Origin of the sequence: Bhargavaea massiliensis (genome assembly GCF_050480245.1) — a bacterium.
Classification (GTDB): domain Bacteria; phylum Bacillota; class Bacilli; order Bacillales; family Anoxybacillaceae; genus Anoxybacillus.
In genome coordinates, this window is the sequence record NZ_JBCNEQ010000023.1 from 1 (window position 1) to 43,109 (window position 43,109).

Annotated in this window: 48 protein-coding genes; 36 read left to right on the forward strand and 12 right to left on the reverse strand. The window is 41.9% G+C overall.

The annotated features are described in order from the left end of the window. The first annotated feature begins 205 nt into the window (after window positions 1–205). From ABEV15_RS05990 to pgmB, 5 genes are all read left to right on the forward strand, one after another. Entirely contained in the window at window positions 206–700 is a 495-nt protein-coding gene (locus ABEV15_RS05990) for an RNA polymerase sigma factor (protein ID WP_004893176.1), read from the forward strand. Next, window positions 684–1,553, forward strand: coding sequence for an anti-sigma-V factor RsiV (gene rsiV, locus ABEV15_RS05995; RefSeq protein ID WP_004893175.1), 870 nt, complete (start codon window positions 684–686; stop codon window positions 1,551–1,553). Before ABEV15_RS05990 ends, rsiV begins: the two co-directional genes overlap by 17 nt. Window positions 1,554–1,622: 69 nt before the next feature. Further along, window positions 1,623–2,105: a Cys-tRNA(Pro) deacylase gene (gene ybaK / locus ABEV15_RS06000; protein WP_064221075.1), complete on the forward strand. Its 483-nt coding sequence runs from the start codon at window positions 1,623–1,625 to the stop codon at window positions 2,103–2,105. Between the two features lie 18 nt (window positions 2,106–2,123). Continuing rightward, entirely contained in the window at window positions 2,124–2,840 is a 717-nt protein-coding gene (locus ABEV15_RS06005) for a TrmH family RNA methyltransferase (RefSeq protein ID WP_498852682.1), read from the forward strand. Next, window positions 2,833–3,498: a beta-phosphoglucomutase gene (gene pgmB, locus ABEV15_RS06010; RefSeq protein WP_498852657.1), complete on the forward strand. Its 666-nt coding sequence runs from the start codon at window positions 2,833–2,835 to the stop codon at window positions 3,496–3,498. The genes ABEV15_RS06005 and pgmB overlap by 8 nt, the downstream gene beginning before the upstream one ends. An 8-nt stretch (window positions 3,499–3,506) precedes the next feature. On the opposite strand, the gene pflA is transcribed toward pgmB, so the two are convergent. Further along, window positions 3,507–4,235 (reverse strand): pyruvate formate-lyase-activating protein, encoded by a 729-nt coding sequence (pflA, locus tag ABEV15_RS06015; RefSeq protein ID WP_498852658.1) that lies wholly within the window; start codon window positions 4,233–4,235, stop codon window positions 3,507–3,509. A 49-nt stretch (window positions 4,236–4,284) separates the two neighbouring features. Next, window positions 4,285–6,513: a formate C-acetyltransferase gene (pflB, locus tag ABEV15_RS06020; protein ID WP_498852683.1), complete on the reverse strand. Its 2,229-nt coding sequence runs from the start codon at window positions 6,511–6,513 to the stop codon at window positions 4,285–4,287. 300 nt (window positions 6,514–6,813) lie between these two features. Between pflB and ABEV15_RS06025 the strand changes: the two genes are divergently transcribed. From ABEV15_RS06025 to ABEV15_RS06035, 3 genes are all read left to right on the forward strand, one after another. Continuing rightward, window positions 6,814–7,620, forward strand: coding sequence for a basic amino acid ABC transporter substrate-binding protein (locus tag ABEV15_RS06025; protein WP_498852659.1), 807 nt, complete (start codon window positions 6,814–6,816; stop codon window positions 7,618–7,620). Between the two features lie 66 nt (window positions 7,621–7,686). Further along, entirely contained in the window at window positions 7,687–8,340 is a 654-nt protein-coding gene (locus ABEV15_RS06030) for an amino acid ABC transporter permease (protein ID WP_498852660.1), read from the forward strand. Next, entirely contained in the window at window positions 8,337–9,059 is a 723-nt protein-coding gene (locus tag ABEV15_RS06035) for an amino acid ABC transporter ATP-binding protein (protein WP_498852661.1), read from the forward strand. Before ABEV15_RS06030 ends, ABEV15_RS06035 begins: the two co-directional genes overlap by 4 nt. A gap of 46 nt (window positions 9,060–9,105) precedes the next feature. Here ABEV15_RS06035 and ald read toward each other — a convergent pair whose 3' ends face one another. Together ald and ABEV15_RS06045 are read right to left on the reverse strand one after the other, a co-directional pair. Next, window positions 9,106–10,236, reverse strand: a complete 1,131-nt coding sequence (gene ald, locus ABEV15_RS06040) for an alanine dehydrogenase (protein ID WP_498852662.1) — start codon at window positions 10,234–10,236, stop codon at window positions 9,106–9,108. A 120-nt stretch (window positions 10,237–10,356) separates the two neighbouring features. Then, window positions 10,357–11,580 (reverse strand): PucR family transcriptional regulator, encoded by a 1,224-nt coding sequence (locus ABEV15_RS06045; protein ID WP_498852663.1) that lies wholly within the window; start codon window positions 11,578–11,580, stop codon window positions 10,357–10,359. A gap of 214 nt (window positions 11,581–11,794) precedes the next feature. Between ABEV15_RS06045 and ABEV15_RS06050 the strand changes: the two genes are divergently transcribed. The 17 genes from ABEV15_RS06050 (at window position 11,795) to ABEV15_RS06130 (ending at window position 27,426) form a co-directional block, all read left to right on the forward strand. Next, window positions 11,795–12,277 carry a PTS sugar transporter subunit IIA gene (locus ABEV15_RS06050; RefSeq protein ID WP_498852664.1) on the forward strand — a complete coding sequence of 161 codons (483 nt, stop codon included), beginning with the start codon at window positions 11,795–11,797 and terminating at the stop codon, window positions 12,275–12,277. 60 nt (window positions 12,278–12,337) lie between these two features. After that, window positions 12,338–13,168, forward strand: a complete 831-nt coding sequence (locus ABEV15_RS06055; protein WP_498852665.1) for a PRD domain-containing protein — start codon at window positions 12,338–12,340, stop codon at window positions 13,166–13,168. Window positions 13,169–13,357: 189 nt separating this feature from the next. Beyond that, complete coding sequence (locus ABEV15_RS06060; RefSeq protein ID WP_498852666.1) at window positions 13,358–14,728, forward strand: sucrose-specific PTS transporter subunit IIBC; 1,371 nt, start codon at window positions 13,358–13,360, stop codon at window positions 14,726–14,728. A gap of 42 nt (window positions 14,729–14,770) precedes the next feature. Continuing rightward, complete coding sequence (locus ABEV15_RS06065; RefSeq protein ID WP_498852667.1) at window positions 14,771–15,730, forward strand: carbohydrate kinase family protein; 960 nt, start codon at window positions 14,771–14,773, stop codon at window positions 15,728–15,730. Further along, a complete protein-coding gene (locus ABEV15_RS06070; protein ID WP_498852668.1) occupies window positions 15,727–17,166 on the forward strand; it encodes a glycoside hydrolase family 32 protein in 1,440 nt (479 codons plus the stop codon). Before ABEV15_RS06065 ends, ABEV15_RS06070 begins: the two co-directional genes overlap by 4 nt. Window positions 17,167–17,279: 113 nt before the next feature. Then, a complete protein-coding gene (gene deoR / locus ABEV15_RS06075) occupies window positions 17,280–18,221 on the forward strand; it encodes a DNA-binding transcriptional repressor DeoR (RefSeq protein WP_429630041.1) in 942 nt (313 codons plus the stop codon). 206 nt (window positions 18,222–18,427) lie between these two features. Further along, on the forward strand, window positions 18,428–19,096 hold the full coding sequence (gene deoC / locus ABEV15_RS06080) for a deoxyribose-phosphate aldolase (protein WP_498852669.1): 669 nt from the start codon (window positions 18,428–18,430) through the stop codon (window positions 19,094–19,096). A 16-nt stretch (window positions 19,097–19,112) separates the two neighbouring features. Then, window positions 19,113–19,283, forward strand: coding sequence for a XapX domain-containing protein (locus ABEV15_RS06085; RefSeq protein WP_192948564.1), 171 nt, complete (start codon window positions 19,113–19,115; stop codon window positions 19,281–19,283). 25 nt (window positions 19,284–19,308) lie between these two features. Then, a complete protein-coding gene (locus ABEV15_RS06090) occupies window positions 19,309–19,704 on the forward strand; it encodes a cytidine deaminase (protein ID WP_171700433.1) in 396 nt (131 codons plus the stop codon). 97 nt (window positions 19,705–19,801) lie between these two features. Next, window positions 19,802–21,001 carry an MFS transporter gene (locus ABEV15_RS06095; RefSeq protein ID WP_498852670.1) on the forward strand — a complete coding sequence of 400 codons (1,200 nt, stop codon included), beginning with the start codon at window positions 19,802–19,804 and terminating at the stop codon, window positions 20,999–21,001. Between the two features lie 64 nt (window positions 21,002–21,065). Continuing rightward, entirely contained in the window at window positions 21,066–21,881 is an 816-nt protein-coding gene (locus ABEV15_RS06100; protein WP_498852671.1) for a glycosyltransferase family 2 protein, read from the forward strand. A gap of 243 nt (window positions 21,882–22,124) precedes the next feature. After that, window positions 22,125–22,688: an alkyl hydroperoxide reductase subunit C gene (gene ahpC, locus ABEV15_RS06105; protein WP_003397103.1), complete on the forward strand. Its 564-nt coding sequence runs from the start codon at window positions 22,125–22,127 to the stop codon at window positions 22,686–22,688. 14 nt (window positions 22,689–22,702) lie between these two features. Beyond that, complete coding sequence (gene ahpF, locus ABEV15_RS06110) at window positions 22,703–24,232, forward strand: alkyl hydroperoxide reductase subunit F (RefSeq protein WP_498852672.1); 1,530 nt, start codon at window positions 22,703–22,705, stop codon at window positions 24,230–24,232. 365 nt (window positions 24,233–24,597) lie between these two features. After that, complete coding sequence (locus ABEV15_RS06115; protein ID WP_498852673.1) at window positions 24,598–25,980, forward strand: glycine--tRNA ligase; 1,383 nt, start codon at window positions 24,598–24,600, stop codon at window positions 25,978–25,980. A gap of 58 nt (window positions 25,981–26,038) precedes the next feature. Then, the gene (locus tag ABEV15_RS06120; protein ID WP_498852674.1) at window positions 26,039–26,713 is read left to right on the forward strand and encodes a uracil-DNA glycosylase; all 675 of its coding nucleotides are present in this window, start codon (window positions 26,039–26,041) and stop codon (window positions 26,711–26,713) included. Then, on the forward strand, window positions 26,688–26,891 hold the full coding sequence (locus ABEV15_RS06125; protein ID WP_498852675.1) for a uracil-DNA glycosylase: 204 nt from the start codon (window positions 26,688–26,690) through the stop codon (window positions 26,889–26,891). The genes ABEV15_RS06120 and ABEV15_RS06125 overlap by 26 nt, the downstream gene beginning before the upstream one ends. A gap of 22 nt (window positions 26,892–26,913) precedes the next feature. Further along, the gene (locus ABEV15_RS06130; RefSeq protein ID WP_498852676.1) at window positions 26,914–27,426 is read left to right on the forward strand and encodes a potassium channel family protein; all 513 of its coding nucleotides are present in this window, start codon (window positions 26,914–26,916) and stop codon (window positions 27,424–27,426) included. 134 nt (window positions 27,427–27,560) lie between these two features. On the opposite strand, the gene ABEV15_RS06135 is transcribed toward ABEV15_RS06130, so the two are convergent. After that, window positions 27,561–29,177, reverse strand: coding sequence for a glycoside hydrolase family 13 protein (locus tag ABEV15_RS06135; protein WP_498852677.1), 1,617 nt, complete (start codon window positions 29,175–29,177; stop codon window positions 27,561–27,563). A 100-nt stretch (window positions 29,178–29,277) separates the two neighbouring features. On the opposite strand from ABEV15_RS06135, the gene ABEV15_RS06140 reads away from it, so the two are divergent. Both ABEV15_RS06140 and ABEV15_RS06145 read left to right on the forward strand, forming a co-directional pair. Further along, the gene (locus ABEV15_RS06140) at window positions 29,278–29,514 is read left to right on the forward strand and encodes a YwdI family protein (RefSeq protein WP_192952177.1); all 237 of its coding nucleotides are present in this window, start codon (window positions 29,278–29,280) and stop codon (window positions 29,512–29,514) included. A gap of 11 nt (window positions 29,515–29,525) precedes the next feature. Beyond that, on the forward strand, window positions 29,526–29,888 hold the full coding sequence (locus tag ABEV15_RS06145) for a DUF423 domain-containing protein (RefSeq protein WP_192952178.1): 363 nt from the start codon (window positions 29,526–29,528) through the stop codon (window positions 29,886–29,888). Between the two features lie 26 nt (window positions 29,889–29,914). On the opposite strand, the gene gerQ is transcribed toward ABEV15_RS06145, so the two are convergent. The 3 genes from gerQ to hemQ form a co-directional block, all read right to left on the reverse strand. Further along, window positions 29,915–30,352, reverse strand: coding sequence for a spore coat protein GerQ (gerQ, locus tag ABEV15_RS06150; RefSeq protein WP_429630065.1), 438 nt, complete (start codon window positions 30,350–30,352; stop codon window positions 29,915–29,917). An 18-nt stretch (window positions 30,353–30,370) separates the two neighbouring features. Beyond that, the gene (locus tag ABEV15_RS06155) at window positions 30,371–30,793 is read right to left on the reverse strand and encodes a cell wall hydrolase (RefSeq protein WP_498852678.1); all 423 of its coding nucleotides are present in this window, start codon (window positions 30,791–30,793) and stop codon (window positions 30,371–30,373) included. A 123-nt stretch (window positions 30,794–30,916) separates the two neighbouring features. Then, a complete protein-coding gene (gene hemQ, locus ABEV15_RS06160; protein ID WP_429630069.1) occupies window positions 30,917–31,663 on the reverse strand; it encodes a hydrogen peroxide-dependent heme synthase in 747 nt (248 codons plus the stop codon). 259 nt (window positions 31,664–31,922) lie between these two features. On the opposite strand from hemQ, the gene pta reads away from it, so the two are divergent. Together pta and lipL are read left to right on the forward strand one after the other, a co-directional pair. Continuing rightward, window positions 31,923–32,909 (forward strand): phosphate acetyltransferase, encoded by a 987-nt coding sequence (gene pta, locus ABEV15_RS06165; protein WP_429630071.1) that lies wholly within the window; start codon window positions 31,923–31,925, stop codon window positions 32,907–32,909. After that, window positions 32,909–33,733, forward strand: coding sequence for an octanoyl-[GcvH]:protein N-octanoyltransferase (gene lipL / locus ABEV15_RS06170; protein WP_429630073.1), 825 nt, complete (start codon window positions 32,909–32,911; stop codon window positions 33,731–33,733). The genes pta and lipL overlap by 1 nt, the downstream gene beginning before the upstream one ends. A gap of 26 nt (window positions 33,734–33,759) precedes the next feature. Here lipL and ABEV15_RS06175 read toward each other — a convergent pair whose 3' ends face one another. Further along, complete coding sequence (locus ABEV15_RS06175) at window positions 33,760–34,431, reverse strand: RsfA family transcriptional regulator (protein ID WP_429630075.1); 672 nt, start codon at window positions 34,429–34,431, stop codon at window positions 33,760–33,762. Between the two features lie 145 nt (window positions 34,432–34,576). Between ABEV15_RS06175 and ABEV15_RS06180 the strand changes: the two genes are divergently transcribed. From ABEV15_RS06180 to ABEV15_RS06190, 3 genes are all read left to right on the forward strand, one after another. Then, on the forward strand, window positions 34,577–34,801 hold the full coding sequence (locus tag ABEV15_RS06180; RefSeq protein ID WP_003397078.1) for a YuzB family protein: 225 nt from the start codon (window positions 34,577–34,579) through the stop codon (window positions 34,799–34,801). A gap of 120 nt (window positions 34,802–34,921) precedes the next feature. Further along, window positions 34,922–36,220 carry an HD domain-containing protein gene (locus ABEV15_RS06185; RefSeq protein ID WP_429630078.1) on the forward strand — a complete coding sequence of 433 codons (1,299 nt, stop codon included), beginning with the start codon at window positions 34,922–34,924 and terminating at the stop codon, window positions 36,218–36,220. 12 nt (window positions 36,221–36,232) lie between these two features. After that, window positions 36,233–36,745 carry a YwgA family protein gene (locus ABEV15_RS06190; protein ID WP_429630080.1) on the forward strand — a complete coding sequence of 171 codons (513 nt, stop codon included), beginning with the start codon at window positions 36,233–36,235 and terminating at the stop codon, window positions 36,743–36,745. Window positions 36,746–36,756: 11 nt separating this feature from the next. Here the strand turns inward: ABEV15_RS06190 and thmT are convergent, their stop codons facing one another. After that, window positions 36,757–36,945 (reverse strand): 2-hydroxymuconate tautomerase, encoded by a 189-nt coding sequence (gene thmT, locus ABEV15_RS06195; RefSeq protein ID WP_003397075.1) that lies wholly within the window; start codon window positions 36,943–36,945, stop codon window positions 36,757–36,759. A 131-nt stretch (window positions 36,946–37,076) separates the two neighbouring features. Between thmT and ABEV15_RS06200 the strand changes: the two genes are divergently transcribed. Together ABEV15_RS06200 and ABEV15_RS06205 are read left to right on the forward strand one after the other, a co-directional pair. Then, the gene (locus tag ABEV15_RS06200; RefSeq protein ID WP_498852679.1) at window positions 37,077–37,745 is read left to right on the forward strand and encodes a site-2 protease family protein; all 669 of its coding nucleotides are present in this window, start codon (window positions 37,077–37,079) and stop codon (window positions 37,743–37,745) included. Window positions 37,746–37,762: 17 nt separating this feature from the next. After that, window positions 37,763–38,269: a YwhD family protein gene (locus ABEV15_RS06205; RefSeq protein WP_429630084.1), complete on the forward strand. Its 507-nt coding sequence runs from the start codon at window positions 37,763–37,765 to the stop codon at window positions 38,267–38,269. Window positions 38,270–38,407: 138 nt separating this feature from the next. Here ABEV15_RS06205 and ABEV15_RS06210 read toward each other — a convergent pair whose 3' ends face one another. Then, on the reverse strand, window positions 38,408–40,459 hold the full coding sequence (locus ABEV15_RS06210) for a transglycosylase domain-containing protein (protein WP_498852680.1): 2,052 nt from the start codon (window positions 40,457–40,459) through the stop codon (window positions 38,408–38,410). Window positions 40,460–40,633: 174 nt separating this feature from the next. Here ABEV15_RS06210 and speE point away from each other — a divergent pair, with 174 nt between their 5' ends. Then, window positions 40,634–41,461, forward strand: a complete 828-nt coding sequence (speE, locus tag ABEV15_RS06215) for a polyamine aminopropyltransferase (protein ID WP_429630088.1) — start codon at window positions 40,634–40,636, stop codon at window positions 41,459–41,461. Between the two features lie 12 nt (window positions 41,462–41,473). Continuing rightward, window positions 41,474–42,346, forward strand: a complete 873-nt coding sequence (gene speB / locus ABEV15_RS06220) for an agmatinase (RefSeq protein WP_035049330.1) — start codon at window positions 41,474–41,476, stop codon at window positions 42,344–42,346. A 187-nt stretch (window positions 42,347–42,533) separates the two neighbouring features. Here the strand turns inward: speB and ABEV15_RS06225 are convergent, their stop codons facing one another. Beyond that, window positions 42,534–43,109 (reverse strand): VanZ family protein, encoded by a 576-nt coding sequence (locus ABEV15_RS06225; protein ID WP_498852681.1) that lies wholly within the window; start codon window positions 43,107–43,109, stop codon window positions 42,534–42,536.

The window sequence follows — 43,109 nt, forward strand, 5'->3', positions numbered from 1 at the left end:
TTTGTCGAAAAAAATTTTTTTGGCACCCCTAAGATGCCAAGGAACCTTGATATATCAACATTTCTAGAGGGAGGTACCTGTAAGAAACCTCTTTTTTTATTTTTAAAAATTTTATAGATAAAACTTTTTGCATATGTAGATTGTCCTTAATTATAGAAGATGATGCGCATCATCGAGTAAAAAGATTGGAGGAAGCTATAGTACTATGACGGGTGAAAGGAATGAGCAACATATCATTGATTTTATTATGCAAAATCAAGAGCGGTGTTATAGACTTGCGTACAGCTACGTACAAAACGAGCAAGATGCGCTTGACGTTGTACACGATTCAATAGTGAAAGCTCTTCGCTATTCAAAGACATTGAAAGATATCGGATCTCTAAAGACGTGGTTTTATAAAATTGTCGTTCATACATCACTCGATTACTTAAAAAAAAGAAAGAAAATGTACGTTTCTGATTGTAAAGTAGAAAAATGGTATTTGGTAGACTATTCCACTTCTCTGTGCGTCACGGAAGCGATATCTATGTTATCACCTATCGAACAAACAATTATCAAGCTACGATTTTTTGAAGATATGAGAATTGAAGATATTTCTGAAATTCTCGACATGAACAAAAGTACTGTAAAAACAAAACTGTATGCGGCTCTAAGAAAAATGAAAGGAAAGGTGAGCGAATCATATGAAACGGATAAATGATTGGAAAAATGAGTATGAGCGCATTTCGATTCCTCCACTATTGAATGAAACTGTAAATAAAGCTGTTTTGCTTCATCACAAAAAGCGCTCAAGAAAAAAGGTTGCTAAAATGTTTTTTTTATCAGCAGCAGCAATTGTTTTTTCATTTGTGGGAGCTGTCAACGCATCGCCTTCTATGGCAAAAGCGATGGTTAGAGAGCTGCCCATATTAAGAGATATTATTAAGGTAGTGACTTTCTATTCTATCCATTTCGAAAGTGATAATGAAAAATACGCTGTGCATATGAGTACACCACATATCGAAGGACTGGAAAACGAAAAGTTGTCAAATTTTTTGAATGAGAAGTACATATTGGAGAATAAACAATTATATGATCAGTTTATGAAAGAAATCGATGAAATAAGAAGGAGCAGTACACAAGTCAATCGGTCTCTTGATATGGGATATGAGATAAAAACAGATGATGATGGAATTTTATCTATTGCTAGATATGTAACTGAAGTAGCTGCTTCCGCGTCTACTAAGATGCGTTTCGATACCGTTGATAAAAGAAGAGAGATTTTAATTACTCTTCCTAGTTTATTCAAAAATGATGAATATGTGAATGTCATTAGCAGATATATTAAAAAGAAGATGATGGTAGATATGAAGGAGGATGAAAATAAAGTATACTGGATTGATCAATTTACAAATATAGATCCAAATCAATCGTTTTATATCAACAAAGACCGCAAACTTGTCATCGTATTTGATGAGTATACAATCGCTCCGGGATATATGGGTGTGCTAGAGTTTGTTGTCCCGACAGAGCTACTGAAGCACTTGCTGGTTAGCAACGAATATATCTACTAATGGAAGTGGTTTAGAGATGTGTCCCTTCTTTTTGTTTATGGTACACTAATAGGGGAAAGCGAGGGACGGATGGTGAAACAAACGAAGACGAATGCTGTGCGCATGCTCGATCGCGCACGTGTGCCATATGAATTGCTCACTTATGACTATGACGATGGGCAAATTGATGGGAGATCGGTTGCGAAAAAAATTGGACAACGTGAAGAGATTGTATATAAAACGCTTGTGACAAAAGGGACGAGCGGACAACTTTATGTGTTCGTCATCCCTGTCGCAGCGGAGTTGGATTTGAAGAAAGCGGCGAATGTTGTCGGTGAAAAAAGCGTGCATATGTTGCCTGTGGCGGACATTGAAAAAATGACAGGGTATGTGCGTGGCGGTTGCTCGCCAATTGGGATGAAAAAACTATATGCCACATATGTCGACGAATCGGCGCTTTTGCACGAGCAAATCATTGTGAGCGCAGGGAAAATCGGCATGCAAATGAAACTTTCTGTTCAAGACTTATTAAAGTTGACAAATGGGAAAACCGCACATGTCATTAAAGTGTAGGAGGGTTGACGCATGCGAATGGCAAAAGAGGAAGAACAACAATGGTTAGCACAACGTATAGAAGAAGGATTGTTAACTGACGACAATCGCTTGCTTTGGGAAATGATTTTGCCAAGTCGCTTAAAGCGGATGTACGATGTGTTAAGCGAACGGACGAGGTATATTACCATTTTGACGGAAGCGGTAGACGACCCACACAATCAAGCAGCCGTGTTGCGTTCAGCGGAAGCGTTCGGTATTCAAGACGTTCATGTCGTCACCGGAGCGGCTCCGTTTGAACCGAATAAATGGGTGACGCGACATGCGGACAAATGGTTAACCGTGCATAAACATTCATCGATTGAACAGGCCATTCGCCACCTCCAACAAAACGGATATCAAGTATATGCAAGCTATTTAGGAGAAGGAACGATTCCGCTTGAACAAATCAACGTATCGAAGCCAACGGTGCTTTTGTTCGGGAATGAGCATCGCGGAGTATCCGAAGAGGCGCTTGCTTTGGCGGACGGGAAGTTTATCATTCCGATGAACGGCTTTGTGCAAAGCTTTAATATTTCCGTTGCTGCAGCGATCTCTCTTTACGATGTCACGAAGCGAGCAAAACAAGAGGGGAACGGGCGCTACTATTTGTCGCTGGCGGAAAAGAAGGAAATATATGAGCATTGGATGAAGCTTTCGCTTAGTCCGCGGTTAAGAAAAATGGTAGAAAGTCAAATGGGAGGACGCAATGATTGAAGCAGTTATTTTTGATTTAGATGGCGTCATTGCTGATACAGTCGAGTTATATTATATTGCGACAAAACGCGTCGCCGATGAAATCGGAGTGCCCTTTGATCGACAGCTCAATCAAAAGCTACAAGGTATGAGCAGACAGGCGATGGTTGAGGCGCTTCTTGGAGAAAAGGCGCGTGAATGGTCGGAAGAAGAAAAGCGCGCTCTTGGCGACCGGCGCGGTCAATATTATCGTGTGTTGATCGAGCAATTGTCGCCAAGTGATGTGTTGCCGGGAATGATAGATCTCCTTCGCGACATTCAGCGCGACGGTGTCCCGATGGCGCTCGCATCGTCAAGTTCAAATGCAAGTGTAGTTGTTGAGCGGCTTGGTGTGCGTTCATTTTTCGACGTCATTGTCGACGTAAAAACAATTACGCGCATGAAGCCCGATCCAGAAATCTTTTTAACGGCCGCTAAACATCTTTATGTCGATCCGCGCTTTTGTGTTGCCATTGAGGACGGAGAGGCAGGAATGAAGGCGATTAAGCAAACAAATATGTTTTCCGTTGGTATCGGGAATCATTTAGCATCTTTATCTCCAGACTGGCTCGTTCAACGGACAAAACAATTGACGTGGGGCGAGTTAAAAAAACGGTTTATGCAAAAAGCTGGTCAATGACGACCAGCTTATTTTGCGCCTAATATTTGTTTTGCTTTTTCAACACTTTCTTCTGATGGTGTCGGGATGCCTTCAAGCGGATATGTCAGTCCGAGCGCTTTCCATTTGTACACGCCGAGTTGATGATAAGGAAGCACCTCAATTTTTTCGACGTTGCGCAACGTACGAATGAATGCAGCTAAGCGTTGCAAATCGTTTTCATTGTCTGTGATGGTTGGAACGAGCACATGGCGAATCCAGACGGGTACGTTTCGTTCAGATAAAAGACGAGCAAAAGCTAAAATATGTTCATTTGTTTTTCCAGTCAGTTTCCGATGTTTTTTTTCATCGATATGTTTTAAATCTAGCAAAATTAAATCCGTATACTTCAGCAACTCATCTAGCTTTCGTTGGAACGTTTCTTCCTCGGTATAACAGCCGCCTGAAGAATCAATCGTTGTATGAATGCCAAGCTCTTTACATCGTTTAAATAATTCAATGAGAAAATCGATTTGTAAAAGCGGTTCGCCACCGCTGACCGTTATTCCACCACCGGATGCTTGCATAAACGGAAAGTATGTTTGGGCATCAGCGATGATTTCATCGACGGACATTTGCTTTCCTTTGCCAATTTCCCACGTATCTGCGTTGTGGCAATATTGACAACGCAATAAACAGCCTTGGGTGAAAATGACATAACGAATGCCAGGACCATCAACTGTTCCGCACGATTCAATCGAATGAATAAATCCGTTCACGATGTTTTCCTCCTAGGTAGAAAGCTCCCACGATGTGTGGGAGCTTCCATTACATTGTTTCATGGAACGTCCGATTAATGACGTCAATTTGTTGTTCACGTGTTAATTTAATAAAGTTGACTGCATAACCTGATACGCGAATGGTCAGTTGCGGATATTTTTCAGGATGTTCCATCGCGTCAAGTAATGTTTCGCGGTTAAAGACGTTGATGTTTAAATGATGACCGCGTTTTTGTGCATAACCATCTAAAATGGCGACAAGGTTTTGAATGCGTGTCGCGTCATCTTTACCGAGCGCTTTTGGCACGATTGAGAACGTATTTGAAATGCCGTCTAATGCATATTCATACGGTAATTTGGCAACAGAGCTTAATGACGCAAGCGCTCCTTTTGTGTCGCGACCGTGCAACGGGTTAGCGCCAGGTGCGAACGGTTCGCCAGCGCGACGACCATCAGGCGTATTTCCTGTCTTTTTACCGTATACGACGTTTGATGTGATCGTTAAAATCGATGTTGTATGCTTCGAATCGCGATACGTTTTATGTTTGCGCAATTTTTTCATAAAGCGCTCAACAATATCGACTGCAATTGAATCGACGCGATCATCGTTGTTTCCATATTTCGGGAAGTCGCCTTCAATTTCAAAGTCGACCGCTAAGCCATTTTCGTCGCGAATCGTTTTTACTTTTGCATATTTCATTGCGCTTAATGAGTCGGCGACAACAGAAAGGCCGGCGATTCCCGTTGCCATTGTACGCATGACATGTGTGTCGTGGAGCGCCATTTCAATGCGCTCATAACAATATTTATCGTGCATGTAATGGATGACATTTAATGTATTAATATACAATTCAGCAAGCCATTCCATGACGTTGTCAAATTTGCGCATCACTTCATCGTAATCTAAGTATTCAGATGTGATTGGAGCAAATTCTGGACCGATTTGCACTTTTAATTTTTCATCTACGCCGCCATTAATCGCATATAATAATGCTTTCGCAAGGTTTGCGCGCGCGCCGAAAAACTGCATTTGTTTACCGATGCGCATGGCGGATACGCAGCATGCGATGCCGTAGTCGTCACCAAACTCAGGACGCATTAAATCGTCATTTTCATATTGAATGGAGCTTGTTTGAATCGACATTTTTGCACAATATTTTTTAAACGCTTCTGGTAATTTTGTCGACCAAAGAACCGTTAAGTTTGGTTCTGGCGCTGGACCTAAGTTGTCAAGCGTATGCAGGAAACGGAATGAGTTTTTCGTCACAAGTGGACGGCCATCAATAGCGACACCGCCGATCGACTCTGTTACCCACGTTGGGTCACCGCTAAATAACTCATTATATTCTGGTGTTCTTGCGAATTTCACGAGGCGCAATTTCATGACGAAATGGTCAACAAGCTCTTGCGCTTCGCGTTCAGTTAATGTGCCTTCTTGTAAGTCGCGTTCAATATAAATATCTAAAAACGTGGAGACGCGACCTAAGCTCATTGCCGCACCGTTTTGTTCTTTAATCGCAGCAAGATAAGCGAAATATAACCATTGAAACGCTTCATGTGCGTTGCGAGCTGGTTTGGAAATATCGTAGCCGTAGCTTGCCGCCATTTCTTTTAGTTCTTGAAGAGCGCGAATTTGTTCGGCTAACTCTTCACGGAGACGAATGATGTCTTCGCTCATTGTTCGCGCACCTGTGTTGCGTAAATCTTTTTTCTTCTCTTCAATGAGGCGATCTACACCATATAGTGCCACGCGACGATAGTCACCGATAATGCGACCGCGTCCATAGGCGTCAGGAAGCCCTGTAATGATTCCGGCTTTGCGTGCGGCTTTCATTTCGTCTGTATATGCGTCAAATACGCCTTGGTTATGTGTTTTACGATATTGAGTAAAAATTTTCTTTACTTCGTCGCTAACTTGATATCCATAAGCTTCGCATGCTTGTTCAGCCATGCGAATACCACCAAATGGCATAAGTGCTCGTTTAAACGGCTCATCTGTTTGAAAACCGACAACTTTTTCAAGTTCTTTATTTAAATAGCCAGGTCCGTGCGATGTAATGGTCGATACGATTTCCGTATCCATATTGAGAACGCCGCCTTTTTTTCGTTCGAGCTTTGAAAGCTCCATCACTTGCTCCCAAAGTTTTTTTGTCGCTTCTGTCGGACCTTGTAAAAATGATTCATCGCCTGTGTAAACGGTTACGTTATTTAAAATAAAATCACGAACGTCAATTTCTCTTTTCCATTTATCACCTTTAAACGTTCTCCAAGCGTCCATTAACGCTTCATTTACAGCAAGTAGCGTCATTATATCTCCTCCCAATCTTTAAAGAATAATTAAAAATATCCCCTACATAAAGAATACTACTTCTTTACAAAGATGGAAGGATGAAATGATGACAAATTTGTGAAATGCTGATCTAAAACATTTTCTAAAATAAAGATTTTTACAAAAATTATTTTTATAAAATTTGTTGCATAAAACCGAAAAAGCTGATAACATGTGAAACATGAAGAACATAGCATGTTTATACAAAGATACTCATTGTTTTACAGCAAATAGCAAGGGGGAGTAACTATGATAAAAAGAAGTATAATTGTAGCATTTGTATGTATGCTTATTTTTGCGCTTGTCGGATGCGGTAGTTCGACAGAAAAGACGACATCAAAGGAACAGAAAAAGAAAATTACCGTTGTGACAAATCCATCATTTGCACCGTTTGAGTACATGGATAAAGGAGAAATTGTCGGTTTTGATATTGATTTATTAAAAGCGGTAATGGACGAGGCTGGAATAGAATATGAATTAAAAGGCATCGGTTGGGATCCGTTATTTGCAGCCATTCAAGGAAAAACAGCGGATATGGCCGTTTCCGGTATTACGATCAACGATGATCGAAAACAAACGTATGATTTCTCGATTCCTTACTTTGAATCGACACATATGATTCTTGTCAAAGAAGGAAGTTCGATTAAAAGCGCAAAAGATTTACAAGGAAAAGTTGTCGGTGTGCAAAACGGGACAACAGGACAAGAAGCGGTTGAAAAAATTTTAGGAAAAGAGAATAAAAATATTAAAAAGTTCGAGGATACAGTCGTCGCAATTATGGACTTATTAAACGGCGGTGTCGAAGCTGTTGTGACGGACAATGCTGTCGCAAACGAATATATAAAAAATAATCCAGATGCAAAAATCGTGGCATTTGAAGATCCAGAACATTTTGAATCGGAGTTTTACGGCTTTATGTTCCCGAAAGGTAGCGAGTTAAAACAAAAAGTAGATGAAGCATTGAAAAAAGTCATTGAAAATGGCACGTATACAGAAATTTATAAAAAGTGGTTTGGCACAGAGCCGAATATTGAATCATTACAACAACAGCAATAACATGGACGTAAAAGTTGCGTAACTGTCCCCGGTTACGCAACTTTTTCAAAGGGAAAGGTGAGACATATGGATTTTCGTTTTGATATTGTAGTTGAATATGCGCCGTTCTTTCTTAAAGGGGTATTGTGGACGATCGGCCTATCATTAGTCGGTATCGTCTTTGGTACGGTGCTCGGGTTAGTGATTGGGCTTGGAAAAATGGTTCAAAACCGCTTCATTCGTCTTCCGTTTGATTGGTACGTTCATTTTTTCCGTGGCACGCCATTATTTGTACAAATTTTACTTATTCATTTCGGTGTGATGCCTATTTTTACCTCTCAACCGAATCCTCTCGTATCAGGAGCGATTTCCTTATCTTTAAATGCCGCTGCGTATATCGCAGAAATTTTTCGGGCCGGCATTCAATCGATCGATCGTGGTCAAATGGAAGCAGCTCGCTCGCTCGGTATGACACATGTACAAGCGATGCGTTACATCATTTTGCCGCAAGCGATCAAACGAATGATCCCGCCGCTTGGCAATGAATTTATCGTGTTAATTAAAGATTCGTCGCTTGCAGCAATTATTGCGGCACCTGAACTGATGTATTGGGGGCGCGCGATGCAAGGTCAATATTATCGCGTCTGGGAGCCGTATTTAACCGTTGCGCTCATTTATTTAGTGCTTACCCTTTCATTAAGCAAGTTGCTACATCGGTTAGAAAGAAGGTATGATGCATGATTCGGGTTACCAATTTAAAAAAATCGTACGGATCACTACAAGTGCTAAAAGGAATTGACGTACACATTCACGAAAAAGAAGTGGTCGTTGTCATCGGCCCTTCCGGTTCAGGTAAATCAACATTTTTACGCTGTTTAAACATGCTTGAAGATTTTGATGAAGGCGATATCATCGTTGACGGATTTCATTTAAAAGATCCGAAAACAGATTTAAATAAAGTGCGCGAAGAAGTGGGCATGGTGTTTCAACGATTTAATTTATTTCCGCATATGACGGTACTTGATAATATTACGCTTGCTCCGATGAAAGTGCGCAAATGGTCGAAAGAAAAAGCGACAGAAAAAGCGATGCAATTGCTTGCGAAAGTAGGTTTGCAAGATAAGGCGAACGTATATCCGGATTCATTATCAGGCGGACAGGCACAGCGGGTAGCGATTGCTCGTGCGCTTGCGATGGAGCCAAAAGTGATGTTATTTGATGAACCAACGTCTGCGCTCGATCCAGAAATGGTCGGTGAAGTGCTTGCGGTGATGAAGCAACTAGCCAAAGAGGGAATGACGATGGTCGTTGTGACGCATGAGATGGGATTTGCTCGTGAAGTCGGGGATCGTGTGCTCTTTATGGACGGTGGAATCATCGTAGAAGAAGGAACGCCGCAACAAATTTTTGATGCACCGCAACATGAGCGGACGAAGTCATTTTTATCGAAAGTATTATAATTGTCGTGCAAAAAAGGTGTCCTGTATGCGAGGACACCTTTTGTCTTTATGCTAACAATTGTTTTTCTAATGCCACTTCAACCGGAACGTAATCGTAACCGAGGTCGCGTGCAACTGCTTCGTATGTGATTTCGCCATTTGCTACGTTTACACCAAGGCGCAAGGCAGGGTTGTCTGCGATGGCTTTGTGTACGCCTTTATTTGCGATTTGTAGTGCGTATGGCATCGTGACGTTTGTGAGCGCAAGTGTCGATGTGCGCGGAACCGCTCCTGGCATGTTCGCTACGGCATAATGAACGACGCCGTGTTTCACGTATGTCGGGTTGTCGTGTGTTGTGACGTGGTCGCTCGTTTCCACAATGCCACCTTGGTCGATTGCTACGTCAACGATGACAGAGCCTGGTTGCATCGCTTTTACCATTTCTTCTGTCACAAGTTTTGGTGCTTTTGCGCCTGGAATTAATACAGCACCGATGACGAGGTCCGATTCAGCGACTGCTTGAGCGATGTTCATTGGATTAGACATGAGCGTATTAATTTGGCTTCCGAAAATGTCATCAAGCTCACGTAAACGTTCTGCACTTAAATCAATAATTGTGACGTTTGCACCTAAGCCAATCGCGACTTTTGCGGCGTTTGTTCCAACGACACCGCCACCGATAATTGTTACTTTGCCACGGCTAACACCTGGAACGCCTGAAAGAAGAATACCTTTTCCACCTTTTGTTTTTTCAAGGAATTGAGCACCGATTTGTGCTGCCATGCGTCCTGCGACTTCGCTCATCGGTGTTAAAAGCGGTAATGTGCGACCAACTTGTACCGTTTCATAAGCGATGGCAATGACGCCTTTTTCTTTTAGTGCACGCGCTAACTCTGGTTCAGCAGCGAGGTGTAAGTATGTGAACAAGACTAAGCCTGGACGGAAGTATCCGTATTCGCTTGGTAGCGGCTCTTTTACTTTCATGACCATATCGGCTTGTGCCCATACATCTGCGGCACGTTCTACGATTTGTGCCCCTGCATTCACATATGCTTCATTCGTAAAACCGCTTCCAATTCCTGCATCTTTTTCAATTAATACAGTATGTCCATTGCTGACAAATGACATAACGCCAGCAGGTGTAATGGCAACACGATTTTCGTTATTTTTAATTTCCTTTGGAACACCAATAATCACAAGCTGTTTCCCCTTTCATGTTGTCTTTTTGTATTATCTACAGTATAAATGGTTTTTATTATTTGTTGTTTGTTTAGAAAAGAGAAAGAAAAAACGAGCTTTTGTGGATTTCCACAAAAGCTATGTTGTTCGATATTTGTCTAATTTCATATCGATATATAGCTTTATTTTTTCGCTCATATTGCTTAAATCAATGTTTCCAATTTCACTTATTCGTTTGAGACGATAAGCAAGTGTATTGGGATGAATGTTCAGCGCTTTTGCCGTTTCATTGACGTTGCTGTCATAGTCGAGATATGTTTCGATCGTCTCGACTAAATTTGTATGATGTTGGGCATCGTATTGTTTTAACTTTTCAAGCGAAGCATTGTGAAAATCCCCATGTCGTTTTCTCTCAAAAAGTAAATCAAAAAATTGATACATGCCAAGGTGTTGATAACTTTGAATATTTGCAAGCTGATGAGGGAATGCTCGCTTCATTTTTAATACCGTTTGTGCTTCTTCGTAACTTTTTGCGATTTTTGTATAACATTCATATACATTGCCAAACGCGCCCATCATAATGTCAACGCGAAATCGCTCTTTCATTTGCGTCATAAACGAGCGAAAAAACCGTTCGATATGCGCTTCGCCGTAGACGTTTGAACTTGGCGCAACGAGCACAATTAACCGCTGATGATCGATCGTATAAAGCGGAACAGCGAGTTGTTGTGTCGTTTTTAATAAATAATCAATTTGCCGCTCGACTTGCGTTTGAATGTGCTGTTGAAATTGAAAAATGCCAACAGAAAAAAACGGATACACATGTACATTTAATTGATGGCATTGTTCAACGATGTCGTGAGGAGATGAAAAATGTCCCGTCAATAGCTTCCAAAAAAATTCTTGAATGCGCTCTTCTTTTTTATGTTTACGAATTTGCAGTTGTAGCAATAAGTTTTTGGCAGATTTCGCCGCTTGCTTAAGCAACTCAAACTGTTGCTCTGTCCAAGGCTCGTTCATCTCAATCGCCCAAATAAACCCGAGAACCTCTTTATTTTTCCAAATCGAAATGGCGATACGATTGCCGAGCCCGACTTCTGAAATTTCCGCGACACGAACAGGCTCCTCGCTTTGTAAAAGTTTTGGGATCACCCCTTCGCGCCATAAGCTATTAATGACGCGTTCCGGCACGCGACGATGGATAATGGTTGCTGTACGGGCAGGATCGGTGTAATGCTCATGTCCGCTATAAGCAATTAAGCGATGGTTTGCATCTTCAATCGTAATTGGACATTGTAGTAGTTCACTTACACGATCTGCAAACCCCTCTAAGCTGTCAAAATGAGTGGCAAAAGGGTTCATTACATCCACTCCGTTTCTTATGTTGTTTTACGATCATTGTAGCATATTGACAAATGAAAGAGCTTACCTTAATCTACAAGTGAGAAAGTCGTATATTGTGGGATTGTGACTGCGTTGCAGGCAAGACCTAAAACGGACGAAGGAAGGTTTCTTTCTTGCGTTTTAGGTCTTTTATTTTTTATCCAAATAATTCTTAAGGAAGGAGATATTTCAAATGTTTCGCTTGTTTCGTAAGCGTGAAGAGGTCATTGTTTCTCCATTAACAGGAAATGTACGATCGCTTGAAAATGTTCCAGATCCTGTGTTTGCACAAAAAATGATGGGCGATGGTTTGGCGATTGAGCCGACAGATGGCATTGTTGTTTCACCGATCCATGGAGAAGTAGTGCAAGTGTTCCCAACAAAACATGCTGTGGGTTTACGTTCGGATCAAGGATTAGAAATTCTTATTCACGTTGGCATTGATACAGTTCATATGCAGGGAGAAGGATTTGAAGCGTACGTGAAGGTAGGGGATCGTGTGAAGGCTGGGGATTTACTTTTGTCGTTTGACTTGACGCTTGTGCAACAAAAGGCGAAAAGTTCCCTTACCCCAGTAGTGATTACAAACGGGGGGGTGGTAAACGAGTGTCATCGAGAGCATATAGAACAAGCAGAAAGAGGAAGTACTGTTTTAATGAGAGTGAAATTGAAATAATATATATTGAAATTGGAATAATATATATGTGATAAAACGAAGAGTGTTAAGGGGACGAAGATGACGTTGCGAATCCATAAAATTTTAAATAATAACGCTGTCGTTGTATTGGATGAAGGGCAAGAGAAAATTGTAATGGGTCCAGGTATTGCTTTTCAGAAAAAGAAAAATGACATCATCCCTCGTGCGAAAATCGAAAAAATTTTTGTGATGGAAGAAGAAAATGAAAAATTCCAAGAGTTGTTACGTACCCTTCCAGAAGAGCATATTGACATCGCTGAAGAAATTATTAGCTATGCCGAAAGAGAATTGCAAGCCCCGTTGAATAACCATATTCATATTGCGTTGACTGATCATTTATCTTTTGCGATTGAACGAATCCAGCAAGGGTACCAAATTCAAAATAAGCTGTTAAATGAAATTAAAGTGTTATATAAGAAAGAATATCAAATTGGTCTTTGGGCAAAGCGACTTATTCGGGAACGTCTCGGTATCGATATCCCTGATGACGAAGTCGCTCATATTGCTCTTCATATTCATACAGCGAAAATGGACGCAGCTAGCATGAATAAAACGTTACAACAAACAACTTTAATTCGTGAAATGATCGATTTAATGAAACAGAAATTACATGTTCATATCGATGAAGAAGGAATATCTTACCAACGTCTTGTAACACATTTGCGCTTTGCGCTTAATCGAATTGAAAACGGTGAGTTGTTTCATTCGATGGATGATGATATGTTAGCGCTCATTCAAACGAAGTACGAAAAAGAGTTTGCATGTGCTGTTGCGATGGCTGAATATGCGAAAAAGGAATACGGAATTGAATTCCCTGTCACCGAATTAGCTTATATTACGCTACATATTCAACGCTTAACCACAAAATAATCATTTTATAGAATATTGACGAATTTTGAATAATAAGCTAAAATGAAAGCGCATAAAAAATGAAATATCGTAGGATTGTGACTGCATAAGCAGGCAAGACCTAAAATGTACGACGATGTTTAAAAAGCATTCGTATGTACATTTTAGGTCTTTTTGTTTTTTATCATTTTTATACGAGGAGGAACTTATATGAATTATGAACTCATCACAAAGCAACTTTTGTCCTTGCTTGGTGGAAAAGAAAATGTCATTAGTGCGGTTCATTGTGCAACTCGTCTTCGTCTTGTGCTAAAAGACGAAAAGAAAGTGGACCAACAAGCAATTGAACAACTTGATGGGGTAAAAGGTGCCTTTTCTAGTTCCGGTCAGTATCAAATTATTTTTGGTACAGGTGTTGTCAACAAAGTATACGAACAGTTTGTCAAAGAAGCAGGTTTACAAAACGTAAGTGCTGATGTGCACCAAGAAGCAGTCAAGCAAAAAATGAATCCGCTTGTTCGACTTGCAAAAACATTATCAAATATTTTCGTTCCAATTATTCCAGCAATTGTAGCTAGCGGTTTATTGATGGGATTACTTGGTATGATGAAGGCTTTCAAATGGGTGGCCCCAGATAGTGCTTGGATCGTATTGCTTGACATGTTTTCAAGTGCAGCTTTCATCATTTTGCCAATTTTAATTGGTTATAGTGCAGCCAAAGAATTTGGGGGAAATCCATTTTTAGGAGCAGTTATTGGTGGAATCATGACACACCCTTCGTTGTTAAATCCATGGGGATTAGCAAGTGCTGAACCTGAGTACTTGCATTTTCTCGGTTTTGATATCGCAATGATTGGATATCAAGGAACGGTTATTCCAATTTTACTTGCAACATATGTCATGAGTAAAATCGAAAAAAGCTTGCGTAAAGTTGTTCCACACGCAGTCGACTTACTTGTTACACCGTTTATTACGGTTATTTTAACAGGCTTCACTGCGATCTTAGTCATTGGTCCGCTTGGAAATATTGTCGGAGAAGGAATTACAACAACGTTAAACTTCGTATATGACACAGGTGGAGCGCTTGCGGGTCTTATTTTCGGTGGTTTGTATTCGATGATTGTCATTACAGGTGTTCATCATAGTTTCCATGCGATCGAAGCCGGATTGCTTGCGGATATTGGTAAAAACTATTTATTGCCTATTTGGTCAATGGCAAACGTTGCTCAAGGTGGAGCGGGTTTAGCAGTATTTTTAAAATCAAAACGGACGAAAACGAAGGAAATCGCTTTGCCAGCTGCATTTTCCGCCTTTTTAGGTATTACCGAGCCCGTTATTTTTGGGGTGAACTTAAAATATCGAAAACCGTTTATCGCTGCTGCCATTGGTGGGGCGGCTGGTGGAGCGTATGTTGTATTTACAAACGTTGTCGCAAATGCATATGGATTAACGGGCATCCCAATGATTGCGATCGTCGCACCAATGGGGATGGCGAACTTAATAAACTATTTAATCGGCTTTGCAATTGCAGTTGGTACAGCGTTTGTGGCAACGTGGATATTAGGATTTAAAGAAGAATAAGGCGAGTGAATGGCTCGCCTTTTTTTGTAGGAGGGAATAACGATGAAACGAGGAGTCATTAGTCTTGGTGAAGCGTTAATTGATTTTATTCCGCTCGATGCAACAAATCAGGCTTACCAAAAAAGTCCTGGTGGGGCGCCAGCGAATGTCGCGGTCGGTGTCGCGCGGCTCGGTGTGCCATCGACGTTTCTAGGGAAAGTGGGCCGAGATGTACTCGGTGTCTTTTTAAAAGAAACGCTTGATGAATATGGTGTAAATACGACTTGGCTCCAATTTAGTGATGATGTTCGTACAGGTGTCGTTTTTGTGACGTTAGCGGGAAATGGGGAACGAAGCTTTGATTTTTACATTAACCCGAGCGCAGATCGCTTTTTACGCGAAGAAGAAATTGATGAATCGCTATTTCGGACACATCGCATTCTTCATTTTGGTTCGATCTCACTCATTAGTGAGCCAGCACGAAGCGCGACAAAGCGGGCTGTTATGTTAGCTAAAGAAAACGGCATGATTGTCTCGTATGATCCGAATTTGCGTCTCGGTTTATGGGAAAGTGAACAACAAGCTCGTCAAATGATTATATCAATGTTACCAGAAGCGGATGTACTTAAAATTTCTGAAGAGGAATTGACGTTTATTACAGGGGAGAAAGATATACAAAAAGGTGTAGATGCTCTTGCTTCCTACAACATTCCGCTCATCGTCGTCACGCTAGGGGAAAACGGTAGTTATGCGTTTACGAAAGAAGGATCCGTATTTACGCCAGCGCTTAAAGTAGAGGCGGTTGATACGACAGGAGCGGGTGATGCGTTTGTTTCCGGTATGCTTTATTGCTTGCATGAACGAGAAGGGGCGATCGACGACTTGTCGCTTGCGGAAGTTGAAAAAATGACCAAATTCGCAAGTGTTTCGGGAGCGTTAGCTGCATCAACAAAAGGAGCAATGACAGCTTTACCGACGCGTGATGAAGTCGAACGGATTTTACGAGAAGGTTGGTCGAGATGAAATCATTGAACGAAAAAAAACAAATACAGCTCGCGAAAGAAGAAATAAAAAAATATGCTTCAATTGTTGAAAGTGACCCAAATCGTTTGCGTTATCATTTAATGCCTCCTGTCGGATTAATGAATGATCCAAATGGACTGATTTATTGGAAAGGGACGTACCATGTGTTTTATCAGTGGATGCCATTTGCAACGACACATGGAGCAAAATTTTGGGGACATTATACGTCACGTAATCTCATTCATTGGGAAAGACAAGCACCCGCGCTAGCCCCAAGTGAATGGTTTGACAGAAACGGTTGCTACTCTGGAAGCGCCGTGGACAATGATGGTGTACTTACACTTTTTTATACAGGGAATGTAAAAGACGATGACGGAACACGCCATACGTATCAATGTATGGCAATATCAAGTGACGGCCTTCACTTTGAAAAAAAGGGGGTTGTTGTTCATCTCCCAGACGGTTACACGGCTCATTTTCGTGACCCAAAAGTGTGGAAGCATGAAAACAAGTGGTATATGGTGATTGGCGCACAGAGCGAGCAATTAGATGGAAAGGCAGTATTATTTCGCTCTGATGATCTCATGCATTGGGAGCATATCGGTGCTATAGCAGGAGGAGAGGACGGGAACTTTGGGTACATGTGGGAGTGCCCAGATGTATTCCGTTTGGGTGGAAAAGATGTTCTCATCGTCTGTCCACAAGGATTACAACCAGAAGGTATGCATTACCAAAACGTATATCAAGCAGGATATTTTGTTGGACAGTTAAATTATGAAACAGGACAATATGTACACGGTACATTTACTGAATTGGATCGAGGGTTTGAATTTTACGCACCTCAAACGATGATCGATGAGCATGGGCGTCGTATTATGATTGCTTGGATGGGGGTACCGGATCAAGATGAAGATAAACATCCAACAATTCATTATCGATGGGTACATGCACTAACGTTACCTCGTGAACTCATTTTAATTGGCGATAAATTATATCAGCGTCCGATTGAGCAGTTGCAGTTGCTTCGGGGCGAGAAAGTTCAATATCCAAACGTATCACTACAAAAGGAAAAGAAGAAATTTGATGGCGTAAAAGGAAAAACAGTTGAGTTGTTACTTAAGCATATTGATGGTAAAGGTGTTCTATCTATTGATATACAAAATCATGTTTCATTTTCATATGATTTTGAGCAAAAAGTTGCTACGTTAGAACGAGAAAGTTTTGCTCGAAATGGCGAAAAAGAAAGAAGACAATGCGCTTTATCGAATTTACAAACACTCCACATATTTATTGATACATCGTCCATTGAAATTTTCTTAAATGAAGGTGAGGAAGTGTTTACAGCGCGATTTTTTTCGAATAAGGATAACGAAGATATTTCATTTCAGACAGATGAACAAGTTACATTTCACTTATACAAATGGAAATTATGTTAAAACTTTTGCTTGTCAAATGTTCAGTGATTTTCGTATGATGAAAGAAAAGGGAGTATTCCTTCAAATATGGAAGGTTGCTCCTTTTTCATTCAACAATAAAAGGTGATGAAGCGATGGAGCAAGAAAAGTTAAAAAAAGTGGTTGAAGCAGCGAAGTTGTATTATTTGCTTGATTATAATCAAAACGACATTGCCAAAAAGCTTGGCGTGTCGAGGCCAACAGTATCACGCTTACTGCAGCAAGCAAAGGAAGAAGGAATTGTAGAAATTAAAATTAATGATCCTGCCGAAGATATTCAACAGTTGGCAACACAACTTGAACAAAAGTTCAATTTAAAAAAAGCAATTGTTGTATCCGTTCCTGAACATCAAGATGGCATTATTAAAAAATATTTAGGGAAAGAGGCGGCTGAATATTTACGTTCGATTGTAAAAGACGGAGATGTCATCGGCGTCACATGGGGAACGACATTGTATCATGTTGCATTACAGCTAAAACATAAACATGTTAAAGATGTGAAAGTCGTGCAATTAAAGGGTGGCGTCAGTTTGTCAGAGACGAATACGTTCGCTTCTGACATTTTACATTTATTTGGTAGCGCATTCAACGCAACGGTACATCATTTGCCGCTTCCAGCCATCGTTGATCACGTCGTCGTTAAACAAGCAATGGAAGCAGATCGCCATATTCGTAAAATCCTCGATCTTGGTCGGCAAGCCAATATTGCTGTATTTACAATTGGTCCAATTAAATCGGAGTCGCTATTATTCCAACTCGGTTATTTTACAGAGGAAGATTTGCAAACGATTTATTCAAAAGCAGTTGGTGACATTTGTTCGCGCTTTTTTGATCAAAATGGAAAGCTATGTAGTGAAGAGTTAAATGCGCGCACGCTCGGTATTGAGTTAGAAGAGCTCAAAAAGAAAGAGTACTCGATTGTCATTGCGGGAGGTATTCATAAAGTTGCGGGCATATACGGTGCGTTGAAAGGAAAATATGCTAACGTATTAGTCACAGATCAATTTACTGCCGGATGTTTGTTAGAAAAAGAATAAAGGAACAACAAATGGGGAAAAGAAAAAAGCCCCCTTTATTTATGCAAAGAAGGAAGAAAGATGGAGCAAAAACGTGAATTTTATTTTACGTTTGTTCATGTTAACGTTTACATATGTTCATTTTCTTGTTATATTGATTACGCAATCAAAAATTCAACTTAGTAAGATGATTGTAGCTATATTTATTTAAAAATAGGGAGGAACGAATGATGAACATTGCTAGCATGATTGATCATACGTTATTAAAGCCAGAAACAACGAAAGCACAAATTGAAAAGTTAGTGGAAGAAGCCAAAAAATACGAATTTGCATCGGTATGCGTCAATCCAACATGGGTAAAATTTGTTGCTGAACGTTTGCAAGGAACAAATGTAAAAGTATGCACAGTCATCGGATTTCCGTTAGGAGCGACAACGCCAGAAGTGAAAGCTTTTGAAACAAAACAAGCGATCGAAAACGGTGCGCAAGAGGTCGATATGGTCATTAATATTGGTGCGTTAAAGGATGGTGACGATGAGCTTGTTGAACGCGATATTCGTGCGGTCGTCGATGCAGCAAAAGGGAAAGCGTTAACAAAAGTTATTATTGAAACAGCGTTGCTAACAGATGAGGAAAAAGTGCGCGTATGCGAAATTGCTGTTCGCGCAGGCGCTGATTTTGTGAAAACATCAACGGGATTTGCCAGCGGCGGTGCGACAGTAGAAGATGTCGCATTAATGCGCAAAACGGTTGGTCCAAATGTCGGCGTGAAAGCATCTGGCGGTGTGCGCAGCGCAGCGGATGCAAAAGCGATGATTGACGCTGGAGCAAATCGGATCGGTACAAGTTCTGGACCTGCTATTATGGAAGGAACAACTTCAAACGAAGCATACTAATGGAGGCATTCACATTATGAAAGAAGTATTACTAAGCTTACTTGCTGGGCTTGTCGTTGGAATTTTGTTTAAATTTTTACGTTTGCCGTTGCCAGCCCCGCCTGTGTTGGCAGGAGTGATGGGGGTATTTGGCGTATATTTAGGTGGCGTCGTTGCGGATTGGTTAATGAAGACGTTTTTTAACTAAACAGCCCAAGGAGGGATGATCAACAATGAATAAACAACTATTAATTGAAGCGGCAAAACAAGCGAGAGAGCGGGCGTACGTTCCGTATTCAAAGTTTAAAGTTGGGGCAGCGCTATTAACGAAAGATGGGAAAGTGTATGGAGGTTGCAACATCGAAAACGCATCATACGGTTTATGTAACTGTGCTGAACGTACAGCTTTATTTAAAGCATACTCAGAAGGAGACCATGAGTATGCGATGTTAGCTGTTGTTGCGGATACAGAGCGTCCTGTTCCGCCATGTGGCGCATGCCGTCAAGTCATTGTTGAATTGTGTGATCCGAATATGCCTGTCATTTTAGCCAATATGAAAGGCGATGTACAGGAAACTACGGTGAAAGAACTTCTCCCTGGGGCTTTTTTAAAAGAAGATTTGCGATAAGCGTCGGATTTTCCGATGCTTTTTGCATTGATACATAACAAAAAAGGAAATATAATCGTGTAGAGGATAATTTGACAGCTGACAATGGAGGGGTGACATGAGTCAAGATGTATCAAAAAACAAATTGCTTTGGATTGCAGGACTTGGTTGGCTATTTGACGCAATGGATGTAGGAATGCTTTCATTTATTATTGCCGCTTTGCAAAAGGAATGGAATTTAACAGCCGAGCAAATGGGTTGGATTGGGAGCATGAACTCGATCGGTATGGCCGTCGGTGCTTTTGTATTCGGATTGTTAGCTGATCGTATCGGTCGAAAGCAAGTATTTATTATTACGCTTTTATTATTTTCGATCGGAAGCGGCTTATCTGCTTTTGCGACAACGTTAACGGTATTTTTAATTTTACGCTTTTTTATCGGTATGGGACTTGGCGGTGAACTTCCGGTTGCTTCCACGCTCGTATCAGAAAGCGTACCCGCTCATGAGCGCGGGAAAGTTGTCGTTTTATTAGAAAGCTTTTGGGCAGGTGGCTGGTTGTTAGCCGCATTGATTTCATTTTTTATCATTCCAGTGTATGGATGGCAAATGGCACTTATTTTAGGTGCTATGCCAGCGTTATACGCCATTTATTTGCGTATTAACTTGCCCGATTCACAAAAGTTTATTGCGGTAAAAACGGCAGAGCGTCGTTCTGTTTGGCGCAATATCGCAGACGTATGGGCAAAACCTTATGCGAAGCAAACGACGATGCTTTGGATTTTATGGTTTGCGGTCGTCTTTTCGTACTACGGCATGTTTTTATGGTTGCCAAGCGTCATGGTAATGAAAGGGTTTAGCTTAATTAAAAGCTTCGAATACGTGCTCATTATGACGTTAGCGCAATTGCCAGGTTATTTTAGCGTGGCATGGTTAATTGAACGCATCGGAAGAAAAGCAGTGCTCATTATTTATTTAGTTGGGACAGCGTTAAGCGCTTATTTCTTCGGAAATGCTGAGTCAGCTACTGCGTTAATGGCATTTGGGGCACTGTTATCATTTTTTAATCTTGGTGCATGGGGAGCGCTTTATGCCTACACGCCAGAACAATACCCAACGGCTATTCGTGCGACAGGGGCAGGCATGGCAGCTTCATTCGGACGCATTGGTGGCATTTTAGGGCCGCTTCTCGTCGGTTATTTCGTTGCACAAAAAGTGTCTATCACGATGATTTTTGCGATGTTTTGCATCGCCATTTTTATCGGTGTGCTTGCTGTTCTTTTCCTCGGGAAAGAGACAAAGCAGCAAGAACTCGCATAATCATACGATAAGAAGCTATAATGGTATCATTGTATCTTCTTTTTTTTGGAAGGAGATATTTCATTTGGGCGTTTCTGTAGTTATTGCGACATATAATCGATTACTTTCGTTAGCGGAATTGTTAGAATCATTAAGCAAACAAACGTATAAACCAACGCAAGTCATTATTGTCAACGATGGGGGGGAATCGGTGCAAGCCGCGGTTGATGCATATCCTGAGCTCCCGATCGAACTCATTGAATTGCAAGAAAACGTCGGGCATGTTGAAGCGCGGAATATCGGTGTGCGTGTAGCAACAGAAGATTTTATCATGCTTTGTGATGACGACGACTTATTATTGCCATGTCATACGGAACGAATGATTGCGAATATGAACGACGCGGACTTTGTATATAGCGATGTAGAAATTTTTCACTACCGCATTGAAAACGGGATGCGCTTACCGACTGATCGCTTTTTATTTGCGTATGAATGCGATTTACAGGCGATGCGGTCGTTTTCAACATACGTCCCTTCAGGCAGCATGTACCGGCGCACGATTCATGATGCGATTGGCTATTTTGATCCGTACGTCCATAACTATTGGGATTGGGATTTCTTTTTACGTGTTGCAAAAAAGTTTCGCATCAAACGCGTGCCGACAGCAAGCGTCCTTTATGCTTTTTCAAACGAAGGCGATCATTTATCTAAACAAATGAACGAAACGAGACAAATGTATTTAGACCGGTTAAGCGAAAAACATGAGCTTGGCGATTTACCGACAAAAAACTTTTGGCTTCTTTTATCGGAGCCGGAAGTACAAAAACGGCAAGCAAAAAGTGAAATCATATGGAACGGCGAACCGTTTCGCTCACGGCTCGCTCATTTCGTTCGTTGCTAGGGGATATGTACAGGGTCTTTGCGAAGGCTCTGTTTTTTGTTTATAGAAAAAGGAATAAAGAAGAAATGTGTCGAAAAACTAACAAGGTTAAGTAGTTTCTGCTTGACAAATAAACATTCCTATATGATAATTTATACCGAATGATAATTGTTATAATTTTATTATTGTTTCAGTCATAAATTTCGAATGACTGGGACAAGCTATGCATATGCAAAAAAAATACAACGAGGAGGATGATTTACAATGCCATTAGTAGGAAAACAAGTACAACCATTTAAAGCGATGGCGTACCATAACGGTGAATTTATCGAGGTAACAGAAGAAAACTTAAAAGGAAAATGGAGCGTCGTTTGCTTCTATCCAGCAGACTTTACGTTCGTTTGCCCAACAGAATTAGAAGATTTACAAAACGAATATCCGAAATTAAAGGAGCTTGGTGTTGAAGTATACTCTGTTTCAACAGATACACACTTCACGCATAAAGCATGGCACGATCATTCGCCAGCTATTAGCAAAATTGAATACGTAATGATCGGCGACCCTTCACAAAAATTATCACGCATGTTCGAAGTGCTTGATGAAGAAACAGGTCTTGCGCAACGCGGTACGTTCATTATCGATCCAGACGGCGTTATCCAAGCAGTTGAAATTAACGCTGACGGCATCGGTCGCGACGCAAGCACAATTGTAAACAAAATTAAAGCTGCACAATACGTGCGCAACAACCCTGGCGAAGTATGCCCAGCAAAATGGCAAGAAGGTGGGCAAACATTGAAGCCAAGTCTCGACCTTGTAGGTAAAATTTAAGGAGGCTTACGTCAATGGTATTGGATGCTGAAATTAAAGCACAGCTCGCCCAATATCTACAATTGATGGAAAATGACATTGTGTTAAAAGTGAGCGCGGGAGACGATTCAGTTTCCCGCGATATGCTTGCTTTAGTCGATGAGCTTGCAACAATGTCATCGAAAATCAAAGTAGAAAAAACAACGTTAGAGAGAACGCCAAGCTTTAGCGTCAATCGCGTTGGCGAAGACACAGGCGTTGTGTTCGCAGGAGTGCCTTTAGGACATGAATTTACTTCCCTTGTGCTTGCGTTGCTTCAAGTGAGTGGACGTCCGCCAAAGGTCGATCAAGCGGTCATTGATCAAATTAAAGGTTTACAAGGAACGTACCGTTTTGAAACATACGTCAGCTTAACGTGCCATAACTGTCCGGACGTCGTTCAAGCATTAAACGTCATGAGCGTACTAAATCCGAATGTTTCACACACGATGATTGATGGAGCAGCATTTAAAGAAGAAGTCGAACAAAAAGACATTATGGCGGTGCCAACTGTCTTTTTAAATGGCGAACCGTTCGCAAGCGGTCGGATGTCGCTTGAAGAAATTCTCGCGAAGTTAGGAAGCACGCCAGATGCTTCAACGTTCGCAAACAAAGACCCGTTCGACGTGCTTGTCATCGGTGGCGGACCTGCCGGTGCAACAGCAGCCATTTATGCTGCGCGTAAAGGCATTCGCACGGGAATTGTCGCTGAACGTTTTGGCGGTCAAATTTTAGATACACTAGGCATTGAAAACTTTATTAGCGTCAAATATACAGAAGGTCCAAAGCTCGCGGCAAGCCTTGAAGACCATGTGAAACATTACAATGTTGACATTATGAACTTGCAGCGTGCAAAGCGGTTGGAAAAGAAAGACCTCATTGAAGTTGAACTTGAAAACGGCGCCGTTTTAAAGAGTAAAGCGGTCATTATCGCGACAGGTGCGCGTTGGCGCAATCTCGGCGTCCCTGGCGAAGCGGAGTTCAAAAATAAAGGGGTTGCTTACTGCCCGCATTGCGACGGCCCGTTGTTCGAAGGAAAGCATGTCGCGGTCATTGGCGGTGGTAACTCTGGGGTCGAAGCGGCAATTGATCTAGCGGGAATTGCTAAGCATGTGACCGTTCTTGAGTTTGCGCCAGAATTAAAAGCGGACGCTGTATTGCAAGATCGTTTGTACAGCTTACCGAACGTAACAGTCATTAAAAATGCGCAAACAAAAGAAATTACAGGCACAGATAAAGTGAACGGCCTCACATATATTGATCGCGCAACAGGCGAAGAGCACCATATTGAACTTCAAGGTGTATTCGTGCAAATCGGGCTTGTACCGAATACAGAATGGTTAGAAGGAACGGTAGAGCGCAATCGCTTCGGTGAAATTATCGTCGATAAACGCGGTGCAACAAACGTTCCTGGCGTCTTCGCTGCTGGCGATTGTACAGATAGCGCATATAAACAGATTATCATTTCTATGGGCTCAGGCGCAACTGCTTCTTTAGGAGCGTTTGACTACTTAATTCGAAATTAATATGAATGCCCTTTAACTCACTTTTTGAAACTCGCTTTACTTATGATGGTAAAGCGAGTTTTGTTTTCTCCTCCCCTTGACGCTCATATTGTCGTTTGATACAATATCAACCAAACGAAATACAGGTGCAACGATGAAAGATGGATAGTAGCTAAGGTTGTTCTTTTATAGCGAGCTAGGGGCGGTGGAAGCCTAGCAAAGACGCTTAGCGAAACGGCAGTCTGGAGTTGCTTCACGCAAAAGTGGATGCGTTACGCATCAACTAGGGTGGAACCGCGGGAGTTACGCTCTCGTCCCTAGGCGAAAGGCCTAAGGATGAGAGCGTTTTTTGTTTTATATTTTATTAAATAAAAGGAGGATGAAAGATGTCGGTAACGATGGATCAAATTGTAGCACATGCGAAGCATCGCGGTTTTGTTTTTCCAGGCTCAGAAATTTACGGCGGATTAGCAAATACGTGGGATTACGGTCCGTTAGGGACAGAATTAAAAAACAACATTAAACGCGCATGGTGGAAAAAGTTCGTTCAACAATCGCCATATAACGTTGGTTTAGATGCCGCGATTTTAATGAACCCACGCACGTGGGAAGCGTCAGGTCATTTAGGAAACTTTAACGATCCGATGATTGACTGCAAACAATGTAAAGCGCGCCATCGGGCGGATAAGTTAATTGAAAGCGCGCTTGAAGCGAAAGGCATTGAAATGGTTGTCGATGGGCTTCCATTTGAAAAAATGGAACAGCTTATCCAAGAGCACAACATCGCTTGTCCAGATTGCGGCAGTCGGGATTTTACGAACATTCGTCAATTTAATTTAATGTTTAAAACGTTCCAAGGTGTGACGGAGTCGAGCGCAAACGAAATTTATCTTCGTCCTGAAACGGCGCAAGGCATTTTTGTCAACTTCAAAAACGTGCAACGGACGATGCGTAAAAAATTGCCGTTTGGTATTGCGCAAATCGGAAAAAGTTTTCGCAACGAAATTACACCAGGAAACTTTACGTTCCGCACACGCGAATTTGAACAAATGGAACTTGAGTTTTTCTGCAAGCCAGGAGAAGAATTGCAGTGGTTTGATTATTGGAAACAATATTGCGAACAATGGCTTTTATCGCTTGGCATGAAGCGTGAAAACATTCGTTTGCGCGATCATTCCGAAGACGAACTATCTCACTACAGCAACGCGACAACAGATATTGAATATAAATTCCCATTCGGCTGGGGTGAGCTATGGGGCATTGCATCACGTACGGATTACGATTTACGCCGTCATATGGAATATTCAGGAGAAGATTTCCACTACCTTGATCAAGAAACGAATGAACGTTTCATTCCGTATTGCATTGAGCCTTCACTCGGCGCAGATCGCGTGACGCTCGCATTTATGATTGATGCGTACGAAGAAGAGCAACTTGCAGACGGCACAACGCGTACGGTGATGCATCTTCACCCGGCATTGGCGCCATATAAGGCAGCGGTATTACCGTTATCGAAAAAGTTATCAGAAGGTGCACGTGCGATCTTTGAACAACTTTCACAACACTTTATGGTTGATTACGATGAGTCTGGATCAATCGGTAAACGTTATCGCCGGCAAGATGAAATCGGAACACCATTCTGTATTACGTATGATTTCGACTCAGAACAAGATCAAATGGTAACTGTGCGCGATCGCGACACGATGGAACAAACACGCATTCCAATCCCACAATTAAAAGACTTTTTAGAAGAAAAAATTCAGTTTTAGACGAAAACAGGCTATCCTATGTAGTAGGGTAGCCTTTATGTTAGGAAGGAGTGAAACGATGAGCATATTGAAAAATGATTGGGCGCCTCTATTAGAAGAGGAATTTCAAAAGCCGTATTATTTGAAGTTGCGTCAGTTTTTAAAAGAAGAATATCGAACGAAAACGATTTATCCCGATATGCACGATATTTTCAACGCTCTTCATTACACGCCATATGCCGATGTGAAAGTTGTCATTTTAGGACAAGACCCATATCACGGGCCTAATCAAGCGCACGGATTAAGTTTTTCTGTAAAACCGGGCGTCGCTTTGCCTCCGTCACTATTAAATATTTTTAAAGAGCTACACGATGACCTCGGGTGTTATATTCCAAACAACGGTTATTTATTAAAATGGGCGAAGCAAGGGGTGCTATTGTTAAATACGGTATTAACGGTACGGCAAGGGGAAGCAAACTCGCACAAAGGAAAAGGATGGGAACATTTTACGGATCGCATCATTGAACTTGTGAATGAAAAGACGGAGCCGGTCGTCTTTATTTTATGGGGGCGTCATGCCCAAGCGAAAAAAGCGCTCATTACAAATGAACATCATTATCTTATTGAAGCCCCGCATCCAAGTCCGTTTTCCGCCGCGCGAGGCTTTTTCGGTAGCCGCCCGTTTTCGAAAACGAACGCGTTTTTACAACGAACAGGGAGAGAGACAATTGACTGGCAAATCGAAAACATTTGATACACGAATAAACTGTTATGCATGCAAACATTTTTACGTCACGTGGGATCCGCAGCTGCCGCGCGGTTGTCGTGCGTTCGGTTTTAAAAGCGTCGCGTTGCCGTCTATTGTCGTTAAGCAATCATCTGGCGCGCCTTGCATGAAGTTTGTAAAAAAAGAAAATAAGGGGAACGGATGAGTTCGTCGCGCTCTATCGTCGCGTGCGCGAGCTTGTCAAAAACGGAACGCCTGTCGTTGTCGTCGAACGGAATGTGGGCTGGCTTGAAGAAATGGACGACTCGATTCCGTATGTTGAAGGAGATGCGACAGCAGATGATGTGTTGATTGCCGCAGGTATTGAGCGTGCAGCGGGATTAGTTGCTGCGTTGCCTTCTGATGCAGATAACGTCTTTATTTCTTTAACAGCAAAAGGACTAAATCCTAACATTCAAGTTGTCGCGCGTGCCGAACGAACGGAATCGGAAGAAAAATTGCGACGTGCTGGTGCCGATAAAGTTATTAACCCTGCGTTTTTGAGTGGTCGGCGCATGGCGATGACGATGTTAAAGCCTGTGAGTGTCGATTATGTCGATACGATTTTTCATGACCATGCAGAACAATATGCAATTGAAGAAATTACGATTGAACCTCATTCCCCATTTGTCGAGACATCTGTTCGCGATCAAGCGGTCCGTACGCGTTTTGGTGTGACGATTATTGCCATTCAACGTTAAGACGACATTATTGGCAATCCGATGCCAGAGGAGCGATTTTATGTTGGAGATGTCATCATTGTATTCGGTGAGAAACGAGCATTAGATGCGTTTGAGCAGTCGGTAAATAAAAAATAAGCAGCCATATCGGCTACTTATTGCAATGCATAAATTCTTGCTTCATGTGGACGCATATGAAGCGTTGTTCCTTCTTCTTTTACGTCTGTATAGTTGCCGAGCAAGAGATGGCGGCTTGCAGAGCTGAGCTCTTCCGGCAATGTATATACGTTGTCGCTGTCGCAATGATTTAAAACGATCAGCCAGCGAACGCCATCGAGCTCGCGTGTATAGGCGTAAATGTACGGCTCATTTTCTGAAAGATCGCGGAACGTGCCGTACACCATGACTGGATTTTGTTTGCGTAATTGAATAAGCTTTTTATAGTAATAATACACCGAGTTCGGATCAGCTAATGCTTGTTTCACGTTAATTTCTTTATAATTCGGATTGACTTTTAGCCAAGGTGTTCCCGTCGTAAATCCTGCATGTTCACTATCGTCCCATTGCATCGGCGTGCGCGAGTTATCGCGGCTCAATAGCTGCAAGCCTTCGAGCACTTCTTTCGGATCGCGACCTTTCGCGACTTCTTCCGCATATTTGTTTTTCATCGCAATGTCGTCATAGTCATCAATTGAGTCAAATTTGACGCCCGTCATGCCGATTTCTTCTCCTTGATAAATGTATGGCGTTCCAGGCAACGTATGCACGAGCGTAGCGAGCAATTTCGCTGATTCAACACGGAACTGTTTATCGTTTCCGTAGCGCGTCACTTGTCGCGTGTGGTCGTGGTTGTTTAAAAATTGTGAGTTCCATCCTTTCCCCCACAACCCTTCATACCAACGTTTTTGAATTTGTTTAAAGCGAATCGGATCCCATGTCGGCATTTCGTCACATACTTCAAAATGGAAAAGGGTATGTAGCTCGTTTCGGTCTTCTCCGACATATTTCAACCCTTCTTCTGGCGACACGAAAGCGACTTCACCGACTGTGAAAATATCATAATGCTTTAACACTTTTTCATGCATTTCTTGCAAGTAATCGTGCACGCCTGGGTTGTTTGTTAAATAGCGAATGTCATATGGATTTTCGGCATCAGGAAACCCTTCTGGTTTGGCAAGCAAAGCAATCGCATCTAAACGGAACCCGTCAATGCCTTTATCTAACCAAAAGCGCATCATTTTATAAATTTCTTCACGAACTTCTTTATTTTCCCAATTTAAATCAGGTTGTTCAACCGCAAAGGAATGGAAGTAGTATTGCCCTGTTTTTTCATCGTATTCCCATGCGGACGGTGTAAAGTATGAACGCCAGTTATTCGGTTTGTCACGCCATATGTACCAATCGCGTTTCGGATTGTCTTTTGATGAACGAGACTCAATAAACCAAGGGTGTTGGTCAGATGTATGGTTCACGACAAGGTCCATAATTAATTTCATTCCACGTTTATGTACCTCATGAAGCAAGCGGTCAAACGTCTCCATATCACCCGCTTTATCCATGATGCGATAGTAATCAGAAATATCGTATCCGTTATCTTTATCTAGGGACTCATAGCACGGATTGAGCCAAATGACATCGACCCCTAAGTCGCGAATGTAATCAAGCTTTTGAATAAGCCCTTCCAAATCGCCATACCCGTCGCCGTTTGAGTCAAAAAAGCTACGCCAATACACTTGATAGACGACAGCTTCTTTCCACCATGTCCGTTTCATTTGCTGTCACTCCTTTTTTAAAGCGTTTTCAATTTGAAAAGTTGCTATGTATAAGATAACATTGTTTTAGTGGAAAAAGAAGTGGGGGAGTGAAAACGTTTTGGACATATCGGTGACAAATGTATTAACAAAGATAGAGGAAGAAATCGCAAAAGCCAAACATGCTTCATCACCGCAAGCGGTGCGTGAACATATATATGCCGTTCGCGCATTGTGCGACGTCATTTTACAACAACCATCGCCAAGTGCACAAACGGTCATTACATCGCAACCAGCAACAACTGAACGATTAGATATTGATAGCGATGCGAACGGACCATCATTACTTGATTTTTAGGGGGGAACAATATGAAACTATTTACAATGATCGCATCGATTAGTGCAGCGTTATGTGTTGCGCTCGGTGCGTTCGGGGCACATGTGTTGGAAGGAAAAATTCCAGAACGGTATATGGACATATGGCAAAAAGCCGTTCAATATCAAATGTTCCATACGATCGGTTTATTTCTCGTTGCGTTGTTAGCGACAAAATGGCCGAATGTGATGCCGGCTGGTTGGTTGATGCTTGTGGGAATCGTTTTATTTTCAGGCAGTTTATATGTACTGAGCTTGACGCAAGTAAAAATACTTGGAGCGATCACGCCGTTTGGTGGCGTATCGTTTATTATCGCTTGGCTACTTTTAGCGTATATAGCGATAAAACAAATGTAAAACGAGGCGTGTTTGACGCCTCGTTTTTAACGCGGAGCATATGTGCTTAATCCACCACCCGATGCAAACGGATATTCATAATTAATTTCTTCATCAAATGTCACATAGTCGAGATAAATCATCGGCAATAAATAGCGCATGCCTGTTTGTGGATCACTTAAAATAAGATGGTCGCGTCCAGCTGCTTCAACGACGCCGCGGAAAATTTTCGCATTCCATTCACGATTGTTTTCAAACGTCATATAAACGGTTGCGATTTTACCTTTGTTTAGGCGCAAAATGTTTTCAATGTACGACTCTTCAATCGGGAGCATCCCCGATAGCGGTGCGGTTGTTGGTGTTTGCATCGCTCCCGTTTGGGGCGTAAACGTTGGTGTAGGCAACCCAAATGGATATGTTGGCATTTGGTACGGATAGTAGTAAGGATATGCATAATAAGGAACTTGTTGTCTTTCTTCACTCATACTAACCCCTCCCTTAAATTAATATACGCGTGGACAATCCCAGCGAGTTGGCGCGTAAAAACAATGAGATTTGAAGCGACCGGTATTCCATTGATTAAACCATCGTGGTGGACAAGGACCATCTGGTCGGAAAAACCAAAGCGCATGCGTTGCTGGATGAAACCGCTCACCGCGAATGACGCGCCGGGCAAGGCGCATGTCTTCTTCGCGCGCGCGTTGATAAAAATATCCTTTTTGTACCGCTTCAAATCCGCCTGGGCTTTGAAATACCATTTGACGAATCGTACGAAGATCTTTAAAGTCTAGGCAGTCCGCGCGCACGCGGTTGATCCCGACATTCCCTACCATCAACATGCCGAGTTGACCATCTTCTTCTGCTTCTGCCCGCATGAGACGCGCAAGCAGTTTGACCTCTTCTTCTGTATATGCAACAACAGCCATCCCTTCACCTCGCTTTATGAAAAATCGTTATTAACCTATGATGAAAAATAAGAAAATGTGAGGAAAGTCGTCATTGTTATATGTATGAGATCCATCATAAAAAAAGACCTCCAAATCGGAGGTCTACACGTGTAAAAACTGTTCTATTTTCTCTTTCGGTAAGATGTTGCCGACAAAGAAAGAGCCGAATTCACCAAATCGTGCGCTCACTTCATCGAAGCGCATTTCATACACAAGCTTTTTAAATTGAAGGACATCATTTGAAAAGAGCGTGACTCCCCATTCATAGTCGTCAAAGCCGACAGAACCTGTAATAATTTGTACGACTTTTCCAGCATATTTTCGTCCTGTCATGCCGTGTGCGCGCATTAAATTGCGACGTTCTTCCATCGGAAGCATATACCAGTTATCGTTTCCTTGGCGACGCTTGTCCATCGGATAAAAACAAACGTGATTTGTTTTTGGCAAAATCGGATATAAACGGCGGCGAATTTCTGGATTTTCATACGGATCGCCTGCTTCTGCTGGCAAGTAGTTGCTTAGCTCAACGACAGAGACGTACGAGTAGGCTGGCACGAGATATTCAGCTAATTTTGTTTTATTGATCGCTGTTTCAATTTCATGAAGCTCTTCCATTGTTGGGCGTAAAAGCATAAACATGATGTCTGCTTTTTGTCCCATAATCGTGTAAATGGCATGGCTACCTTCATTTGCAGCTTCTGTTTTTTCCCATTTTTCCACTAATGTTAAAAACTCTTGAATCGCCTCTTGGCGCTCATCGTTTGCTAGCGTTTTCCAAGCCGTCCAATCAATCGTGCGGAAATCATGCAGACAATACCAACCATCTAACGTTTGTGCGGCTTCGCTCATATTCAACACTCCTTTTGTTATGTACTATTCAAATTTTATCATATGTGTTTTGTTTGTGCCAAACGCACTATTTTAATCATTTTTATGAGAAAAGCGATGAAGCAAAGATGGCTGACATATGTTGTTGATCTGCACATAAAAAACAGAATTATTAAAAAAAAAAGACTATTTTTGTTTATGACGTAATTCATTGCTTTTCGTCTTAATAAGAGTATCCTAATAGGTAGACGAATTTTTTTAAACTAAGGAGGAACATTTCGTGAACGATTTATTTGTAGCCTTAAAACAGAAGGTGGCAGGAAAAAATGTAACGATCGTGTTTCCAGAAGGACTAGATGAACGTATTTTAACAGCTGTCGGACGTCTAGCGGAAGAAAATGTATTACATCCGATTGTCATCGGCGACCAAGAAGCTGTCGTTCAAAAAGCAAAAGAACTTGGTTTCACACTTGATGAGAAAGTAGAGATCATCAATCCGCATACGTATGAAGGAATGGATGAAATGGTTGCCGCTTTTATTGAACGCCGAAAAGGAAAAGTGACGGAAGAGGATGCGCGCAATATTTTGCTTGATGAAAATTACTTCGGTACGATGCTTGTGTATATGGGCAAAGCGCACGGGCTTGTGAGCGGTGCCGCACATTCAACAGCGGATACGGTTCGCCCTGCGTTACAAATTATTAAAACAAAACCAGGCATTCGCAAAACGTCGGGCGTGTTCATTATGGTGCGTGGCGATGAAAAATATGTATTTGCCGATTGCGCCATTAACATCGCTCCAGATAGCCAAGATTTAGCGGAAATTGCTATCGAAAGCGCGCAAACAGCGAAAATGTTTGATATTGAGCCGCGCGTAGCGATGCTTAGCTTCTCAACGAAAGGGTCGGCGAAATCGCCAGAAACAGAAAAGGTGATCGAAGCGGTGCGCATCGCAAAAGAAATGGCACCAGAGCTAACGCTCGACGGCGAGTTTCAATTTGATGCGGCTTTTGTGCCGTCTGTGGCGAAAAAGAAAGCGCCAGACTCCGTCATTCAAGGCGATGCGAACGTCTTTATTTTCCCAAGCTTAGAAGCCGGAAATATCGGATATAAAATTGCCCAACGCCTCGGCAACTTTGAAGCGGTCGGCCCAATTTTACAAGGGTTAAATCAACCGGTGAACGACTTATCGCGCGGATGTAACGCCGAAGATGTATACAAATTATCACTTATCACAGCAGCGCAGGCACTTGCGGCGATGGAATAATGAGCGAATTGTTGCGACAACAAACGTGGCGAATTATCGATCATTCGAGCCTCGGGCCATCGTTTGATGCGAAACAGTCATTTGCGTTTGATGATGCGCTTTGCGAATCAGTTGGTAACGGTCAGTCGCATCCGATTGTTCGCTTATGGGTGCACCATCACACGGTTGTGCTTGGCATTCAAGATACGAAACTGCCGTACATTGAAAAAGGACTCGCCTACTTACATGAACAAGGTTGGCATACGATCGTTCGCAATTCTGGTGGGTTGGCGGTCGTATTAGATGAAGGGGTTTTGAACGTTTCACTTATTTTTCCGGATACAAAAAAAGGAATTGATATTGATCGAGGATATGAGGCGATGGCGACACTCATTGCGCGTATGTTGCCAGAAGCGTATGTGCAAATAGGGGAAGTCGTCGGTTCGTATTGTCCGGGAAGTTTTGATTTAAGTATTGACGGAAGAAAGTTTGCGGGCATTTCACAGCGGCGCATTCGAGGCGGCGTTGCGGTGCAAGTGTATATATGTGCAAACGGAAGCGGTGCCGAAAGAGCACAATGGATTCGTGAGTTTTATGAGCGCTCGCTTGCTGGGGTGCAAACGAAGTTTACGTATCCGACGATCATTCCGCATACGATGGCATCGTTAAGTGAATTGCTCGGCAAAGAAATGACCGTTTCAACGCTTATCATCCGCCTATATGAAACGCTTCAATCGTTTGGAAGTACGCTTGCGCCATCATCGCTTACTCAAGCAGAATGGGAGCGATACTATATGTACTTTCAGCGTATGATCGACCGAAATGAAACGATGTTGCCGAAATAAAAAAGCTGTCCGGTGTGACAGCTTTTTTACTCGGCAATTTTTTCGATTTTTTCTAAATTTCCGTTGCGATCCATTTTGAAAATAGGTGCCTTAAACTCATCTTCTGAAATTTCGATTTGTCTTGCCCGATTAATGATTCGCGCCATCGTTTCGTAATCTCCGCGCAATTCTTCATTTTCTTTTTGTAGTTTTGTAAATTGTTTTTCTAGTTGTTTATATTGTTGTTGTAATTGCTCGAGCTCCAGCTTTAGCTGCTTATTTTCCACTAATGCTGTTTCTTGACCGATGTACGATTGCTTTAAAGAGTGTAAAAAAGCAATGACATGGTCAAGCGTTAAGTGACTTGTTTCGACATGCTCATATTCATTTGTTTGCACTTCTAACGGTTCCATCCCTAATTCTTCAAGCGAAGGTACGGGAGGTGTATAAAGCGGCCGCTTTCGCAACGCATGTTTATTTCCGAGTGCGCGTTGCCGTTGTTTACGAAACTTTTTCGCCATTTGTAGCGACTCTTCGTATTGTTGGCGAACGACCGCATTCCAACGAAATCCGCATGCGGCTGATGTGCGGTTTAATTTATCGCCCACTTCTTCAAATGCATTCAATTGCGTGCTCCCTTCGCGCACGTGGCGCAGCACCGTTTCGGCTAACAATAAATCTTCTTCTTCAGTCCAAGCATCTTGCCGTTTTTTTGTCATGGAAAAAACCCCTTTCGCATTCTTTTATTTTCATAATCACCAAAAAACAAGAAAGATATACTATTTTTCAAAGGAAATAGATGTAGCTTGCATTGTTCGCATATAAGCGTTAGAATACTCGTTAGCGAAAAGGAGTGAGGACGGTATGCAAAATGAATTTCGTGTCTGCGACGATTGCCAAGCAACAAACTTAAAAACGTTGTTGCCAAGGTTAAAAAAATTAGATCCGAATGCGACTATTGAAATTGGCTGCCAATCGTATTGCGGTCCTGGTCGAAAAAAAGTGTTTGCGTTCGTCAACAATCGCCCTGTATCAGCGATGACGGAAGATGAATTAATTGAAAAAATTGCTGCGAAGTTAAAAAAATAAAAAATCGCCTTTGTGTTAGAAGGTGATTTTTTTCTTTATTTCAGGAAAAAGGAACGCTTTGTTTTTTACAAAGAACGCTCTATAATAAAGCTATGTTATGAACGGAAGAGGGGGAGAAGGTTGTATCCCAACGAAAAATTGAGCGAAGAGAAAGTGTTTAAAGATCCGGTGCATCGGTATGTGCATGTGCGAGATAAAGTCATTTGGGATTTAATTGGCACAAAAGAATTCCAACGGCTGCGTCGCATTAAACAGCTCGGTACGACGTATTTGACGTTTCACGGTGCGGAGCATAGTCGCTTTAATCATTCGCTTGGTGTATATGAAATTGTTCGTCGCATCGTTGACGATGTGTTCGCCGGCCGACCGGATTGGGATGAAAACGAGCGCTTGCTTTGTTTATGCGCTGCGCTCTTACACGATTTAGGGCATGGGCCGTTTTCGCATTCATTTGAAAAAGTGTTTCATCTTGATCATGAACAGTTTACGCGCGCAATTATTTTAGGCGATACGGAAGTGAATGCGGTGCTTCGTCGTGTATCATTAAACTTTCCGAAAAAGGTTGCGGAAGTCATTGCGAAGACGTACGAAAATAAGCTCGTCGTTAGCCTTATTTCAAGTCAAATTGACGCCGATCGCATGGACTATTTATTGCGCGATGCTTACTATACAGGTGTCAGTTACGGACATTTTGATATGGAGCGCATTTTGCGTGTGATGCGTCCGCGCGAAGAACAAGTCGTTATTAAGCGAAGCGGCATGCATGCGGTAGAAGACTATATTATGAGCCGATATCAAATGTATTGGCAAGTATATTTCCATCCTGTCACGCGCAGCGCTGAAGTGATTTTGACGAAAATTTTGCACCGTGCGAAACATTTATATTTAGCCGGTTATACATTTCAAACACCTCCTGTCCATTTCCAATCTCTTTTTCATGGAAACGTGCAACTAGAAGACTATTTAAAATTAGATGAAGCGGTGACATTATACTATTTTCAACAATGGCAAGATGAACGAGATTCGATTTTAAGCGATTTATGCCGTCGTTTTATGAATCGCAATTTATTTAAATACGTCGAATTTCAACCGACGAACGAGGAAATGAAAAAGCTAGTGGAATTGACGACGTTGTTTAAGAAGGCAGGCATCGATCCGGATTATTATTTAGTCGTTGACTCTTCATCCGATCTTCCGTACGACTTTTATCGTCCTGGTGAAGAAGAGGAGAGGCTTCCGATTTATTTATTAATGCCGAACGGGGAGTTGCGCGAATTATCGCGGGAATCGACGATCGTTGATGCGATCTCCGGGAAGCGCCGCACCGATCATAAATTATATTTTCCGCAAGATTTTCTCGATGATTTATCGACAAAACGAAATATAAAGAAAAAAATTAAGCAACTTTTATATGAATAGGAGATGGGGACATTGCTTTTTGAGCATGCGAAAATAATGAAAGCGTTGGCGGCAGTCGGGGAGATTGTAGGGCGAAAAAAGCTGCAAAAAATGATTTACATTGCGAAAAAAATGAAATTTCCTTTTTATGAAAAGTTCGATTTTCATTTTTACGGTCCGTATTCAGAAGAGCTGACGTTGCGCATTGAAGAGTTATGTAACGTCGGATTTTTGCAAGAAATGAAAGAGAAAAAAGGCGGATATTATCAATATCGTTATGCGTTGACGGAAGCAGGCGAGCAGTTTTTAACGCATTACCATTTGGACATGCCTGGTTTAGATGTTTGCTTGCGCAGCTTAAATGAACAAAGTGCAAGATTTTTAGAGCTTGTTTCTACGATTTTATATTTTGAAGACTTAAGTAAAGATGAAGTGAAAGAAAAAGTATTTACATTAAAAAGCAAGCAGCGATACACAGAAGAAGAAATTGGAGAAGCGTATCGTTACATCGAACAGTTACGTGAGCAGACGTACATAAAAAGCTGACCCCCCGATGGTCAGCTTTCGTCGCTTAATCGCTTTCCGCCAATCGCATAATGATTTTTCGACATTTCTTCAATAAAGACGACAATTTTTTCTTTCGGTGCACCTGTCGTTTCCGCAACGGCTTCTGTTACTTTTTCAACGAGCGCTCGTTTTTGTTCTTCTGTGCGACCTTCTAGCATTTTTACTGTCACATATGGCATCGCGATCGCCCCTTTCTTTTTTGTTCGACAATCGTTATTATACCATTCATCGACTGTTATCAGTAGTGTTTCGTCTTGTTTTTCGTGTATAATAATCAAAAAATGAAAAAAGTTTGAAAAGGGGAAGAAACGTGGACCAATTTTTAGCATATCCGCTTCGGGAAATACCGTATGTTGTGTTGGCGCTTGCGCTTGCGTTTTCTGTTCATGAATTTGCGCACGCATACGTGGCGTATAAATTTGGTGATCCGACGGCAAAACAACAAGGGAGACTAACGTTGTCGCCGCTCGCTCATTTAGACATACTAGGGACATTGCTTATTTTTATCGCTGGGTTCGGTTGGGCGCGTCCGGTGCCGGTGAATCGCGGCTATTTTCGTCACCCACGTTTAGCGGGCATTCTCGTTTCTGTGGCAGGTCCGCTCAGCAATTTGTTGCTTGCGGCCATTGGTTTCGCTTTATGGTATGCGATGATTCGCATCGGTATATTTGACTTTATTCCGATATGGTTTCAAGACGGATTGTATCAGTTTTTTGAAATTTATATCGGACTTAATATTTTATTATTTGTCTTTAACTTGCTTCCGTTCCCTCCGCTTGATGGGTATCGCATCATTGAAGATTTAGCGCCGACGCACGTGCGTGCGAAAATGACGCAATTTGAAAATTATGGAGCGCTTATTTTTTTAATTCTTATTTTTACGCCATTAGACCAATATACGATTCAACCGATTTTTCATGTCGCTATTCCAGCGGTTGCCCAATGGTTGCAAGGCATATTTTCAACGCTTATTTTGTAAGGAAAGGATGATCGATCATGGAAGAGAAAAAAAAGCCGATGTTTAACATTATCAAAAAGGAGCCAAAAGTGCACGGAACGTTTGGAACGGGGGTGCTCAGTTTATCAAACGTTTCTCCGATCATCATCGACGTCGAAGCAGGCGAAGCGTTTATTGATATGGGGGCGATGCATGCGCGCAGCGTCGTAGAAAAAGGCATTAAATTTACGCCAAATCGTGATGAAGTGCCAAACGGCAAGCCGTATTGGCTCGTCTGGGTGACGATTGATCATGCGGAAGAAGGACCGTATTATGCAGGGGTGACGGCATGTGAAATGACGGTCGATCGTGAAGCGCGTCGCGGGTATAAATTGCTTCCTGAGCACGTCAATCGCATGGATAAATCGTTAAAACGCCATATTATCGTTGATCATATGGATGAGCGATCAAAAGAAGTATTAGCTTCATTTTTACAACAACATAATCGTGACATGTGGGAGCGTTCGAGCGAAGAATTGAAACGCCAGCTTCGAAATCATGGATAAAATGTGACGGTTTTGTGAACGAAAACCCGTCCATACTTGTCGCTGAGTGGGAAAAGGAGTAAACTAAAGGTGCGAATGTAACACATGATAAAACTAGGAAACATAAACGCCCAAGCATATGAGCTTGGGCGTTTATGTTTAAAACCAATCAAACAGCCGTTCAAACCAAGAGTCTCCCTCTTTTTTCTTTTTCTTCTTTTTCTTTTCCGCTGGATGATCTTTGCAGTAGTCGGTTGGTTCTGTGCCGACGACATAGTAAGTTAACCGTTTCGTCGGACAAGTTGTTGTGGCAAGCTGGCCGCTATGGGGATCGACATATACGCCAATCACTCCTTCTGGCGGCTCGAATGTTGCAACTTTTTTTCCGCGCAAACTATCTTCCATAAAATTGATCCAAATATGTTTAGCATACTGTTTTTCATCTGTCCGATCGATCGTTTCGTCGCGATCATATCCTGTCCAAACTGCCGTAACGAGTTGAGGAGTATAGCCAATCATCCAACTATCTGTTTTCGTCGTTCCTGATTTTCCGGCATACGGGCGGGTCATGCGTGAAATAATCGATTGCCCTGTCACCGAAGCATAGTCATTTAACGTTGGATCAAACATGCCAGTCATTAAATGTGTCGTCACAAAAGAAAGCATCGGATCGAGTATTTGTTCATCATTTGACCGTTGTTCATATAGAACTTTTCCTTCGTAATTTGTCACTTTTTTAATGAACACAGGCTCGACCTTTTTTCCGCCATTGGCGATGATGCTGTAGGCGCGCGCCATATCAATGACTTTAACGGGCGACGTCCCGAGAGCAAGCGACGGCACTTGTTTCAGTTTACTTGTAATGCCGAGTTGTTTCGCAATTGCCACAAGCTTGTCCTGTCCAAGCAACAAATGCGTTTTTACGGCATAGACGTTATCCGAAAGAGCAATCGCTTGGGCGAGTGTAATCGTATCGTTTGCGTAATAGTTGTTAAAGTTGCGCGGCGTATACGTCGAACCGTCGTCAAGCGTAAACGTCGTTGCCTCACTGCGCAATTGTGTTGACGGTGTAAATCCGTTTTGGAGCGCCACATAATATAAAAACGGTTTAAACGTTGAGCCAGGTTGACGTTCCGCTTGTGTCACGCGATTGAACGGGCTTTTTTCATAGTCGCGTCCTCCGACAAGCGCTTTGACTTCTCCTGTCTTTGGCTCCATCGCAATAAGCGCTACTTGAATGTTTGATTGCGAATGAATCGTTTCTTTTATTTTTTCTTCTGCGATTGCTTGCATGTTGACATCGAGCGTTGTGTATACGCGTAACCCGCCCATTTCAGTCGTTTCTTCATCGAGTCCGAGCACCGTTTTTAACATATGTTTGACCGCATCTTGAAAATATGGAGCGATCGTCTTTGTTTTCATTTGTTGTCCGTTTGAAAAATGAAGCGGTTCGTTTGCCGCTTGTTTTGCTTCTTCTTTTGATAAAAAATTCGCTTCCACCATCGAATGTAAAACGATGCGTTGTCGCTTTTTTGCTCGCTCTAGATTGACAAGCGGGGAGTAGTAATTCGGTCCTTTCGGAATGCCTGCAAGCATCGCTGCTTCTGCCACTGTCAACTCACGAGCGGACTTCCCAAAATAAAAGTTTGCGGCTGCTTCAATTCCGTATACGCCATGTCCGTAATAAATCGTGTTTAAATACCCTTCTAAAATGTCTTCTTTGTCATAGTTCACTTCGAGTTGAATCGTATATAGCGCTTCTTGTATTTTTCGCCACCATGTTTTCTCATAGCTTAAAAATAAGTTGCGCGCATATTGTTGGGTAATTGTGCTTGCCCCTTGAACTTTTGCCATCGCTTTTATATCTGCAACGATCGCTCCGGCGATGCGTTTCAAATCGAAACCATAATGATCAAAAAATTTCCGATCTTCCACTGCAATCGTTGCATCAATGGCATGTTGGGACATATCGGATAATTTAATCCAATATCGTTTCCCGCCGTAATGATTTTCACCAATTTTCGTTCCGTCTTCTGCATAAAAAATCGTTGATTGCGGAACGGCTAAAGGGGGAGGACCTTTCCATTTCGCAAATATAATAAGCCCTGCGATTATTATGGTGCATAAAAGGCTAGCAACAAAAGCAAGCCAAAGGAATAGACGCATATATTTAAATGTTCGTTTCCATCGTTCGATGGCAATTGTCTCCATAGCCATCACCTCATTTTTTACGTTTAAAATTAGTATGAAAACATTTTTATTTTTTTAAACGTTTTCTAGCAATTTTTACTTGAAATTTTGCTAGATTGCTCTATACTTTTTCATGTTTAGCATTTTATTTTTGGGCATGATAAGCGGTGCATTATTGACGAAAGGGTGTTCAATATGGAACTTTGGTTCACTGAAAAACAGACGGACAACTTTGGGATTACAGCACGAATTAAACGCACTTTACATACAGAGCAAACGGAATTCCAAAAGCTCGATATGGTCGAAACAGAAGAATTCGGAAACATGCTTATTTTAGACGGCATGGTTATGACGACGCAAAAAGATGAGTTCGTCTATCATGAAATGGTTGCGCACGTTCCGCTATTTACGCATCCAAATCCAGAAAACGTTCTTGTTGTTGGCGGTGGAGACGGCGGTGTTATTCGCGAAGTGTTAAAGCATCCGAGCGTGAAAAAAGCGACGCTTGTTGAAATTGACGGAAAAGTGATCGAGTATTCGAAAAAATATTTGCCAGAAATCGCCGGTCAACTAGACGATCCGCGTGTAGAAGTCAAAGTGGATGACGGTTTCATGCATATTGCGCAAAGCGAAAACGAATACGACGTCATTATGGTTGACTCGACAGAGCCTGTTGGTCCAGCAGTCAATTTATTTACAAAAGGGTTTTATGCGGGCATTGCGAAAGCGTTAAAAGAAGACGGCATTTTTGTCGCACAAACAGATAATCCATGGTTTAAAGCGGACTTAATTCGCAACGTGCAACGCGACGTGCGCGAAATTTTCCCAATTACACGTCTATATATCGCAAACATCCCAACGTATCCGAGCGGCATGTGGACGTTTACACTCGGTTCGAAAAAATATGATCCGCTTGAAGTGAGCGATGAGCGCTTCCATGACATTGAAACGAAATATTATACAAAACAGCTTCATAAAGCATGCTTCGTATTGCCGAAATTTGTTGAAGACTTAGTGAAGTAAGGGGAGAAAACGATGCGATTCGATGAAGCGTATTCTGGCAACGTATTTATTAAAAGCCATCCAAACTTTGAAGAAAGCCAAGCGGTCATTTACGGGATGCCAATGGACTGGACAGTTAGCTACCGTCCGGGCTCTCGCTTCGGTCCAGCGCGCATTCGCGAAGTGTCGATCGGACTGGAAGAATACAGTCCATATTTAGATCGCGAGCTCGATGAAGTGAAATATTTTGATGCGGGTGATATTCCTTTACCGTTTGGTAATGCTCAGCGCAGTTTAGACATGATTGAACAGTTTGTCGATCGTATATTGGAAGCAGGAAAATTTCCACTTGGTCTTGGCGGCGAGCATTTAGTGTCTTGGCCGGTCATGAAAGCGGTATATAAGAAATATCCAGACTTAGCGATTATTCATATGGATGCTCATACGGATTTGCGTGAGCATTACGAAGGCGAGCCGTTGTCGCATTCCACGCCAATTCGCAAAATTGCTGAACTTATCGGACCGAAAAACGTATATTCTTTCGGCATTCGTTCTGGAATGAAAGAAGAATTTGAGTGGGCAAAAGAAAATGGCATGTATATTGCGAAATTTGACGTGCTTGAGCCGTTAAAAGAAGTGCTTCCGACGCTTGCAGGCCGTCCGGTATATGTCACAATCGACATTGATGTATTAGATCCAGCGCATGCGCCAGGAACAGGAACAGTCGATGCGGGCGGCATTACGTCAAAAGAGCTATTAGCTGCCATTCACGCCATCGCTCGTTCAGATGTGCGCGTTGTCGGAGCAGATTTAGTTGAAGTTGCACCTGTGTATGACCATTCTGAACAAACAGCCAACACAGCAAGCAAACTCGTGCGCGAAATGCTTCTCGGTTGGGTGAAATAAAGATCAATCCCTGTCGGTGAGACAGGGATTTTTCAATGGGGAAGGAAAGTATAAAATTTTACGATAAGGAGGCTCACTGTCTAGCTCCAATTCCCACCAGTGTCGTGTGTTTTGTCCTCTTTTTTGGTTGTAACATATTCACTGTAGGAAACAAGGGCAATACTTTTTTATCTTTAGGTAGTTTTGTTTATCGTTTATTATGATGAATAATAAAGTTGACGAGTGAACTCCTTTTTATGTCTTTATTAATCTTAGAGTAATTTTCTACAAACAAAACAAGTACACGATATAAATAGTAACCGATCCAAATACCGAATGTATTCATTAAAATGTCATTAATATCTACAATTCGTTCGGAATATGATGTTAGAATAAATTGAATTAGCTGTAACCCTTCAATGACAAGAGGAACAAGTAAACTCCAAAGGATCTTTTCTTTGGAGTTTACTTTTTTTATAAAAGGAAATATGATCCCAAAAGGAACGGTCATAAAAATATTCAGTATATAATTGATAGGTGAGCGATGTAGGTTAATAAAAGGTACCACATTTATTATTTCATCTATGTTTTGCTTAAAGGAATTGCCAAGAAACAAGGTGATAGGGAATTGTGTATATTTAATTAATAAACATATATAAAGAAAGAAAGATGATAAAAAAAAGAATCGTATACGTTCTTTTCTGAACTTTATCCATATAAACATAACACCCATGGCAAAAAAAATAACAAAAAGCGGTCCTTCTGTTAAAGCCGATGATAAAAT

Excerpts from the sequence above, each read along its gene's own strand:
- ABEV15_RS05990 (WP_004893176.1), top strand. The coding sequence starts at position 206 with ATGACGGGTGAAAGGAATGAGCAACATATCATTGATTTTATTATGCAA.
- pgmB (WP_498852657.1), top strand. The coding sequence starts at position 2,833 with ATGATTGAAGCAGTTATTTTTGATTTAGATGGCGTCATTGCTGATACA.
- ABEV15_RS06055 (WP_498852665.1), top strand. The coding sequence starts at position 12,338 with ATGACGTTGCGAATCCATAAAATTTTAAATAATAACGCTGTCGTTGTA.
- ABEV15_RS06210 (WP_498852680.1), bottom strand. The coding sequence starts at position 40,459 with ATGGAGACAATTGCCATCGAACGATGGAAACGAACATTTAAATATATG.
- ABEV15_RS06180 (WP_003397078.1), top strand. The coding sequence starts at position 34,577 with ATGCAAAATGAATTTCGTGTCTGCGACGATTGCCAAGCAACAAACTTA.
- ABEV15_RS06090 (WP_171700433.1), top strand. The coding sequence starts at position 19,309 with ATGAATAAACAACTATTAATTGAAGCGGCAAAACAAGCGAGAGAGCGG.
- ABEV15_RS06120 (WP_498852674.1), top strand. The coding sequence starts at position 26,039 with ATGAGCATATTGAAAAATGATTGGGCGCCTCTATTAGAAGAGGAATTT.
- ABEV15_RS06145 (WP_192952178.1), top strand. The coding sequence starts at position 29,526 with ATGAAACTATTTACAATGATCGCATCGATTAGTGCAGCGTTATGTGTT.
- ABEV15_RS06070 (WP_498852668.1), top strand. The coding sequence starts at position 15,727 with ATGAAATCATTGAACGAAAAAAAACAAATACAGCTCGCGAAAGAAGAA.
- ABEV15_RS06050 (WP_498852664.1), top strand. The coding sequence starts at position 11,795 with ATGTTTCGCTTGTTTCGTAAGCGTGAAGAGGTCATTGTTTCTCCATTA.
- speB (WP_035049330.1), top strand. The coding sequence starts at position 41,474 with ATGCGATTCGATGAAGCGTATTCTGGCAACGTATTTATTAAAAGCCAT.
- ABEV15_RS06095 (WP_498852670.1), top strand. The coding sequence starts at position 19,802 with ATGAGTCAAGATGTATCAAAAAACAAATTGCTTTGGATTGCAGGACTT.
- speE (WP_429630088.1), top strand. The coding sequence starts at position 40,634 with ATGGAACTTTGGTTCACTGAAAAACAGACGGACAACTTTGGGATTACA.
- ABEV15_RS06045 (WP_498852663.1), bottom strand. The coding sequence starts at position 11,580 with ATGAACCCTTTTGCCACTCATTTTGACAGCTTAGAGGGGTTTGCAGAT.
- ABEV15_RS06155 (WP_498852678.1), bottom strand. The coding sequence starts at position 30,793 with ATGGCTGTTGTTGCATATACAGAAGAAGAGGTCAAACTGCTTGCGCGT.
- ABEV15_RS06035 (WP_498852661.1), top strand. The coding sequence starts at position 8,337 with ATGATTCGGGTTACCAATTTAAAAAAATCGTACGGATCACTACAAGTG.
- ABEV15_RS06005 (WP_498852682.1), top strand. The coding sequence starts at position 2,124 with ATGGCAAAAGAGGAAGAACAACAATGGTTAGCACAACGTATAGAAGAA.
- deoR (WP_429630041.1), top strand. The coding sequence starts at position 17,280 with ATGGAGCAAGAAAAGTTAAAAAAAGTGGTTGAAGCAGCGAAGTTGTAT.
- ABEV15_RS06065 (WP_498852667.1), top strand. The coding sequence starts at position 14,771 with ATGAAACGAGGAGTCATTAGTCTTGGTGAAGCGTTAATTGATTTTATT.
- ABEV15_RS06205 (WP_429630084.1), top strand. The coding sequence starts at position 37,763 with ATGGAAGAGAAAAAAAAGCCGATGTTTAACATTATCAAAAAGGAGCCA.
- pflB (WP_498852683.1), bottom strand. The coding sequence starts at position 6,513 with ATGGACGCTTGGAGAACGTTTAAAGGTGATAAATGGAAAAGAGAAATT.
- ABEV15_RS06135 (WP_498852677.1), bottom strand. The coding sequence starts at position 29,177 with ATGAAACGGACATGGTGGAAAGAAGCTGTCGTCTATCAAGTGTATTGG.
- ahpC (WP_003397103.1), top strand. The coding sequence starts at position 22,125 with ATGCCATTAGTAGGAAAACAAGTACAACCATTTAAAGCGATGGCGTAC.
- ABEV15_RS06175 (WP_429630075.1), bottom strand. The coding sequence starts at position 34,431 with ATGACAAAAAAACGGCAAGATGCTTGGACTGAAGAAGAAGATTTATTG.
- ybaK (WP_064221075.1), top strand. The coding sequence starts at position 1,623 with ATGGTGAAACAAACGAAGACGAATGCTGTGCGCATGCTCGATCGCGCA.
- ABEV15_RS06060 (WP_498852666.1), top strand. The coding sequence starts at position 13,358 with ATGAATTATGAACTCATCACAAAGCAACTTTTGTCCTTGCTTGGTGGA.
- ABEV15_RS06025 (WP_498852659.1), top strand. The coding sequence starts at position 6,814 with ATGATAAAAAGAAGTATAATTGTAGCATTTGTATGTATGCTTATTTTT.
- ABEV15_RS06085 (WP_192948564.1), top strand. The coding sequence starts at position 19,113 with ATGAAAGAAGTATTACTAAGCTTACTTGCTGGGCTTGTCGTTGGAATT.
- hemQ (WP_429630069.1), bottom strand. The coding sequence starts at position 31,663 with ATGAGCGAAGCCGCACAAACGTTAGATGGTTGGTATTGTCTGCATGAT.
- lipL (WP_429630073.1), top strand. The coding sequence starts at position 32,909 with ATGAGCGAATTGTTGCGACAACAAACGTGGCGAATTATCGATCATTCG.
- rsiV (WP_004893175.1), top strand. The coding sequence starts at position 684 with ATGAAACGGATAAATGATTGGAAAAATGAGTATGAGCGCATTTCGATT.
- deoC (WP_498852669.1), top strand. The coding sequence starts at position 18,428 with ATGATGAACATTGCTAGCATGATTGATCATACGTTATTAAAGCCAGAA.
- ahpF (WP_498852672.1), top strand. The coding sequence starts at position 22,703 with ATGGTATTGGATGCTGAAATTAAAGCACAGCTCGCCCAATATCTACAA.
- gerQ (WP_429630065.1), bottom strand. The coding sequence starts at position 30,352 with ATGAGTGAAGAAAGACAACAAGTTCCTTATTATGCATATCCTTACTAC.
- ABEV15_RS06030 (WP_498852660.1), top strand. The coding sequence starts at position 7,687 with ATGGATTTTCGTTTTGATATTGTAGTTGAATATGCGCCGTTCTTTCTT.
- thmT (WP_003397075.1), bottom strand. The coding sequence starts at position 36,945 with ATGCCATATGTGACAGTAAAAATGCTAGAAGGTCGCACAGAAGAACAA.
- ABEV15_RS06115 (WP_498852673.1), top strand. The coding sequence starts at position 24,598 with ATGTCGGTAACGATGGATCAAATTGTAGCACATGCGAAGCATCGCGGT.